This window comes from Paenibacillus sp. SRL342 (genome assembly GCF_984798905.1).
The window spans coordinates 6,399,549-6,453,150 of record NZ_OZ481790.1 but is presented as its reverse complement, the minus strand read 5'-3'; the positions used below and the strand labels follow the sequence as shown (position 1 = coordinate 6,453,150).

The window sequence follows — 53,602 nt, the reverse complement described above, 5'->3', positions numbered from 1 at the left end:
CGACAATGATCGAGTGTCCGAAATGCGGATCGGCAAGACAAGAACGACAAACAAGACTGTTTCTATTCCTGTTTCTGTTAGGCGGAGGAAGTTGCTTGATCTGGCTAGGGTTAATCATGTGGCCTGCGATGATTGTAGCTATCTCTATGATACTAATCTCACCGGTGGTGTTCGTGATGCCAAAGGCTTACAAGTGCCTGGACTGTAATCATGGATGGGCTGAAAAGCAGGAATGGCGGTAACATTAGATATGCATACATAATGCCAATGACGGCAGTGTTTTTCATAAAACCACAATCAAATTAATGAGGGAGCGGTGATCTATTATGTTAAGCAAATGCGATCATTGTCAGCATGAGTTTCATGTGGATGGATTCCCGATAGAGGACTTGCCGGATGGAATAAAAAAGACATACTTCGATTGTCCTAATTGCCAGCACAGGTACACTTGCTTCTATACAGATGCCAATATCAGACGAACACAAGCCATGATACGCAACATGAGAGGCTCAAAGGCTGGGCTTGATGCTAAACGGGATGCATTGGTAAAGCAAAACAAGGATGCAATGAACAAGCTCAGACAACGCATGGAGATGCAAGTCGAGTAGATAGTATATAAGGCCACACATACGAACTAAAGCCATGCTTACATAGGTGGCTTTTTGTCATGCCAATAAACATAACGGAGGGACTCTTAATGGTGATTAAGAAGACAGTAGCACCACCGCCGACCGGAGGAAGCTCAGTGAACAAACCTTCTACACCTGTTCAGGGAGGTAAGATGACAGTTGTTGTTAACCTCAACCTAATGAGCACACACGATATAGAAGAAGCTCTCAGGGGAGTAGAGTCGGCTATAGAGTATGGCGAAACAAAGACGCTTGTGGTCAATGTGAACGTGATTGATATGGGATACGTTGAAGATGAGGTGGTTGACTATGGATAAGAACAAGCCTGCCGCTATGAACATCAACGTGAGCGTCACAGATACGGAAGTATTTAAGGATATTCTCGTTGTCATACACAAGGTTGTTATGGATGATCGCATGCCTGCTGACCTAAGAGGTGATGCAATAGCTTGGTTTAAGGGAGCAGGCATTCACGATAGAGAGTATGCGATCTTTGTGGATCATACCATCAAACCAATGACTACATTGGACGCAACTGGATGGCCTGTTAAGGTTGCTCCGTATCAAGCTAAAGAACAGATCGTCATCCTCTGTGATAACTATTCACATGGCAAATCACAATGGCAACACATCCGCCATAAGTACAACCCTGATGCAAAACTATACTTCATCGGGGAGAACAAGATACCTGACGGGTTAGCACCAGACAAGGTTGTATGGATGCGTGGGTGGGAGAAGAGTAAGGGCAAATCGTTCGTATGGTTGAACACCAAGGGCGAGTATTCAGAGATCGTTGATGAGACGGGTGATCATGGATGCGAAGGGTAGAGATAGCAGCTGTAGTTCGCGTTGTGTCTTTGTTTCCATACAGCGTTAGTTTCTTGTTCGTGTTTAACAACATGCTTATATCAGGAATCGTTACATTGGCAGTGGCTGCCTTAATACATGATATCGGCAATGGCATAGGGGAGGGTGACTTGTGATACAACCACTTATACAGCCGCAACAGGAACAAGATGGATACAGACCACCATTCGTCATGATAGACGAACCATATATGATAGATGAACTATCTGCATACCTCATTGATAAGTACATGCCTAATCGTGTGGTATGTAAACCTAATAGGGATAGGAGTGGTACCTATGATCAGACAGGAGAAGCGTAAACGAAGGTGGTTGGAGAAGAGCGGGTTTACGTTTGTGACGGCAGAAAATGAACATATCCTTGAAGGATTAGGGGTGCTTTATAAAAAGCCGTGGTTACTCAAAGAACATCGATTACCGGTATATGCATTAAAAGAAATACAGTTGTACGATACCTACGACAATGCTTTCAGAGAATCAATCTTTGTTATTAGTGAAACGAAGATGGAAAGTAATCAATTGCATGAAATAAAGTTGGAATACATCCAGTGCACAACCGACCCTAACGACCGGAAGAGAAAACGCAAAGGTATCCGAAGGTGGTGGATGGACATCAAGGATCAGTGGTTAGCGCTCATTAAGCATGGTGTTAACCCTTGGTGGTGATCGATCATGATAAAGAAAAAAGTAAATCCTTTTTATAAATCAACAGCGTGGTTGAAATGTAGGATATTAATCCTTGAACGCGACCACTATCTATGTCAGCCATGCATGAGAGCAGAGAAGATAACCACAGCTAATACGGTCCATCATATAAAGCCACTAGAGGATTACCCAGATCTAGCACTAGAAGAGGACAACCTAGAGAGTATCTGTCCAACATGCCACAACAAGGAACACCCTGAGAGAGGGAACAAACAGAAGCGTAAGAAGACAGAACGGATGAGAGCTACTGTGGTGAAGAGTACACCGAACAGGGTTGAGTATTAGAAGACGTCACTAGAAAGCCTGAGAGGTGTCTCTTAGCTTCCTTATGGAGAAGGTAACAAAAGGATGTCGGGGAACAGAACATAGCCCCCCTACCCTTTTAAATCGATCCAGATCAGTACCGGGACCGGCGTGGGAGTTTCGTTTACACCGAGGGGTAATTTTTCATGAAAGGGGGGTACCGGATGGCAGCACCTACTGCGAAACAAATAAAAGAGTATCTTGGTGATTCTTACGAGGCATCAGACGAACAGATCATTCAATTGTACATCGAAACACATGCGTTCTACTCAAGACTCAAAAAAGAGATAGATAAGTCAGATCTGATGTACGAATATACCAACAAAGCAGGGGCGACTAACTTAGTGAAGAACCCCCTTTCGATAGAGCTCACCAAAACAGTCCAAACGCTTAACAACCTGCTTAAATCTCTTGGATTAACGCCTGCTCAGCGTAAAAAGGTTGTGAATGCTGATGACGATGACGACCTTAGCGACTTCTAATGCTTTTGATTTCGAAGAGTGGTACACAGGATGGAAGAGTGAGCAGGTAAGAGCAGGAAACATCTTGTTTGACCCTTCTGACCGACTATTAACAACGGAGTACGCAAACAAAGTCGTTAACGGTCAGATAATCGCCAGTAAAAAGGTAGTATTAGCCGCTAAAAGGCATCTAAGAGACCTGAAAAGACAGGGAACAAAACACTTTCCATGGATCTTCGTTGAGGAAACCGGTCATAGACCAATTCGTTTTATCGAAAAGTTCTGTAAACCTTCACAGGGTGATTATGATCAGCTGGTGTTTCAACCTTGGCAACATTTTTGTATTGGCTCTCTGTTTGGTTGGGTCCACAAGGATACAGGAGTAAGAAGGTTCCGTGAGGGAACTATTTTTCTTGGTCGGAAAAATGGTAAGACTACCATGATTTCAGGTGTATCAAACTATGCTGTGTCACAAGACGGTGAATCCGGTGCTAGGGTTTACCTTCTTTCCAATGCAAAAGATCAGGCTAAACTCTTATTCGATGAATCAAAGGCCATGGTCGAGGCGTCTCCTACGCTGCGGAAAAACTTCGTAGCATTAAGAGATGCGATCAAGTACAACAAAACCAAGTCGAAGATTGAAGCTCGTGCCAGTGATAGCAAAAAGTTGGATGGCTTGAATACTCATCTTGGTGTATTTGATGAAATTCATGAATTCAAGGATTACAAGCTCATAAACGTTATCAAAAAGTCTCGTGGGTCCAGAAAACAACCGTTAATCCTTTATATAACCACCGCAGGGTATCAGTTAGATGGGCCGCTGATGAATTATTATGAGCAGGCAACTGATGTGCTGGATGAGGTTATTGAGGACGAACGTACATTTTACTTTATGGCTGAGTTAGATTCTGAAGTCGAGTTTGATCGGCCAGATCTATGGATCAAAGCAAATCCCAGTATGGGTGTATCATTGCATCTGCCTACGCTGAGGGAAGACTGGGAGAAGGACAAGCGTACACCTGCAGAAAGATCCGACTTTATCACTAAACAGTTCAATATCTTCGTTGACAATGCCGATGAATCTTTCTTGGATTTTGCTACCTTAAAGAAAAATAAAAAGGAACGGGATCCGGAAGACTTTAAACATGTTCCTTGTATCGGGGGATTTGACTTATCTGATTCAGAAGACTTTACAAGTGCGTGTTTGGAGTTCCCAATCATAGAGACTGGTGAGGTTTTCGTAATATCACATACCTGGGTTCCTATAAAGAAAGTTAATTTAGACAATGAAAAACTTCCTTTTAGGGAATATGAAGAGGCTGGCCTTTTAACCATCGTAAATGAGGAATATATACGCAAGGAGCTCGTTTATGATTGGTTCGTGGAGCAATCAAAGAAATACATCATTGAGATGATAACGTATGACCCGGCTAAGGCCTTTGGTTTGGTTGAGTCTCTTAACAACTACGGATTTAAGACTGAGGTTGTTCGGCAAGGACATTTAACACTAGGACCGGCAGTTGACGATGTGAAAGAAAGGTTCATCGACGGGAAAGTAATCTTTAATAACAACAGGTTATTCCGCTGGTATATCAATAACGTGAAGATGGTAGAAGACAGAAATAGAAATAAACTACCAACAAAGATAGGCCGCTACCGTAAAATTGACGGTTTTGCGGCCTTTTTGAATGCCCACACAGAGGTCATGAAACGTATGGTTACCCCAGTTGGTAGAGGTGATATCGAGTTCATTTCCATCAACGACTTATAAATAGAAAGGATGTTTATCCATGGCTAATACAGTGACCAAAGAGCAAGTTCTGGAGATCATGGAAAATTCGGAGTTCGAGGTATTTCACAAGGTTTTCGGAAAGCAATGCATCGTTGTTGCGAAGCTGCCAAACGGCTTTACAGTTGTCGGTGAATCGGCTTGCGTAGATCCGAGCAACTATGACGAAGCAATTGGTGCGAATATAGCCAAATCCCGTATTGAAAATAAGATTTGGGAGTTGGAAGGGTACAAGCTACAAAACGCACTCTCTTAATCGGACACTGAGCCTGGGAAGGGGGTGAGAAATTGAAATGGCATCAAAGATTAAGAGGCGCTGTTAAGGGAGTTTTTAAAGCTGCTGCTTCCGGCTGGAAGGGTGCAGGATTTGATTTTTCATCTTGGGCCGGGCGAACGTTTTGGGGGATTGACAACAGCAAACTTGCTTCAAACGAAAACATCTTCAGCGTTATTACAAGGCTTGCCAACACTATATCTGCGCTGCCACTCAAGTTGTACCACGAATATGCGGTCGTTACAGACCACAGTGCAGCTGATCTACTGATCAACAACCCTAACCCCAACATGGCCGGTTGGGAGTTGTTAAATAAGCTGGAGGTAAGCCGAAATGAAACGGGTAATGGGTATGCAATAATTCAAAGGGATATCCGATATCAACTTACATCCATAACGCCTGTCGATTCGATGGCTGTTACACCCGTTCTCAACATAGATGACGGGATTTTGTGGTACGAAATCCAGGGCGTGAGAGGTTCCTATTATGTCCACAACATGGATATGATCCACGTCAAGCACATCACTGGAGCTACAAGGTGGCAGGGTATCAGCCCGCTGTCAGTACTCCGGAACACGCTTCAGTATGACAAGGCTGTTCAAGAATTCAGTTTATCAGAGATGGAAAAAAAGGACAGCTTCATCCTTTCATACAACGCTAACGTGGATGACGAAAAGAGGAAAAAGATCGTCAGTGACTTCAAGCGCTTCTACAACGAAAACGGTGGCATCCTCTTTCAAGAACCTGGCGTCACCATTAATGAAATCGAGAGGAAGTACTTCTCGGCCGACACACTCGCATCCGAACGAATCACAAAGTCGAGGGTGTCCAATGTCTTCAATATTCCGGTCACATTCCTGAACGATACCGAGGGCCAAAGTTACGCTTCGAACGAACAAATGATGATTCAGTTTGTGCAAATGAAGCTCACGCCGGACGTCCGTCAATATGAACAGGAATTCAACCGTAAGTTGTTGACCGAAAAAGAACGAAGACGAGGCCTGTATTTCAAGTTAAATATGGGTTCTTTGTTGCGTGGTGACACTGCTTCGCGGACAGCGTTTTATAACGTCATGTTGCGGAGTGCAGGAATGAAGCCAGACGAAGTTAGACGTCTTGAGGACTTGCCACCGGAAGGCGGCATGGCGGATAAACTTTGGATCAGTGGTGACTTATATCCGGTTGATATGGACCCGACGCTCCGGAAGTCTTCCAGCACAGGAACAACAATGAAGGGGGGTGAGAATGAATAATGAGCGAAAAAAACAAGAAATATTGGGATTTTAAAGCCGCTGTTAATGGGATTGGAGAGTTGTACATCTATGGGGACATCGTTTCATGGGCGTGGGACGATGAAGACACCAGCGCGAACAGCTTCAAACGCGACCTGGACAACCTTGGTGACATTACAACCCTTAATCTCTACATCAACTCACCCGGAGGTTCGGTCTTTGAGGGCGTAACAATTTACAACATACTTAAGCGCCACAAGGCAAGAGTGATTGTCTACGTTGATGGTCTGGCAGCTTCAATAGCCTCCGTTATTGCAATGGCTGGTGATGAGGTGCGTATGCCGCGCAACGCTATGATGATGATTCACAACCCATGGACATTTACATGGGGGAATGCCGCTGAACTGCGTAAAGCTGCGGACGACCTGGATCGTATCGGTGGATCGATGAAAGAAAGCTACCTCGCTAAGACAGGAGACAAGCTGGAAGACACTAAACTCACCGAATTGCTCGATGCTGAGACATGGTTATCGGCTCAAGAGTGCTTGGACTACGGTCTATGCGATGTGATTGAAGCGGCAAACCAAACGGCTGCATCGATCAGTCAAGAACTGTTTGCCAAGTACCGTAATGTGCCACAAGATATCGCTGCAAAGCTCAATGAGCCAGAAGCGCCAAAGGCCAGTGGTAACGATGAAGAAACAACGGCTTATCTCCAGCGGATCAAAGATACTGCTGGAATGGAAATAGAAAATATTAAATCATTCCTGGGAGGAATTTAAAAATGGCAAAAACACTGTTTGATGTGAAAAATGACTTGATGACAATTGGTAATTCTTTGGCTGCAACAAAGCAGGACATCCTTGCAAGCGCTGGTAACCCTGAAGCTAAGCTTGAAGACATCAAAACACTGGAAACAAAAGCAGCTGGACTACAAGCTCGTTTCGACATTTTGAAAACTGAGCACGACCAAATGGAGGCAGATCAACAAGCGTCACTTAACCGTGACCGTAACCCAATTAACAGTGCTTCTGATCCTAAAGCTAAAGCGACATCCGCAAAAGCTGCTTTGATCCGAGCCGCTGTTAAAGGTCAACCTGTATCTGACGAAGTTCGGGCTGCTTTGGGCGATGGTAATGGTACAGGTGGTGACAAGATCTTGCCAACTACAATGACGACTGAGCTTCTTCATGAGCCGTTTGTCAAAAACCCATTACGTGATGTTTCCACATTTACGAGCGTGACAAACCTCGAAATCCCAAAAATCACGTTCGAACTGGACGATGACGATTTCATCGCGGACACTGAGACAGCTAAAGAGCTAGAAGCCACTGGCGACGTTGTTTCGTTTGGCCGCTTCAAATTCAAGGTGTTTGCGCCTATCTCCGAAACAATTTTGGCAGCTACTGATACGAATCTTGTTCAAACGGTAGACCAGGCATTGGGAAGTGGTCTGGCAGCTAAAGAGAAAAAAGTTACATTCGCTACTACTCCGAAAGTTGGAGAAGAACACATGTCCTTCTACCGAACAGTTGACCCGATTAATGTTGTTCCTGGCGCGTCCTTGTATATCGCGATCAAGAAAGCCATCGCTGATCTTCATGAAGACTATCGTGACAATGCCAAAATCGTTATGCGTTATGTAGATTACATGGACATCATTGAGGTGTTGTCTAATGGCACGACTAACCTTTATACGGCTCAACCCGAGCAAATCCTAGGTAAACCAGTTGAGTTTAGTGATGCTGCGGTTGATCCGGTTGTTGGTGACTTCCGTTACTCCCATTTCAACTACGACCCACAAATCCTCTATGATCGTGACAAAAATGTTCGTACGGGCGTGTGGGATTTCGTCTTGACTGCATGGTTTGACCACCGTATTAAGCTGAAATCCGCTTTCCGTATCGCAAAAAAGTCCTAACCCCGAACGCAACATTCGATCCAACGGGGCGAGAGGGAGAACATAACGGTGTCATGCATGCCGAGTTTGCCTTGCTGGACATGGACGGGGTTAATGTATCCCTTGCTGAAGGAAATGTAGAGTACATCAAACAGAACGGTGTCAACTTGGTACCTGACGACCAGGAAACGCTATGGTTCAATGTTAGCAAGCCAGCCGGACAGTATGTATTCGAGGTTAAGACCAAAGCAGGAACAGAATATGTAGCAGTCCTTGACTGGATTCCAGACCCTACGCCTTAAAAGGCGGGAAAGGGGTGTTTGTCATGCTTGAATTAACGCTTGATACACTCAAAAAGTATCTGCGGATTGATGGGTTTGACGATGATGAGATTCTTAATCTCTTAGTCGAAGCGTCCAAAGAGTATCTGACAGGCGCAGGCGTACCGGAGTCGAATTCGGCTCTGTACCGCCTGGCTATCATGATGCATGTTGCTCTCAATTACGAGAACCGTAACCCGGCTATCAAGATTGAGAGTATTAACTTTGCGTTGCAATCCATCATTTTGCAGATTAAGGAATGGGGGAAACCGGAAGATGAAGTATCCAGTGATACAGACGTTTCGGGAGAAACCGAGGTTTAACCGTTATGTCAAAGGTGATGTTTACGAGACTGAAGACCCTGAACGTGCTGAACTGCTCCAGAAAGAGAAATTTATCGGACCTGAGGTTCAGGAAAAACCGAAGTCAAAAGCTAAAAACACAAGTAAAGGTAAGTCAGACGATCCGGGCGGTGATATAAATGAATCCGGCCAAGCTGAACCGAAGGATACTCCTGCAGAAGCGGAGTGAGCCAACAGAGGACGAATCCGGATACCCTGTAGCGCCTGAGAGTGAATGGGAAGATGTATTTACCCTGTACGCATCTCGGGAGCCACTAAGGGGTCGTGAGTTCTTTGCGGCTGCGGCCGCTAATGCAGAACTTACTTTGAGGTACAAAATCCGGTACAGGCAAGACATATTGCCCAGTATGCGGTTTGTTGATCTGAATAACGGTCGTATTTGCAATATAACAGCTGTACTTGATGACCCCTTTGGCGACCGGACCGAAACGCACCTTATGGCGCTAGAGGAAAGGCTGAATGGGTAAGAGCATTCAGGCGAAAGGGTGATTTTATGTTAATTGATTTGGAACCTGAAATACTCTCAGCGCTTCGAAATGATACAGAATTGATTGCGCTCTTGGGAAAGGATTCAAAGGGTGCGACAAAGGTATACCCTCTTGCTGCGCCGGACATATCTTTACCTCGCGTGACGTTTTTCGAATTGACCAACTTCGATAACAATTACGCCGGGGACAAGGCAGTGAGTAGTGCTATTCACTTTCATATTGACGTTTGGCACAACAGTAATCCGTCCAAGATATCCCTCGCAGTAAATCGTGTCATGGAGAGTATAGGTTTTGTGCGAAGTGGTACACAGAGCCTGTATGAGTCTGCTGAAAAAACATACCACAAGGTTTTACGATATAAAAAAACACAATTAGGAGTTGATTGATTTGGCTGACAAAATCGCCGTACCGGTAGGTTTGCAGGATATTTATTACGCTAAATTATTGTCTGGAGACACAGCAACCGAAGCACCAGTATACGAAACACCAAAGGCGCTTTTGCCTGCAATCACGGCAAACGTAACACCAACCGTTGAATCCGCGACATTGCACGGTAATGACGGCCCTATCATCACAGCAAACGCATTGAGCGAGATCGAGGTCGAGATTGGCGTTGCTAACCTGGATTTAGAACAGCAAGCGGATTTGTTGGGCTCTACCATTGGAGAGAATGGTTTGCTTTGGGACAACTCAGATGACCAGGCGCCTGAAGTTGCATTAGGATTCCGTCGTTCGATGTCTGACGGGTCTTTTGTATACACTTGGTTGCTTAAAGGTAAGTTCACCCTTCCGACTGAAGAGGCGACTACCAAACAAGGTGAGATTGAGTTCCAGACGCCAACAATCACAGGGACGTTCTTGAAACGGATCTATGATGGCGAATGGAGAGTGCGTGCCGATAGCCGTAATGTTGAAAGTGCGGCAGCTATTGCTGCTTGGTTTACAACGGTGCCAGCGTCCCCAAAGGCGTAACGCCACCGCCTGTAGTTCCAGATCCTCCGGTTGACGGTGGCGAAGAAGAGGAAGGCGGATAATGGCTGGCAGAGTTGAGTTGCAAGGCGTTGATCAAATGCTTGCAGCAATACGTCAGAAGATGGGAGATGGAGCTAAGAAACTGGAGAACAAAGCGCTGAGAGAAGGCGGACAGATATTTGCCGCTGCTCAGCGTGATAAGGTACCGGTCAGCACCATCGACCACTTGCATATCCGAGATGATATAAAGGTGAGTGGCGTACGGTCAAAAGATGGTGATAAGTATGTTGCTATCGGTCCAGGTAAGGCTACGGGGTGGAGAGCTCACTTTCTTGAATTCGGGACAACGAAAATGGATGCCAAGCCGTTCATTTATCCGAGCTTTCATGAACAAAAAGCAAGGGTGGCGCAGTTCATGGCGGCGGAGTTCAGAGCAGCACTTAATTAATGGGAGAGGGATAACCTCTCTCTTTTTTTATGTTCATAAAAGGAGGAATAAGATTATGCCAGTTTCAAAAGTGACGGATGTAAAAGTTCAGTTGGATAAGCCACGCAGATTCGTTTTTGATCTTAACGCATATATCGAGCTTGAAGAATTGTACGGGTCAAAAGAAGAAGCTGTAAAAGCACTCAAAACAGGAAAATTGAAAGCTATCCGCAACTGGTTTTGGGCTGGATTGGTTCATGAAGATCGTTCTCTGACCGTTGAGGATGTCGGCAGAATCTTCTCTGAAACGGATCCGGATACATTGGTGACGATGGCTGACGAGATTCTAAAATCTGCCACCGCTGAGTGATTGTATGATCAACGTCCGAATTATTAGAGTTCCGATTGATCTAGACAAACGGCGTAACATCGTTTTTACTCTCCGTTCATTTGTTGAACTTGACGAAATATATGGGTCCAAGACTAAAGCACTCGAAGCACTCCAAAGCGGAGGGCTCAAACATGTTAGGGCATGGTTGTGGGCTGGTTTGCTGTACGAGGACGATCAATTGACCGTTGGGGATGTCGGCACCCTGATCACAGACAGCACCAAGGACGCCTTATTTGAGTTGAAAGGTCTGATCCTGCATGCCGCCAGTATCAACTTGCCACAACCGAAGCTGGATGATCAAGTTCACGGTGCAGAGCAGTCCACAGAAGAGAACAACGGTTGGGATTGGGATTGGATGTATTACATGGGCACAACTTTGCTTGGCATGAACGAAGACGAGTTCTGGCGATGTACGGTGCGTAAGTTGTTTGCGCTGTGGGACGTACATGCAAGGGCTAACGGTTTTGAACAGAAAGATGAGAAGAAAACGTCTGCCCCACCCGGATATATCGACCAATTCATTTAAAGAAAGTGTGGTGAGGTAATGGCAGAAGAAATAGAAGTTGCTAACCTAGTCACCAAACTAACGTTAAGTGACTCAGGGGTTGAGCAATCAATGGCCCAGCTAGGTCGGCAGATGCGGGTAGTGCAGTCCGAGTTTGAAGCATCATCATCCAAACTTAAAACGTTTGGTAGCGCCGAGGAACAGCTTCGAAATAAATCCGAAAGCCTGAATAGGCAAATGGAGATTCAGGGTCAGAGGATCGTCCAGCTTAAACAGAGATTTGACGCATCGGCAGCGGCCAAGGGTAAGGACGCTAAAGAAACCCAAAACATTGAGAATCAGCTCAATAGGGCTGTGGCGCAATACAACCGGATGGACGCTGCTCTACGTAGTACTGAATCGGAAATAGAAAGACAGACCTCTGCGTGGCACAGAATGTCCACCGCCTTGAATGCGGCTGCTAGGAACATGGAGGCAGCAGGTAATAAAATGCGTAATGCCGGTCAAAGTCTTACCATGATGTTGACAGCGCCACTCTTGGCTGTTGCTGGATTAGCAACTAAAGCATCAATTGAATATGAGTCGGCTTTCGCGGGTGTGATAAAAACCGTTGATGCAACTGAAGAAGAATTGCAAGGCTTATCGGATGGATTGCGAGAAATGGCCAGATTAGGTCCATCCACGGCGTCAGAACTAGCTGGAATAGCTGAAGCGGCTGGTCAACTCGGCATTAAAAACGAAGCAATATTGAGTTTTACCAGCACAATGTCAGACTTGGCAGTTGCGACTAACATGACAGCAGAACAAGCTTCCACTGACCTTGCTCGTCTGGCCAACATCACGCAGATGCCACAGGAAAACTTCGACCGTCTCGGGGCTACAATCGTTGACCTGGGTAACAACTTGGCTACCACCGAAGCTGAGATTGTATCGATGGGTCTAAGGTTAGCCGGTGCTGGCAATCAGATTGGTTTAACGGAAGCGCAGATACTTTCATTCGGAGGCGCGTTGTCTTCTGTAGGTATTGAGGCGGAAGCAGGGGGATCAGCCTTTTCTAAAGTTATGATCGATATGGCCCAAGCTGTGGCGACAGGAAGCCGTGATCTTAACAACTTTGCGTTAGTGGCTGGCGTGAGTGCTAAGGAGTTCCAAGAAAGATTTAAAACGGATGCTGCTGGAGCGTTGATTGGGTTTATTGATGGTTTAGGGCGGATGTCGGAGGCCGGAGAAAACACATTCGCTGTACTAGATGCACTTGGGCTTTCTGAAATACGTGTACGCGACTCATTACTCCGGGCTTCTGGTGCGGGTGATTTGTTCCGCGAAAGTATGGAACTGGGAACAAATGCTTGGGAAGAAAACCTGGCATTAACAACCGAGGCTGCGGCTCGTTACGCAACAACCGAATCACAGCTGCAAACTATGAAAAACAGAGTAATGGATGCAGCTATAACACTTGGAGATGCTTTAAAACCTTCTTTACTAGCTGTCATGGCTGCATTGGAACCGATCATTGTTAAAATGTCAGAGTTTGCCAACATGTTTGCGCAACTGGACCGATCCACACAGACAACGATTATCACTATTGCGGCGGTTGTGGCGGCATTGGGTCCGGCATTACTGATAATTGGTCAGTTAACCATTTCTATAGCTGCTCTCATACCAGTTGTACAGGCCTTAGGTACAGCTTTGGTGTTCCTGTCTACCAATCCATGGGGATTGGCGATAACAGCCGTTGCAGTGTCTGCGGCTTATCTTACAACTGAGTTTCTGAGTGCGAAGGCGGCAACGGAAGAGTTGACAGAGGCTCAAGTTAGGTTACAGGAGGTTCAGCAAAACGGAATAACCCGGGATCAAGTGACCAAAACGCAAGAGGAAATAGAAAAGATCAAGGAATTGACTGAAAGCTATAAGCAATTGATCGAAATTGCATCAAATTCGACAGAGGCTCAACGTGGACAAACCATGAAAGCACTTGTCCACACAGCTGATGAATTAGGTACAAGTTTAAAAGAGTTGGAGAAACAAGCCAGTGCGGTAGGCGTGAAACTGGAGTTCTTGGATGATAAGGGTAAGATCAGTGCAAGTCGATGAAGGATCTAAAAGCAGCATCTGACACGTACTCAACCGCCATAAAGAACGCCCAGAAGGCTACAACAGCCGAAATTAACGAGATGGCTCGTGCAGTTGCAGTCCGACAGCAGCAGATTAACAGCACACTTAACATGGTACGCACGTACAACACAGCTAAACAAGGTACGCAAGAGTGGGCTGCTGCACAAAAAGGGTTGATAGACCAGTTTCCACAGTTCGCTTCTGCGACAGGAGTCAATACCGAGGCTATAAAAGGGCTTATCCTGGTCAAGCAGCGTGAGGTCGAATTAGAGTGGCAGAGCATCCAAGCTAAAGCTACAGAAGCACGGCAAGAAACTCTGACCGCAATCGCGAAGCAGCAAGCAGCTATAACCATCGTTGAGGGTATCAATAAAATATCCGGAGCAAGCGGTATCGCTCAGGGCGCGCTCAACAAAATGAATGCAGAACTAACTCGTTTACGCGGGGAAGCTGCATCGTTGCAAGCGTTGTTGGATATGAAGCCCGGTGACTTCAAAATCCCACCAATAAAAGTAGAGCCTGTTCCGGTTACAGCAAGTGCTGCTAATTTAGATTTACCGGGTAAAAAAGATAAAGGCAGCAAAGGAAAGAAAGAAAAGACTCCAAAAGAAAAAGCTTACGAGAACAAAGCTCTTGATGAAGCATACAAACAGATGGAGCACAAGAAGAAGATGGATCAACTTACGCTCGAAAGTGAGTTGAAGACGCTTGAAACGATCCAGGCCAAGTATGTTAAAACAGCAGACGAGCGTATGGAAATCGAAGAGAAAATCTATGCCGTCAAGAAAGAAATTGGCGATAAATCTCTAGACGGTGCACTCAAAGATTATGAACGTTCTAAGACTCTCGGCAAGCTGACCGAATCGCAGGAAATCGAACGTCTGAAGCGCATCAAGAAGTTGTATGCCGATTCCGCCGAAGAACGTGAACGTATTGATGACATGATCTTCGAGGCAACCCAACGCAAGATTGAGAAAGAAAAAGAAGTTCGGAAGGAAGCGACTGATTACGCCAGTAAAATGCTTCAAGCGGCTTATGAGGATCGTTTGGCGCGCGAAGAGTTGACAGCAGAGGAGCAATACAAACTGCAAGACATGCTTTTGAATGATCAGATATACCTTAACCAGAATTACTTGGATAAGGTTATGAAGGATTCCCGGTACAGCGCTCAGGAGAAAAAGGACATTGAGCGCGAAGTAACAGAGGCGATCCGAACCCAGACAAACGACCGATTGAATCTGGCCCGGAAGTATGCAGAGGAAGAGAAAAAGATACTGGAACAAAACAAGAAAGAGCAAATCGACAGTATCAACAATCTATCCAAAGGCATACAAGACGCGCTCAAGGCAAAATATCAAGAAGAAAAGAAAATAGCAGAGGACGCTATTAAGGAACAGATTAGCGCTAACGATGAATGGAAAAAATCCCAACTGGATGCAATCAAGACAGTCTATGACGCTCGTGTTGAGGCGGCTCAGAAGGCTGCGGACGCTGAGATTGAACGCATCACCAGCGTCACCAATGCACAAGTCGAAGCAATTCAAGCGCAACTGGATGCACTCAATCAAGCGGAGCAACAACGGAGTCGTGCTGAGCTTGACGCAGATGATCAAAAGAAGATAGATCGTCTTACTGGCATGATCGATTATGAACACGATGCATTCAACCGCGAACAATTACAAAAAGAGCTGAATAAGGTTATCGCAGATCAGAATGAGCGTCACCGCCAAGAAGAGTTGGCAGACACCAAAGAGGCTTTAACAAAGGAACAGCAAGAGCTCAAAACAAAGCTTGCTGCGGATACGCAGATTATCAAGGATAACCTTGCTGCCAAAAAAGAGATCATGCAGGCTGACTACGATGCGGATGTAGCTCGAATTAACGCATTGTATGAGACGCAAAAAGCATCTCTTAGCGCGCAGTTGGCAGAGACGCAGGCAACATATGACAAGATGCTTGATGCCAAGAAGATTCAGGCCGAAGCCGAAACGATGATCGTTAAAAATCAGCAAGAGGACATCATTAAATTGCTAGATGGTTTTGGTGATGCATACAACACGACCGGACAAACGCTTGGGGATAAGATGTACCAGGGATTTGCTGAAAAGGTTAACCAGATCCAAACTTTGATATCATCCATCAACGCTCAGATAGATGCTGCTCGAAGTTCTGCTTTGTCCGCTCTTAACACGATCAGTGCAGCAGGGGCGTCCTCGGCGGCATCCAGTGGCAAGACATCATCAAGTGGTGGCACGGAGACGAGGACTGGAGTTAAGGTTGAAGTTGTCAATAACTTTAATACTAAAGTGACCTCACCGAGCGATATAGCTCGTGCAACTCAGCAAGCAGCACAAAAAATGGCTTATTAAGGAGGTGCCAGATGGAAAGGGTCACATATACGAATGCTCGCGGAGAGAGCCTTGTACTCGGCACCTCAAAGCCGTTTTATCTTGAGAGAATCAAGGGTACTGGTGGTGTTCCTGGAGATTTGTTATCTACACAATCGCCGTATCAAGATGGGTCGTCTTTTGTAGAGATGCGGCTGGCTGACAGACCTATTGTGGTCGAAGGTGGAATTGTCGCAAATTCTCGGGAACAAATGTATCAGTATCGCAGGGACTTCATGCGCATTCTCAATCCCAAACTAGGGCTGGGTAAACTGGTTTACACCAACTCGGCCCGCAGTTATGCGATACAGGCGATTGCTGAAAATACACCTGAATTTGATGATCGAATCGTAAACAACCAGCCTTTCACAATCAACTTTATTTGTCCTGACCCTTACTTCACTGACGAAACTCAGATTTCAAAAGGATTGAGGTTTGAATCTGGTGGTCTCACGTTCCCTTTACGCTTGCCGACTCAATTTGCATACAGCGCCTACCGTGGACTATTTCAAAATGACGGTGACGTTGAGACTCCGGTCGAGATCCATTACAAAGGGCCAGCACTCAACCCAGTGGTGATTAATGAGACAACCGGAGAGTTCATAAAGGTAAATTATGATCTCGGTGAGAACGATGTTTTGGTAATAAATACAGCCTTTGGACAGAAGAGAGTTGAGGTGGTCAATACGGATGGGACCAGGACAAACGTGTTCCACTGGATTGACTTGGGCAGCACCTTCTTTCAACTACAGCCAGGCCGTAATATGTTGCGATATGACAGCGACCGTGAAGGTGACCGATCTGTAGCAACAGTGACCGTGTACTGGTATAACCGATACGGGGGTGGTTGATGTGAAGATACCTTCAGTGCGGGTCATTGACCGCGATTTTAATTTACTTGGTGAAATAGATGATTATGAGAGCTTGCAATTTACCCGAAGGTTCTATCGTGCTGGTGAGTTTGAGCTGCACATTGCTCTCCATAAGCAGCACGCAGATAAGTTGCAGAAAGAAAACATCATCATCATTGATAACAAGGGGCATAAGTCGGGCATCATCCAGTACCGTGAAATTGGTCAAGATGACAAAGGTATAGAGACACTTATTGTAAAAGGACCTTCCCTTGGCGGGGTACTGGATCGCAGGGTAACCGTGACTGATAACTTTGACAGGGTGCGTGGTCCTGCTGAAACAGTGATGAAACACTATATTAATAATCATTTAATTAACGGGGAATTTCCGGACAGGAGGGTTCCTTTTTTTGCGAACGCAGCTGACCAGGGACGAGGAACTGTTACTCCGTGGCAAAGTCGTTTCGAACCGTTGAGTACGGTCGTTCAAGAGGTTGCAGAGTGGTGTGATATTGGTTGGCTTGTTTCCCTTGACTATGCAATAAAAAAATGGGTGTTCGACGTATTGGAAGGACGAAATCTCACAGCTGGGCAATCTACGAGACCACCAGTTATATTCAGCCACGAATTCGATAACATTGAATCTCAATCATTTATTGACTCCGATCAGCAGTATAAAAATATCGGGTATGCAGGCGGCAAGGGAGAGTATGAGGAGCGACTGATTCAGATGGTTGGATCTGGTACCGGTTTGGATAGACGAGAGGTGTTTTTGGATTGTTCAAGTGCAGAAGACGCAGCAGAATTGGTTGATCTGGGCAACCAAAAACTCGCTGAACAAAAACGGCTACTCACCTTTGACGGCAAAATATTGGATACCCGGAGTTTTGTATTCGAGAAAGATTGGGACCTGGGGGACATCGTAACAGTTCGAAACAAAAAGTGGGGTCTCACACTGGACAGCCGAATCACTGAGGTCAAAGAGATATATGAACCAGTATCTAAGATTGAAATCTCACTCGGTGACGAGATCCCGACAATAACCCAATTCGTAAAGCAGCTTAAAACAGATGTAAAAAGGAGTGGATGATATGCCTCAAAAGTCAGGATTTTTCGATACAACTGCAGACGACCCTCGTGACTATCCAGCCCGAGAATTTGCCGAGTACTTTGCCCGATTTGTCGGTAATGGTATTTTCAGCGGGGGAACTAAGCTGAAGGTGAGCGCGACAGGAACGAATGCCAATGTAAAACTCGAAACTGGTTTCGGCTGGATTAACGGTTACCTCTACAGTGTCTATGACGAGGCTCTGACTCTTACTGTGCAGCCTGCCACGAACGCCGACAGGATTGACAGGGTAATCCTTCGTTTGGACACAAGCACGCCTGTACGAGCAATCAGGGCGATGGTCCTGCAAGGCAACCCGGCTACTACTCCGGTCGTTCCAGCTATAACACGTTCAGGTGACGTGTATGACCTCAGCCTGGCACAGATCCTGGTTAAAGCAAACACATCTGTTGTGCTTCCTGAGAATATCACTGACGAGAGGCTGAATAGTACAGTTTGCGGGGTCGTAACCGGATTGATCCAACAAGCGGACACTACAGCAATATTCAATCAGTTTCAGGCCTGGCTCAATACAAAGACAGTTGAGTATCAGGCAGAATGGAGAGCTTTTCTTGAGTCTGTACAAGATGAGGGGTTCGCTACAACTCAGTATGTAGACAATCGGGTTCTAACAGGTGGTTACGGGGCGACAACCAATAATGCCAATGCATACTCAGTCAATCTAATTCCTGCTCCTACGGCGCTTGTCGCTGGCCTTAGAGTCACCGTAAGAATAAATGCAGCCAACACAGGGGCGGCCACCTTGAACGTAAACGGACTTGGTACGAAAAGTATCTTGAAATCGAACGGTACTGCACTGAGTTCCGGATACTTGAAAGTAAACTCTGTTTACTCACTTGTCTATAACGGCACAAATTTTATCTTACAGGGTGAAGGGGGTGAGTATGGAACAGCAGTGGCGGCTGAAGTTCTAGCCCCAAAAACAATTGGGACAGAAAGTGGAATCGTCACGGGCACCATGCCTAACTGGGGTGCGGTATCCCAAACACTTGCGAGTCAAAACGGTGCCTACACGATTCCGGCAGGATATCACAACGGGGCTGGTGTGATAAGTGTTATATTTGCAAACCTTGTCGCGCCCAATATACGTAATGGTGTAAATGTCGGTGGTGTGGTCGGATCGTTGATTGAGGGATTACCTAACGCAAAAGGCACCGCATCAGTGGGCAACTCTAGGTTAACAGTTTCAGGGCTGGCGTTTACTCCTCAAATCGTAATATTTTATAACACGTCATTTAACCCACGCAGGTATGGCTATTTCTTTAATCTAAACATCTTTGGTCAAACTGGCGGGTATGGTGGCCTCGTGAATGCGGACAATAGCACGCCCACATGGGTGAGCCGGAGTGCCACATTTAACGTTGACGGATTCGATATTTTTCTTAATTTCTCGGACGTAAATGTTGCGACACAATGGATTGCTATAGGAGGTATCGCATGAATATAGGCAGTAGAATTTATTACGAAAAGTTAACTGGTAATGTCATCCTTAATACAGGTGATAGGTCCGGCGATGTCATTGAGACAACACGCGAACAGGATTTTGATGCATATGTTGTGCTTGCAGAGCGTGTACCCGAAACGGTAGATATGATCCAGCTTGATTATGACCAGTATTCTGCAGACTATGCCGAGGGCGGGGTGGTTACAAGGATTGATTTGGATACACTGGAACCGCTGTTTACTTATCCCGATCCGGCAGACCCGGGAACTCCACAGGAGCCGCGTCCGGCACTAAGCAAAGAAATTGAAACCCTGAAACTCGCTGACATCGAAAATAAAGAAGCTATTGCTGCATTATATGAAATGCAGTTAGGAGTTGGACTGGATGTTTAATATCCTGGTTCGGCTCTTTTTGTTCCTGAAGGGAGGTGAACAGCTAATGCAGGTATTCGTGACTATTTATGTATCTCTTATCGTGGCTGGACGTCGGAAACTGGAACAAGTGCCAGAGAACATTCGCGAGGACGTTAAAGCCGATCTGGTAGCGTTGGGTTACGAGCAATAATCTTATTTATGCCCTCTGGAGTGGTCGGGGGGCTTTTTAAATATATAGAGATAGGGGAGCGAGGGGGTATGAACTGGTTGGATACCTTAAAGGAAGTCCTGCCGCTTGCTGAAAAGTACGGACTGGCTCTAGTGCTGATGTTCGTGCTTTTTGGTGTTTGCATCTACCTGGTCAAGTCGAATTTGAACGACGCAAGATCAGCTTTGAACGATGCAAGAAAAGAGAGAGATGAAGCGCAGGAACAACTCCAAAAACTGGCCGACAAAATGAATGCGGAGCGTGAGAAGTTTATGGAGCCGTTGTTGAAAATGGTTAATAACTTAAAAAAGGATTCTGACGAGGATCGAGGAGGTTGACACCCGTGATATTTAAATGGATTAAACGGTTACTCCCGACTGGTCAAGATAGAGAGAAAGAGAGGGAGCAGCTCCAAGCAGTAAAGTATAAAGCATCATTAGCGATGCAGCGTTACAGCGAATGCTCTACAGAGATCAAGTCGAAGATCGAGCAAAATCACTTTGCGCGGTACCTGGTCTATGAAAAAGGGGGAAACGGGGAGCATGCACACAATTGATATGATCTTACTTACGTTGTATTTTATCGGAGCCATTTGCTCGATATACATCATTTTTGCTCACAGGGAATATTTTCAGGGGAGATTCAAAGCGGGTGTCGTTAACCTATTCATGGTTGCGATGCTCTTTTTTTTGGTCGCTTATGCATTCAAGATGGGGGTCGCTATTTGGATGCGCCTCAGCACGGCTCTATCAGTCCAAGACGCTGTTCTAAAGTCGATCCAGTCTTACACCTGGACCATAGCCATGTTCGGCACCACAGCAGGTCTTGTGATTCTGTCTATCCTAACTTATACGAAGCGATATGACCTGTTTGTGTATCTCAGAAAGATTGATAAAAAGGGGGAACCAGACGATGTTGAAGAAAGGTAACTTCCTGCTGTTGGAATCATCCGAATTTTACGGGTGGCTTCAGCAACAAAAAATAACCAGATCGATAAATAGGCTCCAGGTCCATCATACATGGCTTCCGAATTACAGCACTCGCCGTAATCAAGATCACTTCAAGTGTTTGGAAGGCATCCGGACAACTCACTTGTCAAACGGGTGGAGCGGTACCGGACAGAACATTACAGTTTTCGAGGATGGAAAAATAGCAATCAGTTTGGATCGGGATCTGAACAAGACACCTGCCGGCATAAAAGGCGCAAACACTGGAGCACTCTGTGTTGAGATCATCGGCAATTTTGATGTTGGCGGAGATAGTATTACAGATGCTCAGAGACAAGCTGTGTTACACCTGTACGCTTGTCTATCAATCAAGCTGAATATACCAGTAGATACGAATCACATCGTTTACCACGCATGGTACACACCTGCTGGGGATTGGTTGGGCGACTATGTTCAAGGTCGATCCAGCAAAACTTGTCCAGGAACTAATTTTTTCGGTGATGGCAATACACGCTTGGCGGCTGCACAAGGCTTTATACCTGCTGTACAAGCTGAGGTGATGCGAATTCAAATGGGAGGCGAAGAGGAAATGACAACAGCAGAAAAGAAGCGGATGGATGATTTGCAAGCAACTGTAGATGCTCAGGCCAAGTGGATTGAGGCTGAGAAAGCTAAATCTAATATGGAGTGCCCGAGCTGGGCTAAGACGGCCTATGAGTATTACAAGCCATATATCGCTGATAGCAAGGGTAGTTACGACTTCTGGCGGCAATTGGTCATCAACTACCGCAAAGAAGCTGGAATCAAAGTGCAAGGCCAATAAAAAAGTGAGGTGTAAACGATGAACGAAATTATCCAATCTACTGTAACAAATGTCCTTATCTCTGTTGCCTGTTTACTGGCGGTTATGTTGTTCGTGTTCTTACTGAAAGAGTGGCGACAACTCGGCGCATGGATTGCGGCACGTAAAGCGGCAGCTGAAGCTAAGTCTGCTGAATCCATTCAAAATGCATTGTGGAGTGTGGCACAAGAGGCATATGCTAAGGCGGAGGCGGCACTGGGTGAGCTGGCTGGATCAGATAAGATGGACATCGCCCTTAACTATGCAGTGAAACGTCTGAGGGCTTTGGGGATTACAGTTAATGCAGATGAGATCCGGGCTAAGATTCAGGAAGCGTGGGTGAAGTTGGACAAGATTCCAAAGCAGCAGGCGGGCTCTGTAGTGAGTACGGATGTTGTGGCTGAGGTAGTAAAGGCAGAGATTGATAAAGTAGTTCAAAGATAGAAAACGTTGCGGCCTTGTTGGGTTAATCCGGGGCCGCAAAAAACATCCCATAAAAATACCTTTTTCATCCCATATAGCAACCGCACTATAAATGCAGTTAATTCATAATATTAACATATCATACATAATAAAAGTGTAAGGGGAGGTGGATTGACAGGTGGAATTGCCAGATGGTACATTTTAACTAGAGATCTAGATTTCAGGGTCTACATCGTTTTAGGGTGAGGAAGCTATGAAACTTGAGAAAATTTTCACGGAAATTAGATTTGAGCCATCTTTTTTATTTGAAGATGGAAGAACGAGAAGCAATATTGTCAAGGATTTGAAACGAAACTTCCCGCATTACGAGTACAATGAAGAGCAAAAGGTCATAGCATTTATCAACCATCAAAATAAAGCTAAATGCTTTATGTACAACGATAAAGTAATCGTTGACATTGATGAACCGAGAGATCTTACTCAATTTAAATCAATAGCTAGTGATACTATCCCGAAAGTGTTAACGTCTTTCGAAATTGAACAGACGAGCAGAATTGGTATACGTGCACATTATCACGATGATTCAATAACGTCTGCGACCGAAACGAACAAAGCTATTGTAGAAAGGTTTTTCAATCTCAATGGCAGCGAGTTCATTAAACAAAGGATAAATGACGAAAATTTCAAACCAAATGCCGGATTTTCGTTCACTATCAATAATGAATTCCAAATGACCGTGAACGTAGGTGTTCATCAATCTGTGAGCGGAAAAATTGATGAACAAGGAAAGCTTCAAGTTACCGGCGTGGAAGCTACTAACCCTGTTTGTGATATGGACATGTTCTCAAACGTGCCGAAGAAGCCAGATCAAATCAATGGTATGCTTCGATTTGCTTGTGAAGAAATCCCGTTGACGTTGAAAAAAATATGGGGGTGAGACAATGGAAATGGTAATGGGTACGGAAACAGCAGAATATACTTTCCAAACAGCATTGCCGTTTACTCAAACCCCAACTATTGCCTCGAGAGATGATTCAAATGATGAAGTATATTTCGGGACTAAACCTATGTCGGATAAGCTACTTCTGTGGAATACATATGGCAGCATGGAACTATCAATTGTTGGCGGAACTGCGGATTTGAAGGAAATGCGTGAGTCATTTTATATGCAAAAGGGTATAGTTTTAACTCCTAGAGTGAAACCTGAAGCGGAACCTTTTTTAAGAAAGGTAGGTGCTTTTGTTATGCCGATGGGAACACCAACTTTTGTTGAATTGTATGCAGAAGAAATGAAAGAGTCTGCTGACAAGCCGCTATACAAAACAATCTACGCTGGAACAATAGCGCTAATTGTAACACTACTTGGAATTAAGCTTGCCAGTTTAGTTTTCGGACTTATAGTGGTGGCTGTATTGGATCTAATTCTTGGTCTTTTGCCAGGCAACGTAAAACAAGGTACCGAAAAAGATCATACAATACAAGCTAAGTTTATGGGGCTTGTAACTAATATGATTGGTATTATTGCAGTGACAAAAGGCATGGAGTATCTAATCAATTTTTCTGATGTAGCAGTTTTATCTAAGTATGTTATGCCTTATCTCCCTTATGTTGTTTCTGGTTGGGCGTTTTCGGTTTATTTTTCAAGGATCGTTAAATATATGGCACTAGCCAACAGGACTAAAGTGCCTAAGGTGTTGACTGATATTTTTAATCGAAAAGGTCCAAGTGCATGAAGAAAAAAGAGCAGGAGGGATAACCTCACTGCTCTTTTACTTTACTCTTGCATATAGTCCGGCGTATAAGGGCCACTCTTCAGCGGTCATTGTAGTATGAATTTGGTCGATCATTACTCTCTCATATCTGCCATCACCGTTACGTACCTCGATATGACAGCTGTTATCCAACTGCAGCTCCGACCCATCCTCCAGGAGCAATCCAACATATTCTCCATCCACAATCAATGTTCCTGTGATGTATCCATCTATTACGTTGATTGTGTTTTTGATGCTACTCAATAAATGGTCCATTTTACAACTCCATTGATTTTATTTGAACAACTTTCTTATCACCTTAAAAATATCAAATGTCGTCTTGTTGTACACTTTGTTATACGCTGCTCGTTTTGGATTACGTAACCATCCATATCCACGAGGCATCTTCAATCCGGCACGATGTACGATCTGTCGTTTAATACTGGTTCTAGCAGCTATACGTTTCTTTAGACTTGGCTTCCGGAATCCGAATTTCATAACACTTGCCTCCATTTCACTCAAATATAAATTCTACTAACGTACCATCTGGATATTCCTCTAATTGATTGCCTACCCATGAACCTGCACCACGATTGTCTGATGGACTTATGTATTCGATATCTGCACCTTCGCCGCCTTCAGCACACATTGCCATAGGCCACTCGTCACGATCATAACCTTTCTTGGTGTCTACGCCTCTCAGTGACAGTTTACGGTTCTCATCTGCTCCATCACGATCAATGGTGCATGTTGCTGGATGACCGTTCTCTACAGCATCTTGGATGTGTTTAGCCGTTTCGGGATATCGATCAGCAGGAAAGAGTAGCTGAACTGTTTCTGACTTACTTACAGGCGTCGATTCTATTTGTTCCTCTGATCCAAACCACTTGTCTGCATTGATTACTGCCAGGGCGATAATTACCGCAAATATCATTCCTACAATCTTTTTCATAATCTACCTCCATATTATCTTTTCGGCAACTCCTTGAAATATTCCTTCACCTGACGCTCTAACAGCGTGTATTGGCGCTTCATTCTCCAGTTCCTCACTACGTACCGTTTCTCCTGAGTAATGACAGCAGGAGTGGTTTCCCATCCCGTACAGCGGTCACCAGGAATGTATCCATACTTCTCAAACGCCTTTGTACATATTAATCGGACAGATTCGGTAACATGTTTACCCGTGCCGGCGCATGCGTAGCATATGTATCCGGAAGAGAGGCGACCGGAGCCGCCACAACGTTCGCATGTCATAGGACATCACCATATGTAACTCTCCCGGTGATCTGTAGTTCCTCCAGACGTGCACATGTTTCATGCTGCCACTGGGTATCATCCGTCATGGACGCCATCATAGATTCATTTTGCAACCGCGCAAGAGTCCAACAGTGCTTAGCATTCAGCGCCATACAGTGTTCAAGTTCGATTAATTCAGAATCGGTTAAGGGACGCTTTTTATTTACGGACCACAACTCAGCCATGCGTGCAAGATAAGGGAACATCTCATCGCCTCCTGATAAACTTAATTCGTCAATAAAGCAATGTTACCATGACTAATTTAGTTCGTCAATAACAAATTGATAAATTTAGTTCGTCATGATATTATGATATTAAGGGGGCCTGTCCGTGATTAAATCCAATTTAAAAAACATACTCGACTCAAGAGGTAATAACATTTCCATTAGGGAATTAGCCCGGGAACTGGATTGTCAGTTCGAAACGATCCGACGGTTCTATAATGACACAATGGAGCGGTACCCGAGAGATGTTATAGACAAGCTCTGCAAGTATCTCGGAGTTACACCAGGGGAGTTAATTGTTTACGTGGATGAAGAATAAAACAGCTCAATGTGGGAATGATGTTATTACTCTCTCTCCTATGAGTGCTACTATAAATGTACCTAGTCTGTGTGACTGGGTATTTTTGTTGTTGATTTTAAAAAAAGGAACATCAAAAAACCCACCAGCTGCATGATGGTAGGTTTTTTGATGTTAAATATGTCTATGCATTATGTAGTTCATATATTGTTTGTGTTAATTCCCACCCAGATCAATTATCTTCCATCCGAAAAAACCTTTTTCTAAATAGACCTGAATTACTGCTTCATTCAAACTATCTTTAGTATATGTTATAAACTGAACTGCCTTATCGCCTGTCATAGTCAAATTATTAGGACTAGTGAGAACAACTCCATCTCTGTATTTATCTTGCATGCTCTTCAAATAAGAATTATCGTATTCTTCTTTAGCGTCAGTACTCATGTATTTTGTCGCGTGCTTAAAATCACCTTCTCTTACATCAATTATAAAGCGCGCCGCAACGTCTCCTGGACCTGAAAAGTCCTTAAGTGAAAAAAATGCAATGAGGCATATGACAACAACGGATGCAAGTCCAATGGTGACGATCTTGACGATTGGTAAACGTTTAGAGGTATGTATTTCCTTCTCCTCATGAGATGTGTCCTGTGATAGATTTGCTGTCGCAGGCACATCTAACATACTGCCGCAGTGTTTGCATTTGATTGCTTCATCTTGGATTTCTTCTGCACAATAAGGACACTTTTTCATTTGCTATCACCCTTAACATCTCCAGGTAACTGGAGGTAATTACAAATAGTCTATCAGACCCAGGAAAATGTTTCTATATGTAATTCCATATATCCCTGAATTTACTGTTGCCCAAAGAACGTACGTTCGCATATAATATGAACAGAGGTGATTTACATGCTAACGGATTATCAAAGAAAGGTCCTTCGGATCTTATATAACTACAAAGGTATACGGCGTGTGTTCCCTACCATACATGAGATAATGAACAAGACAGGTAAGGATCAGCCGGACGTCATGGCGGCACTGGATACGCTTATAGCAGAGAGGTATATACATTGGGATGATAAATCAGATACGTCCAATATCGTCATCTTGGAGGGCTGGGAACGTGAGGGAGAACGTCCTAAGGTGGAACCAACTCGTTCACCAGGAAACACAGATTACTGGACCCAATACTAAGGAGGGATTGACATGAGCGTCAAGTTGGCAGGAAACGGATTGTTTGAGTCCTCCAGAATGATATTGCCTGAGCATAGAGAGGCGTGGCTGACTCACATCCAGGAGCAGAAAAGACGTGTGAAACCGGAATTAGATGAGCAGGAGATACAGCAGATCAGTGAAGTATTGGGCGAGTCATACAGTAGTAGTTGCACAGTTGATCTGGTGCTATTCAACCCATTCAATGATGAGCTGGTATCCGGTGTGGTTGTGGGGCTAGACGTTTCTACACGTCGAGTTAAGTTGATGTTAGATGAAGAATATAGATGGATATCATTGGCTGAAATAATGTCGGCATTTGTATGAATTTGGCTATGTAATTGCCACTCCTTCCAGTATAATTTGATTATCATATACTGTTGTGAAGGAGAAATGTACCATGTGGGAGCCAGTCCGGTTTCTGCTCTTTTCATCGATTGAAACAATGTCGGCTTTTGCTCTTATGCTTGCTGCTTTTCGGATCAAGGTGAAGGATTATATATGGCCTGGATTGTTCATGAGTTTGTTAATGAACCTCCAAAGTTATCTACTAAGGTCAGAAACGTCTGTGGCTTCACTTTCTCAAGGGATTAGTATCATTCTATTTGCTCTTCTGTTAGTTACCGCAGTTAAAATCCCTGCCATGTGGTCATTTGGTGTCGCTCTTGCTGGAACGTTCGTTTACACGATCATTCAATTTGGAGTGCTTAAAACGCTATTTGCAGGTGTTGATACTAGCAACCTTTCAACTTCTATAGAAGGATCGGCCCTCCAATTAACAACAAGTATCATCGCATTTGGGTTAACATATTTTTTACTAAAATTCAAAATTGGTTTTACTCATGAGTTCGAAAGCTTCCGTTTTTACTGGCTGCATATTGTAATGGTTTCTTTATTAGTAGTTGCCGTAATAGGCTCTACGGTAATGTTCTATATGAATGATCTTAACTTATTGATTCTGCACATGATTGTTATGACGGGGTTACTGCTCTACTATGCCGTCAAGAAGGAGAGAGAAGAGGATTGATAGAAGCTGCAGCTTGGCGAATTGCCAAACATATAAAAGAAGTTGTTCCTAACCATCCAGCTCCAATAGAAAATTTGAATCACTCTCTTATAATCACATTAAATTTCATTACTGTTATAGGACTGACTGCCATAGGATCACTATTCACAGGCCAAGCTAAAGAAGCAGCTATACTTCTGATAGCGTTTGCTATATTGAGGCAACTTACAGGAGGGCTACATCTTGAATCAAGTACTTGGTGTGCTGTGGCAACAGCTGGAACGGCAACGTTGCTATCATTACTTTCGCTTAATTATGTAGCAATCATTTTATTGACTACATTCGCTTTATTGTCTGTGCTTATATTTGCGCCAGCAGGTATTGAGGAACAAACTATAATCCCTGAGAAATATTATCCGATATTAAAAATAGCAGGCGTTATTATCATAGCTTCCAATTTTTGGATCGAATCATCATTTGTTGCTATTGCTTTTTTCGTACAAGGACTGATGCTTATAGCTTATGTATTTCATAAAGGAGGTGAAAAACAACAATGAAGACAGTTATTTATTCTGCTGCTGCGAGTGCACTCGCTAACCTGGCTAAAATCTCTGTGGTACCTGCAAGTTTGGCTTTTGTGTCCAATCCAAAGCCACCAAAGAATTTGCTCAGAAAATAGGAGATGATTCTATGTTATCTGTGACGAGGAAACCCGATGGGGGAGGGACTACAGATATTCACGTTTGTGAGATCCTTTATATGACTCGTAATCGTATTTTGGACCGTGTTGAGATCATCACACGTGAGAATATATTTTATCTACCAGGACCTTTGAAATACTGGCTGAAGTTTATAAACAGCAAGGGATACAATTTCTTGCATGTGGACCGATCAACTGCTATTAATCCTGCTAATGTGGTAAGTGTGAATGAGATATATAAAGAAGCATTTTTCGACAAAGTTGTAACGAAGAAGTCAATAAAATGCGAGATTGCTCATCATCGGTACCAGGAGTTTATCAGTGAACTCACGGCATCTAACCACAGGGTAGTACTTACATAGAACCGTTGATACGGTTCTTTTTTATATGCACACATATTATTTGTTGAATAATGTCGAATCATGGCAGGAATTCAGCGCGCCCAATTTTCGTTTACAAGAGCCACAATATGGGATTTAATTATATGAAGGGGTTAGCAAAAAAAGAGAGGAGGAGTATTACGCTGTGAACGTATACGTTCTTATTTACCCGGGGAGAGCGGCGGAAACCGCAGCCTACTTCTCAATGTCCCATTCGTAAAACTGATCCATAGGTATTTTAAGGATTACAGATGCAACGTAAAGAGCCTCGACACTCATTTTGCGTTCATCGTTACAGTAGTACGAAATCATCCGAGTCGACCACCCGGATTTTCGGGAAAAATCAGCTTGAGACATTCTACGGTGATCAAGCCAATGTTGAAGTAAGCATCTCCCACGGGAGACCTTCAATGAATATAACCCCTTATTAATTCGACTCGGGATGATTGTAACATTTTACAATCCGCTGAACAACACGATCTAGCAAAGGGGATGACCGGATGATTTGTGATAGGACTTTTAATGGTTTGAATATCATATATGATTTAAGGACAATACGTTTGATGCTAAACTTATCACGAAAAGATGTTTCTGCTTTTGTTGGGATTTCAGACAGAACTCTTTATAGATATGAAAAGGAACCTGGGACAACCCCTCTACATATAGCAAAAAGGTTGTCATCGCTGTACAAGGTTCCGTTAGATCAGCTTGATTTTAATTAACAAAAACACCTGCTGTCTAAAATGACAACAGGTGTTTTTGTTTACTATTTAACATGAATGCGTTCCCATATCACAACGATCCAATGCTCGCTCACGCCGCGGCATCTTCCTGCAAACCAGAGGGGAATTTCGTCTATCTGTCTGCTACACCGCCAGCCCGGCTACAGAGGGAAGCAACGCAGGGAAAACTCACTCATGCCAAAGTTCCAGTACGTTTCCACCGTCATCCTTTGCCCGTGCCAAGATTGATCAAGATGGTTACAGTGGCCCAGTGTATTCAAAGACAGCAATTGCCAGCTGTAATTAAAAATAACATTCAAATTTCACTGAAGCGTGACGCACAGGTATTTGTCTTTGTGACACGTATTGCCCAGATTGAGGCGTTTGTTAACCTGATGCGTCGTACCTTTCCCGGAATCCATATCGAAGGAACTTCATCTCAGGACCCTGATCGCGCTAGCAAAGTTATAGCCTTTCGTGAGCGCACAATTCGTTTGCTCGTAACGACAACGATTTTGGAGCGTGGCGTGACCATTCCACGTAGCGATGTCTTTATATTGGATGCAGACAATGGTCTCTTTGATGAAGCTTCACTGGTTCAGATGGCGGGCAGAGCAGGACGTTCCATGGATGACCCGACGGGAAGGGTGGTTTTTGCATCGTCCCGTCGGACACGTTCCCAGGTTAAGGCCGTTGCACAGATCCGGAAAATGAACACCATCGCTCGTCGCAAAGGTTATCTGCATCCACCATCCCGAACCTAATTGTTATCTGCCAAGTTCGGTTCCACACTTCACATTACATTCCCAAGACTGGAGGTTTGCTCATCCATGTTCAACTGGCTCAGTAACTTAACCGATTATGCGCAGCACCTGACCGGGCGTCTTCATCACCTACTCGCCCCACCGGGAGCGACTTGTCTGACATGCGGCACTCGAGCGATCCTTTCTCCAATCTATCCGGGCATATGCCCACGTTGTGTGAAGCCGATTCCATGGATCCGCTCCATCCGCTGCCTGCGTTGTGGTCGGGGAGTCGGATGCCCGGACTGTGCTCGTCCACATATGCAAAACCGTTCTTTTATCCTCAACCGCAGCGCAGTACAATACAACGCTCTTATGAAAGAATGGATAGGAATGTACAAGTTCAGAGGCCACGAAAGATACGCGCCGCTCCTAACCGCGCTGTTGATTCGAGCTTTTCAAGCGATGAGTGAGGAGCAGAATTCTGCTTTGGCAAAAGAACCCCCCGTCCCCGTGGCTTATCCCGCCACACTTGCTCAACAAATGAAGCCGCAATGGCAGCCTGACGCGGTCACCTATGTTCCGGTGAGCAGCGAGCGCCTGGCCGAGCGCGGCTTCAATCAGGCGGAGCGGCTGGCTGCTGGGCTCGCCACCGCCTGCCGCCTACCCATCGTTGATCTGTTGCAGCGCCAGATCAACACGACCAAACAAAGCTTCAAATCACGTGGTGAGCGAATTGAAACGATGAAGAACGCTTTTTCCATCAACCCGGATGGCATGCAGTTAATTGATGAGCTACACAGGGGATTTCATCTGCCAACACTAAAAGGAAAGTCACATACCAAACCCATACGGATATTACTAATCGATGATATATACACAACAGGCAGCACTCTGGATGCTTGTGGACAGACCATCTTGAATGCTGCACTTTCTATCTGTATTCCAATCGAAATCTATACGCTGACATTGGCAAGATCATAGATAGTTAAATGAAATGACACATTATGCTGCCTTAACCCGTTCTCTTCAATTCTAATTGTAAGAAAGTGGACTCTTGTATTTATACTTCCATGTAGCTGCAATTGCACTCACAACGTATGAAAATAGCTATGTTTCATTCAATAAATTCTAACGATGAAGAGTTTCAAGTAGTGAATTTCCAATAGGAAAGTTGCGTGTTGACGCATTTTTTCTTCTATACGTATTTTGGTGTGATATTAAAAAGTGGACTTGAAAAGACGTTATAAAGTAAAGTATATGTAGTAGAAGTTTGAGAGGGGCGTTTGGCGATGAATCTAGGTAATTGTCCTCGCTGTGGCAGATTGTATGCCTTGAATTTTCGAGATGTATGCTCGGATTGTATCAAGGAAATAGAGCAGGAATATCAGACATGTGTAGATTATTTGCGCGAAAACAAGGGCACCAACATACAGGAACTATCCGATGCAACAGAAGTTTCGATTAAAAATATTACCAAGTTTATCCGTGAGGGACGGATTTCCATCGAAAACGCCCCCAATATGATGTATCCTTGTGAAGTATGCGGAACATTAATTCGTGAAGGTCATATGTGTGACTCATGTCGCCATCGTCTAACGAAAGATTTGGCTGGAGCAGCACGCGATGTAGGCCAGAAGGATAACAACAATTTAGGCGGACGAACCTACAATGCTGTCGACAAACTGCGCGATTAATAGGAGCGAGGGCTCAAATACAGGTTTTGCTATAACAAATGTTTTGAATCGTACCGATAAACTTATTAAAGATTATCGGTTTTTTTTATTATCCTAATCATTTCGATAACATAAAGATAAAGTAAGAAAAAACGTATATCGTCGTAAAACCCTAATGTGGAAGGAAGTGCATTTAAAATGAAAATCAATGAACCGAGTAGAATTGGCGCCATCAATTCATATCAAAGGAACGTTGAATCCAATCAGCAGGCTGATGCCAAGAAGAGCCGCCGTAAGGACGAAGTTTCTATTTCTCCGGAGGCGATGAAGATGCTTGAGGAACAAGGTCGTACACAGGATGCAGGTCGCACACAGCGCATTCAGGAATTAAAAGAACAAGTTAACTCGGGAACTTACCAAGTAGACAGTAAGAAGCTTGCCGAAAAGCTCGCTCCATACTTTAAGAACTTCCCTGATCAATAGGAGGATACATGGCCATTGAATCGATAATTGATGTACTGGAACAGCTGCAAGCCGCACATATGGAAATGCTTGAGTTTGGGAACCAGAAAAAGGAAGCTGTTGTTGCCAACAAAGTGGATACACTGATTACTCTAATTAATCAGGAATCAAAGCTTCTCAAAAGAATTGAGCTAATTGAACAGCAACGATTAATAGCCGTTCATCAATTTCTTGAAGAGCGAGGGATCAAGTCAAAACTCAATCTAACCATTACTGAGATAGCTAGACTCGTTTTTGATACGAATGAGAAGAGAAGGCTTTTCCAAGCTCAAGCCTCTTTAACAGATGTGTTGCAAGAGGTAAAACATCTTAATGAAGTCAATCAACAACTAATTAAGCAGTCAATTTCGTACATCGACTTTTTTATTGAGACAATGTCATTTCATGCAGAATCAGAAGCCACATATCAAAATCCTGCAGAAAAGCCTTATGGCATAGCTCGCTCTGGACTTTTCGATACTCGTGGTTAATAATGGGGGAAATTTACTATGGCTTCAACATTTCATTCAATTGAAACGGCCAAGCGCAGTCTGATAACACAAACGGCCGCCTTGAATACAACAGGACATAATGTGGCCAATGCGAATACACCAGGCTATTCACGTCAAGTTGTTAATATGACAGCAGCAGATCCGATTGATGCAGTGGCATTTTACCGTACTACAGCACCAGGTCAACTTGGAACAGGTGTGGAGTTTAACTCTATTATGCGTGTGCGTGAATCTTTTCTGGATGGACAATTTCGTAATGAGAACACTTCGCTCGGAGGATGGACTGTCCGTAACAGTACGCTTGAAAAACTGGAAACCATTATGAACGAACCTTCCGATACGGGTATTCGCACAGTACTCAATAATTTCTGGAATTCATGGTCAGATCTGAGCCAAGATCCACAGGACGTGACTAACCGGAAAATTGTAAAAGAAACAACGTTAGCGTTAACAGATGGTTTGAATCAAATTAGTTATCAATTGGATGCATTAACTACCGATCTGACCAACAACGTTTCGTTAAAAACGACAGAGATTAATTCGTATCTGCAGTCTATTGCTGACCTCAATAATAGTATTGTGAAACTAGAACGTCTTGGAGATAATGCGAATGATTTACGTGACCAACGTGATTATGCGGTAGACCAGTTATCCAAGATTGCAGGCGTTCAGATAACAGAACTGGATAGTGGCTACCAGGTAACGATTGCAGGCCAAGTAGCAGTCACTGGAGCGGCGGTTGTTCCTGTCACGGCTGATATTTTGGAGAATGCCTATCAAGCGGGAACTTTAACTGGCGGCGAAGTCTACGGAATGATCCATTCCCGTGATCAATATGTGGCAGACTATCGCAACCAGATCAATCAACTGGCAAATACGCTCGCAACCGGGGATATAGAGATTACAATTCCTGCTGGATCCGTATTGCCTAGCGGTACCGTTTTCAACAATGTGACGTATTCTGATGCCAATAACAATAGAACGTTAACATCAGATTTGAAAGTGACGGTTCAAGGGATTAATGGGCTGCACAAACTGGGTTATACGCTTAGCGGTGATACACCAACAGCAGGCGGGGACTTCTTTACAACCAAAGATGGTTCAGGAACTATTACGGCTGGAAATATTACATTAAGTACAGATATTCAAAACGATCCGAATAACATCGCAACTTCGATGCGTACTACTGGAACGGGTACTGGTGAAAGTGTAGTTCTTGGTAACAACAGTCTCGCACTTGCTCTTGCTGGGTTAAAAGATGCCAAATTCGATTTTGGATCAGCATTATCCAAACCAACCACGGTTGATGACTTTTTTGGCGCAATTGTAGGACAACTTGGTGTCCAGACTCAGGAAGCCAATCGACAAGCGCAAAATGCTCAACTTCTTACTGAGCAAGTGGATTTGAATCGTCAATCGGTAAGTGGTGTTTCACTCGATGAAGAAATGAGCAATCTGATTAAGTTTCAGCATGCATACAGTGCAGCTGCCCGTTTCATGACTGCATATGATGAACTGCTTAATAAACTCATTAACAGTACCGGTGTGGTCGGCCGCTAAAACATAGAAAGGGGTAACCAATAATGGCTATTCGCGTAACCTCAGGTATGATGAGCACTCAGATGCTTAGCAACCTGAACCGCAACCTGAACCGTATGGATAACATGTCTAACCAGATTTCCACAGGGCGCAAAATTAACAAACCTTCCGATGATCCCGTTGGAGTAACATACGCACTCCGTTACCGCGCAGAACTCGCAGCAAATGAGCAATACCAATCAAACACGGATGCGGCTGTAAGTTGGCTGGATGCGACGGATACAAATATGCAGCAGGCGTTGGATGTAGCAAAAAGGTTGAAGGAACTGGCAGTTCAAGGCGCTAACGGAACCTTATCTGATTCTGATCTTGGGGCTGTTAATCTGGAAGTAGAGGAATTGAAGAAACACCTTGTGGATATTGGAAATACTCAGATCCGAGGGAAATTTATTTTTAATGGGCAAACCTACGATAAATCACCATACGAACTGTCAGGAACAGTAACAGATTATGCGGATGTAGAAACAGATACTAAGGGAGTTCTATACTCCATTAGCGAGCAGGTTACCTTTCAGATTAATACCTCTGGAGCAGATTTCTTTGGCAACAAAGGTGATACGGATAATATATTCAAAGTCATCGATAATCTCTCAGCGGCATTGAACAGTGGAGATCAAGCCGGAATGCAGCAACAATTGCAAAACATTGAATCCCGTTCAACCAAAATGCAAGCTTCTCTATCAGAGGTGGGCGCACGAACCAACCGTATTGAATTGGTGCAGAATCGTTTGCAAGATCAGGACCTGAACTTCACCACTCTCCAATCCAAGACAGAGGATGCCGATGTGGCTAGTCTCATGATCCAGGCTACTTCCGCACAAACTATCTATGAAGCAGCTTTAAAATCATCTGCTCAGATTATGCAACCTTCCCTGATGGACTTCATGAGATAATAATTGATTTTATTTATAGGTTAACAGTAAGCTATGGACATAGTTGATCCATAGCTTTTTTATTAATTGAGGAGGAAAAATAATGAATCAACATAATAAAGTAGAGGCTTCAGAGCAGACGGTAAAAGAAACATATTCCTTCCCCAGAGGAATTCCGGGTTTTGAAAAATTGAGATTCTTTGATTTGCAGCAGCATGATGAAGTGTTTAGTCTCTTTAGTTCCGCAGAAGAACCAGCTGTAGCCTTTGTAACCGTAAATCCATTCGATTATCATTCGGATTATGAATTCGAACTTTCTCCTGAAAACGTAGAAGACCTCGGTGTAACCGATCCAAGCGATGTGGAGGTTCGGTGTATAATTACCCTTCACGCTGAGATTCGTAATGCAACCGCAAACTTACTGGCTCCAATTGTGTTCAATAAACACAAAAAAATGGGCAAGCAAATTGTATTACAAAATACAGAATACCAAACCAAACATGCATTATGGAGCAATGATGATGCTCTGAGCAAGGGTGGTGAGGGCTAATGCTGGTACTTACACGCAAAAAGGGCGAATCAATTGTTATTTCGGATAATATCGTTCTGACAGTGCTATCTGTAGATGGGGAGAATGTGAAACTTGGTATAGCAGCCCCAAGGGATATTGATATTTATCGTAAAGAAGTTCTCGAAGCAATTGAGCAAAATAATCAAAATGCGGCGATGAATCTGGAGACGTTGCAAAAAACGATAAAAGAATTCGGAAAAGTAAAAGATTAATGTTGAAAAGTAATTTTACTGAAAAAACTATGATGAAAAATAGAAAAAAAGTTGAAATGGCTATAAACAAAGTATGGTATGGCGTCGATATATATATTAAGGCGGTAATTCTTCAGGGCGGCCGACCTGTGAAGACGCTAATACCACATGGATGTGGGCATATAACCATTTCAGGGAGGAAATAAACAATGATTATCAATCACAACTTACCAGCGGTTAACACACACCGTAATATGGGTCTGAACAATGCAGCAGCTAGCAAAAACATGGAGAAATTGTCTTCCGGTCTGCGTATCAACCGTGCAGCTGACGATGCTGCAGGTCTCTCCATCTCCGAAAAAATGCGCGGTCAAATCCGTGGTTTGGAGCAAGCTCAACGTAACGTTCAAGACGGTATCTCATTCGCACAAACAGCTGAGGGCGCAATGAATGAAGTATCCTCCATGCTGACTCGTATGAAAGAATTAAACGTACAAAAAGAGAATGGCACATACGGCACTAATGATATCTCTAACATTAATTCTGAGTTGAATCAACTGGGATCTCAAATTGATGCCATCATGACTAACACTACATTCAATGGTATTAACATTACTTCTGATGTAGTAATCCAAGCTGATGATAGCACATTCCAAATTACAATTAGTGGTGTTGATAGAGGTGGTTTCAGCGGTCTTTCTTCTTCTACCAACCTTTCCAGCATCAGTGATGCAATTACAAAAGTAGCTACTCAACGTTCCAACCTGGGTGCGGTTCAAAACCGTTTGGAATATACTTCAAACAACTTGGGTACAACTGTTGAAAACTTGACTGCTTCCGAATCCCGTATTCGTGATACAGACATGGCTAAAGAGATGGTTGCTCTGTCCAAAAACAACATCTTGCTGCAGGCTTCCCAATCCATGCTTGCTCAAGCAAACTCTGCACCACAAGGCGTTCTGTCCTTGCTTCGTTAATTTTATCTTTAAACCTAGAGCTCTGCACTTTATGCAGGGCTCTTTTTTTTTGTTCTTATAAATTTTTTTGTGAATTTACCGATATATAGAATAACAGCTCATTTACTAAAATGTGTAATTTATCTAATGGAATATTAGGAGGATGGTTATGAGTAGTATCAACTCGTCCAGTTCTGTAAGCAAGGGAGACAATCAGTTCCCAGCCTCAGCTAAGAAAGAAACTACTCCTATAGAACAAAGGCAGGTGCCTCAAGCAATAGTTAACCAATTCAAAAGCATTGCCGAGATGAATGAAAGTCAGAAAGAGACCATAAACGAATTAAATAAAGCAATTGAAGCGATTCAAGGGCCGCAAAAGTCATTTGATATCTCTGTCCATGAAGAGACTCAAGCCATCATGATTAAAGTGCTGAATAAGGAAACAGGTGATTTAATTAGAGAAGTTCCACCAGAAAAAATCTTAGATCTTGCGGCCCACATGATGGAGATCACAGGCATTATTATCGATAAAAAGGTGTAGGAGGGCGTCACATGGTAACTCGTATTTCAGGCTTGGCATCGGGGATGGACATCGACACATTGGTTAAAAATCTGGTTAAAGCTGATAGTCAGCCGCTCACTAAGCTGAATCAACAAAAGCAGTTGCTGGAGTGGAAGCGGGACAATTATAGAGAGACTAGTGTAAAGTTAGTGTCTTTTATTCAGGATAAATTATCAAATTTAAGCAAAAGTACTTCTTTGAATGCTCAAAAAGCAACCACTACAGGGAATACAACTGCGGTAACTGCTAAAGCGACTTCCTCTGCAAGCGGGGTTTTGGAGGTTAGTGTATCCCAATTGGCTACAGCGGCGAAAACCGTTTCAACTGGAAATCCTACCAAAATGGATGCAACGATAACCGATTGGAGTAATGTTAAACTATCTGATATAACTGGATTCAGTAGCGATACTATTAAGATTGGTGATACGACCATTACAGGTATTACAGGAGACACAACTTTAGGTTCATTTATATCCCAGATTAATAGTAGTTCGGCTGGGGTCACAGCGGTGCTTGATAGTACTACTGGTCAAGTATCATTAACTAGTAAAACAACGGGGAATAAGGATGTTGCTTTGACCGGAAGCATATTCAGCGCACTTAAACTTGATTCAAGTTTAACAGGAGGAGAAAATGCTTCTTTAACGGTCAATGGGGTTTCAATGACTAGTGCAAGCAATAGCCTGACTGTTAATGGGGTTGAGCTTACCTTGAACAGTAAGAGTGGTACTCAGGCTACAACAATTGCGGTCTCGAAAGATGTAGATTCCATAGTTACAAATGTTCAGAGTTTCGTGGACACCTATAATGAGCTCTTGTCATTTATGAATCGAAAAACAAATGAAGAGCGATATTCTAAATATAACCCACTTTCTTCAGAAGAGAAAAGTGCCATGACAGATGATGAGATCGAATTGTGGACTTCTAAAGCTAAGAGCGGGATGTTAAAGAATGATAGTATACTAACTTCTGCTATTTCAGATATGAGATCGGCCATGGTTCAGGGAGTCACTCTGTCAGATGGTTCTAAAATCAGCTTTGCGGATCTGGGAATATCTACGGGGACATATGAAACCAAGGGCAAACTCCTCCTGGACACCGACAAATTAAAAGCATCACTTGAGAAAAATCCTGATATTGTGAATAACTTTTTCGGACAGAATTATTCTAATTCTACTTTGAACAACAGTTACTCGGAGAACGATGGTATTTTGGCACGCATGAGAAAAATATCTAATACAGCTGTAATTAAGCTGGCAGAAACTGCAGGGACTTCAAAGTATAGCTCTGATCTGACAGCGTCTTTTTTGTCAAACAGTACCATGGGGACTCAGTTGTTAGGGATGGATAGAAGAATAAGCGAATTGACCTCCAAGATTAGCATGAAGGAAACAAATTATTATAAGAAGTTTACAGCCATGGAGAAAGCGATTAACAAGTACAATAATATTTCGTCAAGTATAGCTAGTTATTTGTAGTGAAGGAGGATAACCATTGATTAATTCACCTTATCAGAAATATCAACAGGCACAGGCACAGACGGCTTCAAAGCCCAAGCTGTTGATAATGCTGTATGATGGTGCCATTCGTTTTGTGAAGTCTGGTATTGAAGGAATTGAACAAAGAAACTATGAAAAGGCTAATAATAACTTGTGTAAAGCACAAGGGATTATCAATGAGCTTATATCATCGTTGGATTTCTCTTACGCTATCTCCAATGATCTTATCCGCGTGTATGAATACATGCTTCATTTACTCATAGAGTCTAATGTTCATAAAAATATCTCACAAGCCCAAGAAGTCCTTGAGTATTTAGTTGATCTTCGAGAGACTTGGGTTGAAGCAAGTAAGAATATTGGTGGGGCAGTCGTATGACTGAGCAAAGCGGGTTGTCTGAGTTATTGGAGAAGATAAGGCAAGATACAGGTGAAGCGCTAGACAATATGTATGATTGGTCTGAAGAAGATTTTGTCATATTCCTTGATCGGCGTGAGGAATTAGTTCTTGCGATGGAACCTTACCGTTCTCAAGTTAATGAATTTGATAAACAGTCTATTAATGAAGTACTGGAGAGTGATACTCTCATAAGGGCTAGAATGCACTTCCTCAAAGAGGCGGCTGCAGAACAGCTTAGACAATTCGGTGGAGCACGTGTCCAGCAAAGAGGTTACCAGAACCAGTACACAATGGATGGTCTTTTTATAGATAAAAGAAATTAAATATAGGATTACAATATGGTATAAAATCCCTTCTTTAAAAGGGGTTTTTTTGCTTTTGCCGACTTCATTTCTAGAAACCCATAACCGATAATGTAAATAGAAGTAAAAATATGAATGGTGGTTGTTATTATGCTGAACTACGAACGGAATTTAGCTGTAATTAAAAACCGTTTCCCACACGTTTTGGAAGAAGATTATATTATAAAAGAAACTGTAAGGGATGAATTTAAATTAACAGAACCAATTGAGAAGGACCATGAGTGGTTAGCTGCGGTTAAAGAATCAGTTGGTAGCTTAAAGTCCGTTTTTGTTTACGGTTTTGGTCAGGGACTAGGGTTGAGTGATTTAGTTGAATTATTTCCTGATCGTATATTCTTTGTATACGAGGCCGACGAGCAATCATTTATAAATGCTATGATTCATATGGACTTAACTTTTGTGCTTAACCATCCCAATATCTATGCTATTACAGTTGGAGATACGCAGTTAAATAAGTTATTTTCGATTATGTCTACTCATATTCAGGATGAGATGGCATTTGTAGCTTCCCGCTATTATCTGGAGCAACAGATTGGGGTTTTACAAGCTACTAAAAATAAATATCTGGATTACAAAAAGATTTTTGAGTCTAATCAAAATGTTCGAAACCTTTTTCGGCACGACTGGATACGAAATAGTTTATTTCAAATACCAACAATGTTAAGAACCCCTTCTCTTAATCAATTAATTGGAAAGCTGAAAGGAACTACAGCAGTTGTTGTATCTTCTGGACCTTCCTTGGAGAAAGATATACATTGGCTTGAGAAGTTGAAACACCATGCTATCATTATTGCTGCAGGTTCGAGTATTCAGGCTCTTGTAAAGAATGGAATCGATCCTCATCTTGCAGTTGTTATGGATGGTGGAGAAATTAATGCACAAATTTTTTCGAGTGGGGAGGCTAAGAAGGCTCCGATTTTATTTACATCATCCGCCTATTACGGAGTATCCGACTCCAAAGAAGACGGTCTCATCTATGGGGTGTTGAGTAGCGATAATGTGACAAGCCATTTTATGAATGTGAGACAGGAAGAGAAGATACTACATCCAAATCCTACTGTCGCAGGTACAGCAATCCAGACAGCAGCTTGGCTGGGGTGTACGCGCATAATCATGATGGGACAGGATCTGTCTTTCCCTGGAGAACAGTTCTATGCTGAGGGGATTAATCATGGAGATCAAGACTATATAGATAAAGTGATTAAGCAAGCAGAGCATACCGTAATGAATGTTAATGGTGATTATAACCGAACAACTGCGGGTTTCCTTCAAATGAAGGATAGAATTGAAAATTTAATTGCTATACTTCCTAAAATCAAATTTATAAATTCAACACGTAACGGCGCTCAAATAGAAGGTTCCAGTTGGACGCCGGTTGAGGATGCATATGAGATTGTGAAAAATGAAAAAGTATCTAGTACTATAATTGCTGACCTAATAGATCAATTGAGTGATGTATCTGAAAATCCTGTTAAAGCGGAAATGGTAAAAGTAAAATTGATACGAACTAAAGATGAGATTTTCAGACTAGTAAGTGAAATTGACCAAACATTAAAATTAGTGAAGAAAATTAGAGAGTTAAGTCGTACTAAACCAGCTAAATGTCAAAAAAACTTAGAGTTGATTGAACAGAATTGGGCGAATATTGTAAACAAGGATTGGTTTAATCCACTTTATGAAACGTTGCTTCCGGTGGAACTAGGCCGTTTTGATCGAGAACTTCCAAGCATTATTACTGAACTGAATATTATTCGCAAATCAGACTCAATTGCCGAGTATTTGGGAGAATTACTTCAACAGATTCTTGGACAGACTTCTTTTTTGACAGAGGTTTTGAGTGAGTCGATTGTGAGAATGGAAGGTTCACAACCAGAGGAGAGTTTCAATGTCAGAATATAATTACAAAGGAAAAAAGATTTTAATCATAGGTGGAACTGGAACAATCGGAAACCATTTGGTTAGGCGCTTACTTGAAGATCAACCAGATGTCATCAGGATCTTCAGCCGGGATGAGCACAAACAATATGAAATGGCAATCGAGCTTCAACAATCCTCTCAAAGGTTGCGATTTTTAATTGGTGATGTAAGAGATCAAAAGCGTCTTTCTAGAGCAATGGAAGGGATTGATTATGTATTTCATCTTGCAGCTATGAAGCATGTGCCTTCATGTGAATATAACCCTTTCGAAGCAGTACAGACCAATGTGATAGGCACACAAAACGTAATACAGGCAGCGTTAGAGAATAACGTCACTAAAGTTTTGTTCACGAGTACAGATAAGGCAATATCACCAACAAATACGTATGGTGCAACAAAGCTTACGGCTGAGAGGTTGATCTCCGCTGCTGAGTATCAAAAGGGTTCGAAGAAAACGATATTTTCTTCTGTAAGATTCGGTAATGTGATGGGCTCCAGAGGATCTGTAATACCTTTGTTTAAAAAGCAAATTTTGGAGAATAGAAGGATTACAATTACTGATCCGGATATGCTGCGGTACATGATGACGCCTTCACAAGCAATAGAACTTATTCTGCAAGCGAATGAAATGGCTAGTGGTGGAGAAGTATTTGTCTTGAAAATGCCCGTGATTCGTATTGGGGAATTAGCAGAAGCTGTTATTGAAATTGTGTCAAATAAATACGATATCGAAACAAGGATAGGTATACAGTGTGTTGGTCTTCGTCCAGGAGAAAAGCGTTACGAGGAACTTATGACTCTCGATGAACAGCTCATTGCTTTTGAAAATGAAGCAATGTTTATCATACCTTCTTCAATTAAAGGAAATAACTCAGCTAAAAAGTCGGTCGCTTCTGATGAATCAGACATAGCCTTACTTGCTGTGAGTAAATCTGTAATATCTGATTGGCTACTTTCCGAGAATATTTTATAGAATGACCTTTGATAGAGCTATTAATAAAAGTGCAATGTAGGTGAATATAACAGAAAAGTAAGGAGATATAATTGTGAGTGAAAAAGAACATATGTATAAAAAATTTTGGGAACAAGACGACGTTAGGGTGATTGATTGTAAAAGCTGCGGTTTTAAACATCTGGATCCTATTCCTTCAGAGGGAATATTATCTGAATTTTATAAAAATCGGTATTTTCAACAAATAAAGCCATTTGATTATGATAGTGTAGATTATATTTACGTTGCAAGTAAAACTAAAGAAATATCAGAAAATATAACTTATAATAACATTTATTTTAAAGTTATGGAGGAATTATCAACTAATCAGCCTTTGAAAATGCTAGACGTTGGATCGGGAAACGACTTATTATCTGCTTTTTTCAACATAAGAGGATGGGATTCTTACTCTATTGAACCCAATCACGAGGCAGTGGGATACTTAAAAAAATTTAATGTCAATGTATTCCCTCAGTTTCTAGATGATGAAGGAGCGTTTCCTGTGTCCGGGGTTGGTTTTGTTAATATCCAGTATGTATTAGAGCATTTAAGGAATCCAGGGCTTATTTTGAGCAAAGCATACGATGCCTTAACTCGCGGAGGAGTCATTCGAATTGTTGTTCCAAACGACTTTAGTAAAGTCCAAATGTCATACAAACAACGCTATGATGAAAAATATAGATGGATACAATATCCTGATCATATTAACTATTTTGATTTCGAATCATTAAAACAATTTATATCAAATCATGGATTTAAAGAGATATATAGAACTACGAGCTTCCCCGTTGATTTTTTGTTGCTTTGTGGGCTGAATTATAATGCCAATAAGGATGAACAGCAAAAGGTTGGTCCAATTATATCTAACTTTGAAAATTCATTTGTAGAAACAGGACAAGAGCAATTATTAGAAAAGCTGTACAATTCTTTAGCAAACCTTGATCTAGGACGTTCAGTCGAGATCTATGCAATAAAGGAATAAGAGTATTGGTAGATAACAAGCAAATATGTAAAAATTCAAAATCACAATAGAAGAGGAAACTATATGAATATTACAGCCATTATACAGGCTCGTATGAGGTCGACTCGTCTTCCTGGGAAGGTTATGAAAGTATTAGGTGATAAAACAGTTCTTGGCCATGTAATCACAAGAGTGCTAGCCATTCCCTCGGTTAATAATGTTATTGTAGCAACGACTACGAATGAAGAAGATGAGCCAATATGTTCGGAGGCTACTAAATTCGGTGTGAATTTTTATAGAGGGAGTCAGGATAATGTATTATGTCGTTATTACGAGGCAGCTAGAGCAGTAAATACTGATGTGGTTGTGCGAATAACCTCCGACTGTCCAATGCTGGACCCTATTATCTCAAATGAAGTTATAGAACATTTTCTTAAGAATAAGTTTGATTATTCAAGTAGTGGGCTAAGTAATTCCTTTCCTAGAGGATTAGATACTGAGGTGTTCACTTTTCAAGCATTGGAACAGTCTTTCGAAAATGCAACGAAAGATTATGAACGTGAGCACGTTACTCCTTATATATATCAGCATCGGGATCTATTTCGGGTGTGGGAATACACTAATAATCTCGATTACAGTCGTTATCGGTTGACTTTGGATACTAGTGAAGATTGGGACCTTGTTTCACGTGTTTATGATGAACTGTATTTAGGACGGATTTTTCATTTGAATGAGATTTTAGAATTATTTAGGCTGAATCCTGAACTTCCTTTAATTAATAAAGAAGTAATACAGAAAAAGCTCGGGGAATGAAACAACTGCTAGTTAAAGCGAGGTTTTTCGTGTGAATGTTTTAATGATGAGTATTAATCAAAAAGTGCCTATGATTAAAGCACTAAATAATGCGTTACGGCGTGCTTGTCCAGAAGCTATACTTTACGGGGCGGACTCAAACGCAGAATGTATAGGGAGATATTGGACTGATGCATTTTGGGTATGCCCATCCTTAGATCAGATGTCTGTAAATGAACTTATTATGTACTGCAAAGAAAAGAATATCTCTATGATTATACCAAGTCGCGATGGGGAACTACTCTATTTTGCAAGAAATCAGCATATTTTAAATGAATCTGGAATCAAAGTAATGATATCCAGAGAAAGGGCCGTGAATTTCTGCCTTGATAAGCTGAACTTTTATGAGGTACTTAACAATCAAGGGTATCCTGTAATACCTACTTTTGTAAGTCTTGATGAACTTCACATACATTTATATACTCATTCTCGTTCGTATGTAGTTAAAGAAAGGTTTGGAGCTGGGTCCGTTGGGATAGGCATAGATGTTAAAAAAAATGATGCACTAAAAATTTCTCGGAAAATGAATTCCCCGGTGTTCCAACCGTTTATATCAGGTACTGAGTATAGTGTAGATATGTTTTTAAGCAGGAAATCTCTGGCACAAGGAACTGTTGCCAGGAAACGTAATCGTATCGTTAACGGTGAATCACAAATTACAACATCAACTCTATTTCCTGAACTTGAGGAGTTGTGCAAAGAGATCGCGTCTAAAAACAAGTTGCAAGGTCATGTCATGTTTCAAGCTATAGTGGACGGAGATAATAGAATTCACATTATAGAATGTAACTGTCGTTTTGGTGGCGCTTCGACTTTGTCTGTAGCAATGGGATTGGATAGTTTTTTCTGGTTTTATAAGGAAAGTATGGGGTCAAGCTTGGAACACTTTCCTTTCCAAAGAGTAGAAACGGAAAGAATGCTAATCCGTCATGCGGAGGATTTGATATTATGAAGGTCATTGTTTTTGATTTGGATGACACATTATACGAAGAAATAACTTTTGTTCGAAGTGGGTTTAGATCAGTTGCAGGCTTATTAGGTAAGCACTTTCAAGTTGATGCGGAAGAAGCCTTAAGAATTATGTGGGAAGCTTTGAAGAGTGAGGGTAGGGGGCGGGTGTTTAACAGAGTGCTCGCTCATTATGGATTGGAAAATAGCAAGAATGTTAAGAGGTGTATTTCACAATATCGACTACATCATCCGGAAATTCAACTTTCCTCTGATGCAGAGTCGGTACTTTCACTTCTTGCAGAGATGGGATACTCTGTCTACATTGTTACTGATGGGAACAAGAATGTACAATACAATAAAATTAAAGCCTTAGGGTTAGAGGAACGAGTCAATAAATGCTATATTACTTATCGATATGGACATCATCGTTCGAAACCTTCACCTTATTGCTTTGAACTTATTGCTAAGAAAGAAAATGTGAGTTTCAATCAGGTTCTATATATCGGGGATAATCCTAATAAAGATTTTGTAGGAATCAAACCATTAGGATTTCGCACAATTAGGATTAAGAGAGGGCACTTTAAAGATCTAGTGAAACCTCAGGAATATAATGCCGAATTTGAAATTGAAACACTTAATGAAATTTTTCAGATATTAGAGAAATGGAAATTAACTGAATGAGTTTACGTGTTATTATTCGTAGTAATGCTTCTTCACGTTTGGGGACGGGACACATCAAAAGATGCCTTACATTAGCGAGTTTGATGAGGGCTAAGTTGGGTGCTGATATATTATTTGTTTGTAATGCCGATTTGCCACACAGTTTAAAAGAAGAGATCGAAGCCAATGGATGTTTAGTTCATCTACTTTCAGAAGAAGATCGGGTATCTAATGATATAGAGCGAGATGCACAGGAGACCATTTCAGCGTTGAACGGTCGATATGATCTATTAATTGTAGACCATTATGGCTTGGATATAGAGTGGGAACAAAAATTACGTCCATATACAGACCGAATATTAATTGTGGATGATCTGGCTAACCGAAAACATGATTGTGATATACTTCTAGATCAAAACTTATACTCTAATTCACAGTATCGATATGATGACCTTGTGCACAAAAAAACAAAAAAATTCTTAGGACCAGGTTATGCTTTGTTGAAAAATGATTTTTTTGAACTTGGTGAAAATGTAAATGTCCGAAAGCGGTGTGGAAGAGTTTTGGTTAATTTCGGAGGTAGTGATCCAACGAACGAATTAGCTAAGATGCTTCCCGTGGTGCTTAGTGAGGTTGGAAAACGTCTTGAGTTTATTTTAGTTGCAGGACCCGCAAACCCATTAAAAGAAAAGTTGAGAGGGCTGTTTTCATTAATACCTCATGTCCAATTCTATGAAGAGTATAACATGGCAGAGCTTTTGTCTTGGGCAGATATAGCAATTGGTGCAGGTGGAATATCAATGTGGGAACGTTGTTTCATGGGAGTCCCGGCAATGGTTATTAGTGTAGCAGACAATCAAACCGCTACGATTATTGAGGCTGCAAATTGTGGGTTGATTTGGAATTTGGGTCCGAGTGAAAATGTAGACGACAGACAAATGATATACTTTTTAGAGAGAATACTGAATAACCCGAAAGAGCTTGAAGAGAAAAGTAAATTAGGGTTAGCTTTAATGGAGGAAACAAGAAAAGCAAGGACGCATCCAATTCTGGCTATGTTTGAAGGGGGAAATAATTAATGGAGTTTCAAATCGGAGATCGCTGGGTCGGTCCAAACCACAAACCTTTTGTCATCGCTGAAATGTCTGGTAACCACAATCAATCTCTTGAGCGTGCTTTAGAAATTGTAGAAGCTGCTGCCAATGCTGGAGCTGATGCTCTTAAATTACAGACTTACACTGCGGAGACGATGACCCTTGATATTCATGAGGGTGACTTTTTTATTGAGGATCCCAACAGCCTTTGGAAAGGCAATTCCTTATACAGTCTTTATCAAGAAGCTTATACCCCATGGGAATGGCACAAACCACTTTTTGATCGGGCAGCAGAGTTAGGCATGTTGGCTTTCAGTACTCCTTTTGATGAAACCGCAGTCGACTTCCTCGAAAGTCTAAATGTGCCTGCATACAAGATTGCTTCATTTGAAAATACTGATATTCAGCTAATTCGTAAAGTGGCTTCGACAGGGAAACCTTTAATTATCTCCACTGGTATGGCTTCAATTGCGGAACTAGATGAGACAGTTAGAGAGGCTCGTGAAGCGGGCTGTGAACATCTAGTGCTTCTTAAATGTACTAGTACTTATCCCGCAACACCTGATAATACTAATATTTTGACTATTCCTCATATGGAGCAGCTATTCGAATGTTCGGTTGGAATATCTGATCATACCATGGGGGTAGGTGTATCCGTAGCGGCTGTCGCACTGGGAGCTATAATAATTGAAAAGCACTTTACGTTGCGACGTGCAGATGGTGGGGTTGATTCTGCTTTTTCATTGGAACCAGAAGAACTTGCCTCACTTATTACAGAATCAGAAAGAGCATGGCAGTCTCTAGGGAAAATAACCTATGGTGTTACGGAACGGGAGAAACCCTCGCTGAAACATCGGCGTTCTTTATATATTTCCAAAGATTTGAAGCAAGGTGAAGTGCTGACAAGGGACAACATTAAGGCGATTCGGCCTGGTATGGGATTGCCAACCAAATATTTAGATGAGCTATTGGGGCGTAAAGTTTCCAAAGATGTATCAAAGGGAACGCCCCTAACTTGGGAGGTTATATAAAATGGGACAAAACATCCTGCTCACTGGTGGTGCCGGTTTCATCGGACGTTGGGTTGCGAAGCGTTTGTTGGAAGAAGGCCATTATGTCTGGATTCTGGACGATTTGTCCAATGGTAAGTTATCGAATATTTCGGAATATGAGCATCATCCTAATTTGAAGGCTTTTATTGAAGGAACAATTCTGGATGAGAGCTTATTGAGCGAGTTATTTGAGAAGCATCAGTTCTCCATTTGTTATCACTTAGGGGCTTCCATTAACGTTCAGGATTCCATTGACGATCCTCGGACTACTTTTAATAATGATACAATCGGAACTTTTTATATTTTGGAACAATGTAGGAAACATAATACCAAAGTAGTGTTTATGAGCACTTGTATGGTTTATGATCGTTGTACAGATGAGAACGGTATTGATGAGTTGCATCCGATCAAACCTGCTTCTCCTTATGCTGGTGCCAAGATCGGCGCAGAGAATATGGTGCTCTCCTATTACTACACTTATGGATTACCAACAGTGGTGATTCGTCCTTTCAATACATACGGTCCTTTTCAAAAGACAGGTGGAGAGGGCGGAGTAGTAGCAATTTTTATTAAAAATGAATTGGATGGCAAGACACTGAACATTTATGGTTCTGGTACTCAAACAAGGGATTTGTTGTATGTTGAGGATTGCGCCCGCTTTGTTGTTTCAGCAGGATCCAGTGAGGCTGTAAACGGAGAAGTTGTTAATGCCGGTCTGGGCAGAGATATTTCGGTTAATGATTTAGCGAATCTAATTGTAAGGGATCCTGTCAGAATTCAGCACGTGGAGCATATTCATCCTCAGAGCGAGATTGAAAAGCTTCTCTGCAATTCCACAAAAGCCAAACAGTTACTTGGATGGGAGCCAGAAGTAGCGCTTGAAGAAGGGATTTCTCGTACAAGGAATTGGATTGCTGAAGGTGGGCTATCTTTATAATCTTTTATTATAATATTTGTTGCTTCTTAATTAAGGGACGGGAGATAACATGAACACAAAAAAAGTTATTTTGTTTGGAGCTGGGGATGGAGGATATCGAACGTTTTTATCGCTCAGACAGGAATATGAAGTGATCGCTTTTGTTGATAACAATGTACAAAAGCACGGTAGTACTCTTTTCTCCAAGCCAGTGATTTCCCCTATACAGATTAAAAATTATGCATACGATTATATTATTATCGCGAATATTCATGGACATCAGGTTCGTAAGCAACTAGTCGAGGAACTTGGGATTTCAGAAGCTCATATCATTGATCATTATCATAACGATATGCTGGACTCAAGAGTTGCGACGCTTAGACAAGTTGCCGATGAGATATATTCCAATAACCTACAGGGTAGTGTTGCTGAACTTGGAGAATTTCAGGGGGAATTTGCGAAATACATTAGCGAATCTTTTTGTGACCGAAATTTTTATCTATTTGACACCTTTGAGGGATTTGATGAAAGAGATATACAGAATGAGCATCGTAATAAATTTTCAGATGCGCGAGTTGGCGAGTTCAAAAATACCAGCATTGAGGCAGTATTGAACAAGATGACTTCTAGGGAAAAATGTTTTGTAAAGAAGGGTTACTTTCCTCAAACAACAGAGAGAATGGATGAGAAATTTGTTTTTGTGAGTATTGACGTTGACCTCTATAGTCCCATTTTAGAAGGATTACGTTATTTCTACCCGAGAATGCAAGAAGGAGGATATATATTTGTTCACGACTATAACAGTTTACGATTCTCAGGAGTGAAAAGTGCGATTAAAGACTTCTCCAAAGAATGTAAAATAAAATATGTTCCTATTAGTGATATGTGTGGCAGTGCTGTGATTATCAAATAAGCTTTAGGGGGGCAAGTCATGAGTGAACCAAAACAGCGCAGGTCAGCCATGCTTCCTTATGGTCAGCAATGGCTGGATGAAGCAGATATTGAATCTGTTATACAAGTGCTGAAAAGTAATTTTCTTACACAGGGTCCAGCCATTCAAGTATTTGAGGAAAAAGTTGCCAATTACGTTGGAGCTAAATATGGTGTGGCTTTCACCAATGGAACAGCAGCATTACATGGTGCCTGTTTTGCTGCTGGAATTGGACCAGGAGATGAGGTGATAACCACCCCCTTAACTTTTTTAGCAAGCAGCAATTGTGTGCTCTATCAAGGTGGTACACCGGTGTTTTGTGATATCAATATGGAAACCTATAATATAGATGCTAAAGAAATTGAGAATAAAATCACCTCGGACACAAAAGCAATTATAGCAGTCGATTTTTCTGGACAACCTGTCGAAATGGACCGCATTTTGGATATTGCCCGTAAACACAATTTGATTTTGATTGATGATGCTGCGCATTCACTGGGAGCTGATTATGATGGCCGAAAGGTTGGGGCATGGGCAGACATGACGATGTTCAGCTTTCATCCGGTAAAGCATATTACGACTGGAGAAGGTGGAATAATTGTGACTGACAATGAGGAGTTTTATCAGAAATTAATACAATTTAGAAGTCATGGTATGACCCGTAACCCGGATGAGATGATCCAAAATGATGGTCCTTGGTACTACGAAATGCATGCACTGGGTTATAATTATCGAATGACAGATATGCAAGCCGCTCTAGGTGTATCTCAAATGGATAAATTAGATGATTTTATACAGAGACGCAGGGAGATTGTCAAGATATATAACAGGGAATTAGCAGATATTCCTGGACTCGTATTACCGTATCAGCACCCAAAAGCAAATTCTAGCTGGCATCTATATATTGTTCGGTTTTTACCTGAGTGGTTTAGTTACTCTAGAAGAGAAATCTTTGAAACATTACGTAATTGGAATATTGGTGTACATGTCCACTATATCCCAGTCTATCTACAACCTTTTTATCAGGAGTTAGGATATAGCAAGGGATTGTGTCCGAATGCAGAGAGATATTACGAGACAGCCATTACACTCCCGCTGTTTCCTAAGATGACAGATGGCGATGTGAGGGATGTAGTTGATGCATTAAAGAGATTGTACAAGGGAATTTGATGTCCATTACATGAGTCTCTGTAGCTGCATTTTCGAGAAGTATTTCTACAGCATATATCTAGGCTGAATTTTATAAATTAACTTGAGTTTTAATCAAAGAAAGAACAGCTGATAGCATTTAGATCAGTTGTTCTTTCTTTGGTTTTTACGATTAAACTTGAATAAGCGGACGAATCACTTAACCAGTTTGATATCTGAGGTTGTTAGAATACTTTTATTAGGATGTCAGCTTAAGTAAGGTATCATCAATGAGTGAACTTCTTTAGTTAGACGTTCTCAATTTTTGTTTAGGTTTCTTAGTACTAAAGAAAACGGGTTTTAAAAAACTTTAAACTTCATACTATTTCAATTATATTATTCTCAAGTAAATGGTATTACTTCTGCGCATTTAACAGAGTTTTCCTAAATTATAATATGGGGAAATGATAGTTATCCCAGCGTTCAACACAATCCCCAATTAATCTACAAAATATTCCAAGAAAACATTTACTTTACCAATTGACAATGGATAACTTTGGATGGTATTATCTGAATTGTGGGCAGAGGTTAAGGCCGAAGCTTCACTTCATTTGATGACGAAGGGAATGTTAGTGCATGCAAGGTAAAGTAAAATGGTTCAACGCAGAAAAAGGTTACGGTTTCATTGAGACTGAAGATGGCGGCGACGTATTCGTACATTTCTCCGCAATTCAATCCGAAGGATTCAAAACTTTGGAAGAAGGTCAATCCGTAGAATTCGACATCGTCGAAGGCGCGCGTGGACCGCAAGCAGCTAACGTAATCAAATTATAATCATCCGGACAATCCGACCTACATATATGGTTAGATGGTTACCAAATTGAATTATCGCTAGCATCAGACTCCGGTACTTTCCGGGGTCTTTTTTTGTTTTAATAGATTAGAGATTTTGAGGATCGTCCTAGACACATTATTCTAGTGAATTTAATAGATTCAAGAGATAGATTGAAGTTCATTTTACATATTAGATTGAGCAGGCTCAAAAACGGTTAAATACATCATCAAGTGCCTAATAATTCATACCAAGTAAATATTCGATTATGGCTGAATATGATGAAATATCGCGAAATATGGCGTTATGCCTACGTTGGCAGATGTGGCTTGAACAGATGTCATTATTCGGTCACCGGGAGTTTTTACATGGCGCTTACATTCGTGTTATAATGAAGTGGCAAAGGAAAAAGGAGGAGTGCCCTATGAATTTAAGTATTCGAGGTCAACAAATCGAGGTTACTGATGCTTTGAAGGATTATGTCGACAAAAAGTTGAGTAGACTCGAGAAGTATTTCGATGCACCCCTTAACTCTGACGGTGCTGTTACATTGAGCACGACGAGAGGTTTGCATACGGTAGAGGTGACGATCCCTTTGAAAGGCATTGTGCTCCGCGCCGAGGATGAGAGCGACGATATGTACGCATCCATTGACTCCGTGGTGGACAAGCTGGAACGTCAGATCCGCAAACACAAAACAAAAATTAACCGTAAGTTCCGCCAGGAAGGTAGCCTGAAAACACTCTTCGTTGAAGATCCAACAGGTACTGTAGCTACAGCTGAACTGGATGCGGACACGGATGACGATGATCTGGAAGTTGTACGTACGAAACGCTTTATGTTGAAACCAATGGACGTGGAAGAGGCCATCCTCCAAATGAACATGGTTGGTCACAATTTCTTCGTATTCTCCAACATTGACAGTGAAGAAGTTAGCGTTGTTTACA

Annotated in this window: 78 protein-coding genes (2 of these 78 only partly in view); 70 read left to right on the top strand and 8 right to left on the bottom strand. The window is 42.4% G+C overall.

Annotated features, from left to right (window positions below):
- The 35 genes from AC4E8D_RS28535 to AC4E8D_RS28365 all read left to right on the top strand — a co-directional run.
- Positions 1 to 242: the 3' portion of a hypothetical protein gene (locus tag AC4E8D_RS28535; protein ID WP_490205511.1), read on the top strand. The gene continues 13 nt to the left of window position 1, outside the view; 242 of the gene's 255 nt are visible here — the last part of the coding sequence; the start codon falls outside the window, past its left edge; the stop codon is at positions 240 to 242.
- Between the two features lie 425 nt (positions 243 to 667).
- Entirely contained in the window at positions 668 to 946 is a 279-nt protein-coding gene (locus AC4E8D_RS28530) for a hypothetical protein (protein ID WP_490205510.1), read from the top strand.
- On the top strand, positions 939 to 1,457 hold the full coding sequence (locus AC4E8D_RS28525; RefSeq protein WP_490205509.1) for a hypothetical protein: 519 nt from the start codon (positions 939 to 941) through the stop codon (positions 1,455 to 1,457). The genes AC4E8D_RS28530 and AC4E8D_RS28525 overlap by 8 nt, the downstream gene beginning before the upstream one ends.
- Positions 1,458 to 1,608: 151 nt before the next feature.
- A complete protein-coding gene (locus AC4E8D_RS28520) occupies positions 1,609 to 1,797 on the top strand; it encodes a hypothetical protein (protein ID WP_490205508.1) in 189 nt (62 codons plus the stop codon).
- Positions 1,775 to 2,161, top strand: coding sequence for a hypothetical protein (locus AC4E8D_RS28515; protein ID WP_490205507.1), 387 nt, complete (start codon positions 1,775 to 1,777; stop codon positions 2,159 to 2,161). The genes AC4E8D_RS28520 and AC4E8D_RS28515 overlap by 23 nt, the downstream gene beginning before the upstream one ends.
- A 6-nt stretch (positions 2,162 to 2,167) precedes the next feature.
- Entirely contained in the window at positions 2,168 to 2,485 is a 318-nt protein-coding gene (locus AC4E8D_RS28510; protein WP_490205506.1) for an HNH endonuclease signature motif containing protein, read from the top strand.
- A 182-nt stretch (positions 2,486 to 2,667) separates the two neighbouring features.
- Entirely contained in the window at positions 2,668 to 2,985 is a 318-nt protein-coding gene (locus AC4E8D_RS28505) for a P27 family phage terminase small subunit (protein ID WP_110000805.1), read from the top strand.
- Positions 2,963 to 4,735, top strand: coding sequence for a terminase large subunit (locus tag AC4E8D_RS28500; RefSeq protein WP_490206516.1), 1,773 nt, complete (start codon positions 2,963 to 2,965; stop codon positions 4,733 to 4,735). The genes AC4E8D_RS28505 and AC4E8D_RS28500 overlap by 23 nt, the downstream gene beginning before the upstream one ends.
- Before the next feature lie 19 nt (positions 4,736 to 4,754).
- Positions 4,755 to 5,009 carry a Gp49 family protein gene (locus AC4E8D_RS28495; protein WP_490205505.1) on the top strand — a complete coding sequence of 85 codons (255 nt, stop codon included), beginning with the start codon at positions 4,755 to 4,757 and terminating at the stop codon, positions 5,007 to 5,009.
- Positions 5,010 to 5,041: 32 nt separating this feature from the next.
- Complete coding sequence (locus AC4E8D_RS28490) at positions 5,042 to 6,280, top strand: phage portal protein (RefSeq protein ID WP_490205504.1); 1,239 nt, start codon at positions 5,042 to 5,044, stop codon at positions 6,278 to 6,280.
- Complete coding sequence (locus AC4E8D_RS28485; protein ID WP_490205503.1) at positions 6,280 to 7,041, top strand: head maturation protease, ClpP-related; 762 nt, start codon at positions 6,280 to 6,282, stop codon at positions 7,039 to 7,041. The genes AC4E8D_RS28490 and AC4E8D_RS28485 overlap by 1 nt, the downstream gene beginning before the upstream one ends.
- A gap of 2 nt (positions 7,042 to 7,043) precedes the next feature.
- Positions 7,044 to 8,180: a phage major capsid protein gene (locus AC4E8D_RS28480; protein ID WP_490205502.1), complete on the top strand. Its 1,137-nt coding sequence runs from the start codon at positions 7,044 to 7,046 to the stop codon at positions 8,178 to 8,180.
- Positions 8,181 to 8,233: 53 nt separating this feature from the next.
- Entirely contained in the window at positions 8,234 to 8,461 is a 228-nt protein-coding gene (locus AC4E8D_RS28475; RefSeq protein ID WP_490205501.1) for a hypothetical protein, read from the top strand.
- A gap of 23 nt (positions 8,462 to 8,484) precedes the next feature.
- Positions 8,485 to 8,802, top strand: a complete 318-nt coding sequence (locus AC4E8D_RS28470) for a head-tail connector protein (protein WP_490205500.1) — start codon at positions 8,485 to 8,487, stop codon at positions 8,800 to 8,802.
- The gene (locus AC4E8D_RS28465) at positions 8,756 to 9,010 is read left to right on the top strand and encodes a hypothetical protein (protein ID WP_490205499.1); all 255 of its coding nucleotides are present in this window, start codon (positions 8,756 to 8,758) and stop codon (positions 9,008 to 9,010) included. Before AC4E8D_RS28470 ends, AC4E8D_RS28465 begins: the two co-directional genes overlap by 47 nt.
- Complete coding sequence (locus AC4E8D_RS28460) at positions 8,961 to 9,308, top strand: phage head closure protein (protein WP_490205498.1); 348 nt, start codon at positions 8,961 to 8,963, stop codon at positions 9,306 to 9,308. Before AC4E8D_RS28465 ends, AC4E8D_RS28460 begins: the two co-directional genes overlap by 50 nt.
- A gap of 26 nt (positions 9,309 to 9,334) precedes the next feature.
- The gene (locus tag AC4E8D_RS28455) at positions 9,335 to 9,715 is read left to right on the top strand and encodes a gp17 family tail completion protein (protein ID WP_490205497.1); all 381 of its coding nucleotides are present in this window, start codon (positions 9,335 to 9,337) and stop codon (positions 9,713 to 9,715) included.
- 1 nt (position 9,716) lies between these two features.
- Positions 9,717 to 10,301, top strand: coding sequence for a major tail protein (locus AC4E8D_RS28450; protein WP_490205496.1), 585 nt, complete (start codon positions 9,717 to 9,719; stop codon positions 10,299 to 10,301).
- A gap of 61 nt (positions 10,302 to 10,362) precedes the next feature.
- A complete protein-coding gene (locus tag AC4E8D_RS28445; RefSeq protein WP_490205495.1) occupies positions 10,363 to 10,749 on the top strand; it encodes an HK97-gp10 family putative phage morphogenesis protein in 387 nt (128 codons plus the stop codon).
- A 55-nt stretch (positions 10,750 to 10,804) separates the two neighbouring features.
- A complete protein-coding gene (locus AC4E8D_RS28440) occupies positions 10,805 to 11,098 on the top strand; it encodes a hypothetical protein (protein WP_490205494.1) in 294 nt (97 codons plus the stop codon).
- Positions 11,099 to 11,102: 4 nt separating this feature from the next.
- On the top strand, positions 11,103 to 11,645 hold the full coding sequence (locus tag AC4E8D_RS28435; RefSeq protein ID WP_490205493.1) for a hypothetical protein: 543 nt from the start codon (positions 11,103 to 11,105) through the stop codon (positions 11,643 to 11,645).
- 111 nt (positions 11,646 to 11,756) lie between these two features.
- The gene (locus AC4E8D_RS28430) at positions 11,757 to 13,718 is read left to right on the top strand and encodes a phage tail tape measure protein (RefSeq protein WP_490205492.1); all 1,962 of its coding nucleotides are present in this window, start codon (positions 11,757 to 11,759) and stop codon (positions 13,716 to 13,718) included.
- Positions 13,715 to 16,108 (top strand): hypothetical protein, encoded by a 2,394-nt coding sequence (locus AC4E8D_RS28425; RefSeq protein ID WP_490205491.1) that lies wholly within the window; start codon positions 13,715 to 13,717, stop codon positions 16,106 to 16,108. Before AC4E8D_RS28430 ends, AC4E8D_RS28425 begins: the two co-directional genes overlap by 4 nt.
- An 11-nt stretch (positions 16,109 to 16,119) precedes the next feature.
- The gene (locus AC4E8D_RS28420) at positions 16,120 to 16,977 is read left to right on the top strand and encodes a distal tail protein Dit (RefSeq protein ID WP_341006683.1); all 858 of its coding nucleotides are present in this window, start codon (positions 16,120 to 16,122) and stop codon (positions 16,975 to 16,977) included.
- Between the two features lies 1 nt (position 16,978).
- Positions 16,979 to 18,067 carry a siphovirus ReqiPepy6 Gp37-like family protein gene (locus AC4E8D_RS28415; RefSeq protein ID WP_490205490.1) on the top strand — a complete coding sequence of 363 codons (1,089 nt, stop codon included), beginning with the start codon at positions 16,979 to 16,981 and terminating at the stop codon, positions 18,065 to 18,067.
- A 1-nt stretch (position 18,068) separates the two neighbouring features.
- Complete coding sequence (locus AC4E8D_RS28410; RefSeq protein WP_490205489.1) at positions 18,069 to 19,547, top strand: hypothetical protein; 1,479 nt, start codon at positions 18,069 to 18,071, stop codon at positions 19,545 to 19,547.
- On the top strand, positions 19,544 to 19,942 hold the full coding sequence (locus AC4E8D_RS28405; RefSeq protein WP_490205488.1) for a hypothetical protein: 399 nt from the start codon (positions 19,544 to 19,546) through the stop codon (positions 19,940 to 19,942). The genes AC4E8D_RS28410 and AC4E8D_RS28405 overlap by 4 nt, the downstream gene beginning before the upstream one ends.
- Positions 19,935 to 20,114: a CD1375 family protein gene (locus AC4E8D_RS28400; protein WP_490205487.1), complete on the top strand. Its 180-nt coding sequence runs from the start codon at positions 19,935 to 19,937 to the stop codon at positions 20,112 to 20,114. Before AC4E8D_RS28405 ends, AC4E8D_RS28400 begins: the two co-directional genes overlap by 8 nt.
- Positions 20,115 to 20,182: 68 nt before the next feature.
- Positions 20,183 to 20,470: a hypothetical protein gene (locus AC4E8D_RS28395; RefSeq protein WP_490205486.1), complete on the top strand. Its 288-nt coding sequence runs from the start codon at positions 20,183 to 20,185 to the stop codon at positions 20,468 to 20,470.
- Between the two features lie 5 nt (positions 20,471 to 20,475).
- A complete protein-coding gene (locus tag AC4E8D_RS28390) occupies positions 20,476 to 20,688 on the top strand; it encodes a hypothetical protein (RefSeq protein WP_490205485.1) in 213 nt (70 codons plus the stop codon).
- Positions 20,675 to 21,061 (top strand): hypothetical protein, encoded by a 387-nt coding sequence (locus tag AC4E8D_RS28385; RefSeq protein WP_490205484.1) that lies wholly within the window; start codon positions 20,675 to 20,677, stop codon positions 21,059 to 21,061. Before AC4E8D_RS28390 ends, AC4E8D_RS28385 begins: the two co-directional genes overlap by 14 nt.
- Complete coding sequence (locus AC4E8D_RS28380) at positions 21,045 to 21,902, top strand: peptidoglycan recognition protein family protein (protein ID WP_490205483.1); 858 nt, start codon at positions 21,045 to 21,047, stop codon at positions 21,900 to 21,902. Before AC4E8D_RS28385 ends, AC4E8D_RS28380 begins: the two co-directional genes overlap by 17 nt.
- Positions 21,903 to 21,920: 18 nt before the next feature.
- The gene (locus tag AC4E8D_RS28375; RefSeq protein WP_490205482.1) at positions 21,921 to 22,364 is read left to right on the top strand and encodes a hypothetical protein; all 444 of its coding nucleotides are present in this window, start codon (positions 21,921 to 21,923) and stop codon (positions 22,362 to 22,364) included.
- A 232-nt stretch (positions 22,365 to 22,596) separates the two neighbouring features.
- Positions 22,597 to 23,280: a hypothetical protein gene (locus tag AC4E8D_RS28370; protein WP_490205481.1), complete on the top strand. Its 684-nt coding sequence runs from the start codon at positions 22,597 to 22,599 to the stop codon at positions 23,278 to 23,280.
- A gap of 4 nt (positions 23,281 to 23,284) precedes the next feature.
- Positions 23,285 to 24,076 carry a hypothetical protein gene (locus AC4E8D_RS28365; protein WP_490205480.1) on the top strand — a complete coding sequence of 264 codons (792 nt, stop codon included), beginning with the start codon at positions 23,285 to 23,287 and terminating at the stop codon, positions 24,074 to 24,076.
- Between the two features lie 36 nt (positions 24,077 to 24,112).
- On the opposite strand, the gene AC4E8D_RS28360 is transcribed toward AC4E8D_RS28365, so the two are convergent.
- The 5 genes from AC4E8D_RS28360 to AC4E8D_RS28340 are packed head-to-tail and all read right to left on the bottom strand — an operon-like array spanning position 24,113 to position 25,596.
- The gene (locus tag AC4E8D_RS28360) at positions 24,113 to 24,370 is read right to left on the bottom strand and encodes a hypothetical protein (protein WP_490205479.1); all 258 of its coding nucleotides are present in this window, start codon (positions 24,368 to 24,370) and stop codon (positions 24,113 to 24,115) included.
- 18 nt (positions 24,371 to 24,388) lie between these two features.
- On the bottom strand, positions 24,389 to 24,592 hold the full coding sequence (locus tag AC4E8D_RS28355; RefSeq protein ID WP_076330630.1) for a hypothetical protein: 204 nt from the start codon (positions 24,590 to 24,592) through the stop codon (positions 24,389 to 24,391).
- Positions 24,593 to 24,608: 16 nt separating this feature from the next.
- Positions 24,609 to 25,046, bottom strand: a complete 438-nt coding sequence (locus AC4E8D_RS28350; RefSeq protein WP_490205478.1) for a NucA/NucB deoxyribonuclease domain-containing protein — start codon at positions 25,044 to 25,046, stop codon at positions 24,609 to 24,611.
- A 14-nt stretch (positions 25,047 to 25,060) separates the two neighbouring features.
- Positions 25,061 to 25,348 carry a hypothetical protein gene (locus AC4E8D_RS28345; protein ID WP_490205477.1) on the bottom strand — a complete coding sequence of 96 codons (288 nt, stop codon included), beginning with the start codon at positions 25,346 to 25,348 and terminating at the stop codon, positions 25,061 to 25,063.
- A complete protein-coding gene (locus AC4E8D_RS28340; protein WP_490205476.1) occupies positions 25,345 to 25,596 on the bottom strand; it encodes a DUF7667 family protein in 252 nt (83 codons plus the stop codon). Before AC4E8D_RS28340 ends, AC4E8D_RS28345 begins: the two co-directional genes overlap by 4 nt.
- Positions 25,597 to 25,720: 124 nt before the next feature.
- Here AC4E8D_RS28340 and AC4E8D_RS28335 point away from each other — a divergent pair, with 124 nt between their 5' ends.
- The gene (locus AC4E8D_RS28335) at positions 25,721 to 25,933 is read left to right on the top strand and encodes a helix-turn-helix domain-containing protein (RefSeq protein WP_490205475.1); all 213 of its coding nucleotides are present in this window, start codon (positions 25,721 to 25,723) and stop codon (positions 25,931 to 25,933) included.
- Positions 25,934 to 26,128: 195 nt separating this feature from the next.
- Here AC4E8D_RS28335 and AC4E8D_RS28330 read toward each other — a convergent pair whose 3' ends face one another.
- Positions 26,129 to 26,662 carry a zinc ribbon domain-containing protein gene (locus AC4E8D_RS28330; RefSeq protein WP_490205474.1) on the bottom strand — a complete coding sequence of 178 codons (534 nt, stop codon included), beginning with the start codon at positions 26,660 to 26,662 and terminating at the stop codon, positions 26,129 to 26,131.
- A gap of 243 nt (positions 26,663 to 26,905) precedes the next feature.
- On the opposite strand from AC4E8D_RS28330, the gene AC4E8D_RS28325 reads away from it, so the two are divergent.
- The 6 genes from AC4E8D_RS28325 to AC4E8D_RS28300 all read left to right on the top strand — a co-directional run bounded on the left by AC4E8D_RS28325 (position 26,906) and on the right by AC4E8D_RS28300 (position 29,189).
- Entirely contained in the window at positions 26,906 to 27,103 is a 198-nt protein-coding gene (locus tag AC4E8D_RS28325) for a hypothetical protein (RefSeq protein ID WP_490205473.1), read from the top strand.
- Positions 27,104 to 27,115: 12 nt separating this feature from the next.
- Positions 27,116 to 27,448 (top strand): YolD-like family protein, encoded by a 333-nt coding sequence (locus tag AC4E8D_RS28320; RefSeq protein WP_490205472.1) that lies wholly within the window; start codon positions 27,116 to 27,118, stop codon positions 27,446 to 27,448.
- Between the two features lie 73 nt (positions 27,449 to 27,521).
- Positions 27,522 to 28,148: a hypothetical protein gene (locus AC4E8D_RS28315; RefSeq protein ID WP_490205471.1), complete on the top strand. Its 627-nt coding sequence runs from the start codon at positions 27,522 to 27,524 to the stop codon at positions 28,146 to 28,148.
- Positions 28,145 to 28,684: an accessory gene regulator B family protein gene (locus AC4E8D_RS28310; RefSeq protein WP_490205470.1), complete on the top strand. Its 540-nt coding sequence runs from the start codon at positions 28,145 to 28,147 to the stop codon at positions 28,682 to 28,684. Before AC4E8D_RS28315 ends, AC4E8D_RS28310 begins: the two co-directional genes overlap by 4 nt.
- Positions 28,681 to 28,806, top strand: a complete 126-nt coding sequence (locus AC4E8D_RS28305) for a cyclic lactone autoinducer peptide (RefSeq protein WP_490205469.1) — start codon at positions 28,681 to 28,683, stop codon at positions 28,804 to 28,806. The genes AC4E8D_RS28310 and AC4E8D_RS28305 overlap by 4 nt, the downstream gene beginning before the upstream one ends.
- A gap of 11 nt (positions 28,807 to 28,817) precedes the next feature.
- Entirely contained in the window at positions 28,818 to 29,189 is a 372-nt protein-coding gene (locus AC4E8D_RS28300) for a hypothetical protein (protein ID WP_490205468.1), read from the top strand.
- Between the two features lie 213 nt (positions 29,190 to 29,402).
- Here AC4E8D_RS28300 and AC4E8D_RS28295 read toward each other — a convergent pair whose 3' ends face one another.
- Complete coding sequence (locus tag AC4E8D_RS28295; RefSeq protein ID WP_490205467.1) at positions 29,403 to 29,564, bottom strand: helix-turn-helix domain-containing protein; 162 nt, start codon at positions 29,562 to 29,564, stop codon at positions 29,403 to 29,405.
- Positions 29,565 to 29,707: 143 nt separating this feature from the next.
- Here AC4E8D_RS28295 and AC4E8D_RS28290 point away from each other — a divergent pair, with 143 nt between their 5' ends.
- Positions 29,708 to 29,929 carry a helix-turn-helix domain-containing protein gene (locus tag AC4E8D_RS28290; protein WP_490205466.1) on the top strand — a complete coding sequence of 74 codons (222 nt, stop codon included), beginning with the start codon at positions 29,708 to 29,710 and terminating at the stop codon, positions 29,927 to 29,929.
- Between the two features lie 53 nt (positions 29,930 to 29,982).
- On the top strand, positions 29,983 to 30,693 hold the full coding sequence (locus tag AC4E8D_RS28285; RefSeq protein ID WP_490205465.1) for a helicase-related protein: 711 nt from the start codon (positions 29,983 to 29,985) through the stop codon (positions 30,691 to 30,693).
- Positions 30,694 to 30,772: 79 nt separating this feature from the next.
- On the opposite strand, the gene AC4E8D_RS28280 is transcribed toward AC4E8D_RS28285, so the two are convergent.
- On the bottom strand, positions 30,773 to 30,991 hold the full coding sequence (locus AC4E8D_RS28280) for a hypothetical protein (protein WP_490205464.1): 219 nt from the start codon (positions 30,989 to 30,991) through the stop codon (positions 30,773 to 30,775).
- Positions 30,992 to 31,185: 194 nt separating this feature from the next.
- Between AC4E8D_RS28280 and AC4E8D_RS28275 the strand changes: the two genes are divergently transcribed.
- From AC4E8D_RS28275 to hpf, 26 genes are all read left to right on the top strand, one after another.
- Positions 31,186 to 31,656, top strand: coding sequence for a ComF family protein (locus tag AC4E8D_RS28275; protein ID WP_490205463.1), 471 nt, complete (start codon positions 31,186 to 31,188; stop codon positions 31,654 to 31,656).
- A gap of 308 nt (positions 31,657 to 31,964) precedes the next feature.
- The gene (locus AC4E8D_RS28270) at positions 31,965 to 32,369 is read left to right on the top strand and encodes a TIGR03826 family flagellar region protein (RefSeq protein WP_490205462.1); all 405 of its coding nucleotides are present in this window, start codon (positions 31,965 to 31,967) and stop codon (positions 32,367 to 32,369) included.
- A 177-nt stretch (positions 32,370 to 32,546) separates the two neighbouring features.
- Positions 32,547 to 32,831 carry a flagellar biosynthesis anti-sigma factor FlgM gene (gene flgM, locus AC4E8D_RS28265; RefSeq protein WP_482071469.1) on the top strand — a complete coding sequence of 95 codons (285 nt, stop codon included), beginning with the start codon at positions 32,547 to 32,549 and terminating at the stop codon, positions 32,829 to 32,831.
- A gap of 8 nt (positions 32,832 to 32,839) precedes the next feature.
- A complete protein-coding gene (locus AC4E8D_RS28260) occupies positions 32,840 to 33,340 on the top strand; it encodes a flagellar protein FlgN (RefSeq protein ID WP_490205461.1) in 501 nt (166 codons plus the stop codon).
- An 18-nt stretch (positions 33,341 to 33,358) separates the two neighbouring features.
- Positions 33,359 to 34,921 carry a flagellar hook-associated protein FlgK gene (gene flgK / locus AC4E8D_RS28255; protein ID WP_490205460.1) on the top strand — a complete coding sequence of 521 codons (1,563 nt, stop codon included), beginning with the start codon at positions 33,359 to 33,361 and terminating at the stop codon, positions 34,919 to 34,921.
- Between the two features lie 23 nt (positions 34,922 to 34,944).
- Positions 34,945 to 35,853, top strand: coding sequence for a flagellar hook-associated protein FlgL (gene flgL / locus AC4E8D_RS28250; RefSeq protein WP_490205459.1), 909 nt, complete (start codon positions 34,945 to 34,947; stop codon positions 35,851 to 35,853).
- An 82-nt stretch (positions 35,854 to 35,935) separates the two neighbouring features.
- On the top strand, positions 35,936 to 36,382 hold the full coding sequence (fliW, locus tag AC4E8D_RS28245; RefSeq protein ID WP_490205458.1) for a flagellar assembly protein FliW: 447 nt from the start codon (positions 35,936 to 35,938) through the stop codon (positions 36,380 to 36,382).
- The gene (gene csrA, locus AC4E8D_RS28240; RefSeq protein ID WP_490205457.1) at positions 36,382 to 36,615 is read left to right on the top strand and encodes a carbon storage regulator CsrA; all 234 of its coding nucleotides are present in this window, start codon (positions 36,382 to 36,384) and stop codon (positions 36,613 to 36,615) included. The genes fliW and csrA overlap by 1 nt, the downstream gene beginning before the upstream one ends.
- Before the next feature lie 188 nt (positions 36,616 to 36,803).
- Positions 36,804 to 37,571, top strand: a complete 768-nt coding sequence (locus AC4E8D_RS28235; protein ID WP_490205456.1) for a flagellin N-terminal helical domain-containing protein — start codon at positions 36,804 to 36,806, stop codon at positions 37,569 to 37,571.
- 148 nt (positions 37,572 to 37,719) lie between these two features.
- Positions 37,720 to 38,091: a flagellar protein FlaG gene (locus AC4E8D_RS28230; RefSeq protein ID WP_490205455.1), complete on the top strand. Its 372-nt coding sequence runs from the start codon at positions 37,720 to 37,722 to the stop codon at positions 38,089 to 38,091.
- Positions 38,092 to 38,102: 11 nt separating this feature from the next.
- Complete coding sequence (gene fliD / locus AC4E8D_RS28225; protein ID WP_490205454.1) at positions 38,103 to 39,590, top strand: flagellar filament capping protein FliD; 1,488 nt, start codon at positions 38,103 to 38,105, stop codon at positions 39,588 to 39,590.
- A 16-nt stretch (positions 39,591 to 39,606) separates the two neighbouring features.
- A complete protein-coding gene (fliS, locus tag AC4E8D_RS28220) occupies positions 39,607 to 39,987 on the top strand; it encodes a flagellar export chaperone FliS (RefSeq protein ID WP_490205453.1) in 381 nt (126 codons plus the stop codon).
- Positions 39,984 to 40,331 (top strand): hypothetical protein, encoded by a 348-nt coding sequence (locus tag AC4E8D_RS28215; protein ID WP_490205452.1) that lies wholly within the window; start codon positions 39,984 to 39,986, stop codon positions 40,329 to 40,331. The genes fliS and AC4E8D_RS28215 overlap by 4 nt, the downstream gene beginning before the upstream one ends.
- Before the next feature lie 129 nt (positions 40,332 to 40,460).
- Positions 40,461 to 42,269, top strand: a complete 1,809-nt coding sequence (locus AC4E8D_RS28210) for a motility associated factor glycosyltransferase family protein (RefSeq protein WP_490205451.1) — start codon at positions 40,461 to 40,463, stop codon at positions 42,267 to 42,269.
- Positions 42,256 to 43,260, top strand: coding sequence for a UDP-N-acetylglucosamine 4,6-dehydratase family protein (locus tag AC4E8D_RS28205; RefSeq protein ID WP_490205450.1), 1,005 nt, complete (start codon positions 42,256 to 42,258; stop codon positions 43,258 to 43,260). Before AC4E8D_RS28210 ends, AC4E8D_RS28205 begins: the two co-directional genes overlap by 14 nt.
- 73 nt (positions 43,261 to 43,333) lie before the next feature.
- Positions 43,334 to 44,260: a class I SAM-dependent methyltransferase gene (locus AC4E8D_RS28200; protein ID WP_490205449.1), complete on the top strand. Its 927-nt coding sequence runs from the start codon at positions 43,334 to 43,336 to the stop codon at positions 44,258 to 44,260.
- Between the two features lie 63 nt (positions 44,261 to 44,323).
- Positions 44,324 to 45,052, top strand: coding sequence for a cytidylyltransferase domain-containing protein (locus tag AC4E8D_RS28195; protein ID WP_490205448.1), 729 nt, complete (start codon positions 44,324 to 44,326; stop codon positions 45,050 to 45,052).
- A gap of 31 nt (positions 45,053 to 45,083) precedes the next feature.
- Positions 45,084 to 46,043 (top strand): ATP-grasp domain-containing protein, encoded by a 960-nt coding sequence (locus tag AC4E8D_RS28190; protein WP_490205447.1) that lies wholly within the window; start codon positions 45,084 to 45,086, stop codon positions 46,041 to 46,043.
- A complete protein-coding gene (locus AC4E8D_RS28185; protein ID WP_490205446.1) occupies positions 46,040 to 46,723 on the top strand; it encodes an HAD family hydrolase in 684 nt (227 codons plus the stop codon). The genes AC4E8D_RS28190 and AC4E8D_RS28185 overlap by 4 nt, the downstream gene beginning before the upstream one ends.
- Entirely contained in the window at positions 46,720 to 47,781 is a 1,062-nt protein-coding gene (gene pseG, locus AC4E8D_RS28180; protein ID WP_490205445.1) for a UDP-2,4-diacetamido-2,4,6-trideoxy-beta-L-altropyranose hydrolase, read from the top strand. The genes AC4E8D_RS28185 and pseG overlap by 4 nt, the downstream gene beginning before the upstream one ends.
- Positions 47,781 to 48,827: a pseudaminic acid synthase gene (gene pseI, locus AC4E8D_RS28175; RefSeq protein WP_490205444.1), complete on the top strand. Its 1,047-nt coding sequence runs from the start codon at positions 47,781 to 47,783 to the stop codon at positions 48,825 to 48,827. The genes pseG and pseI overlap by 1 nt, the downstream gene beginning before the upstream one ends.
- A 1-nt stretch (position 48,828) precedes the next feature.
- Positions 48,829 to 49,785: a dTDP-glucose 4,6-dehydratase gene (locus AC4E8D_RS28170; protein WP_490205443.1), complete on the top strand. Its 957-nt coding sequence runs from the start codon at positions 48,829 to 48,831 to the stop codon at positions 49,783 to 49,785.
- Between the two features lie 49 nt (positions 49,786 to 49,834).
- Complete coding sequence (locus AC4E8D_RS28165; protein ID WP_490205442.1) at positions 49,835 to 50,677, top strand: TylF/MycF/NovP-related O-methyltransferase; 843 nt, start codon at positions 49,835 to 49,837, stop codon at positions 50,675 to 50,677.
- A gap of 18 nt (positions 50,678 to 50,695) precedes the next feature.
- Positions 50,696 to 51,865 (top strand): UDP-4-amino-4,6-dideoxy-N-acetyl-beta-L-altrosamine transaminase, encoded by a 1,170-nt coding sequence (pseC, locus tag AC4E8D_RS28160; protein ID WP_490205441.1) that lies wholly within the window; start codon positions 50,696 to 50,698, stop codon positions 51,863 to 51,865.
- Positions 51,866 to 52,459: 594 nt separating this feature from the next.
- Positions 52,460 to 52,657, top strand: coding sequence for a cold shock domain-containing protein (locus tag AC4E8D_RS28155; RefSeq protein WP_024631599.1), 198 nt, complete (start codon positions 52,460 to 52,462; stop codon positions 52,655 to 52,657).
- 422 nt (positions 52,658 to 53,079) lie between these two features.
- A protein-coding gene (gene hpf, locus AC4E8D_RS28150; protein WP_047840659.1) for a ribosome hibernation-promoting factor, HPF/YfiA family crosses the window boundary here: on the top strand, positions 53,080 to 53,602 show its 5' portion. 41 nt of this gene lie beyond the right edge of the window; 523 of the gene's 564 nt are visible here — the first part of the coding sequence; its start codon is at positions 53,080 to 53,082; the stop codon falls past the right edge of the window.

Excerpts from the sequence above, each read along its gene's own strand:
- AC4E8D_RS28530 (WP_490205510.1), top strand. The coding sequence starts at position 668 with ATGCCAATAAACATAACGGAGGGACTCTTAATGGTGATTAAGAAGACA.
- AC4E8D_RS28525 (WP_490205509.1), top strand. The coding sequence starts at position 939 with ATGGATAAGAACAAGCCTGCCGCTATGAACATCAACGTGAGCGTCACA.
- AC4E8D_RS28515 (WP_490205507.1), top strand. The coding sequence starts at position 1,775 with ATGATCAGACAGGAGAAGCGTAAACGAAGGTGGTTGGAGAAGAGCGGG.
- AC4E8D_RS28510 (WP_490205506.1), top strand. The coding sequence starts at position 2,168 with ATGATAAAGAAAAAAGTAAATCCTTTTTATAAATCAACAGCGTGGTTG.
- AC4E8D_RS28505 (WP_110000805.1), top strand. The coding sequence starts at position 2,668 with ATGGCAGCACCTACTGCGAAACAAATAAAAGAGTATCTTGGTGATTCT.
- AC4E8D_RS28500 (WP_490206516.1), top strand. The coding sequence starts at position 2,963 with ATGACGACCTTAGCGACTTCTAATGCTTTTGATTTCGAAGAGTGGTAC.
- AC4E8D_RS28495 (WP_490205505.1), top strand. The coding sequence starts at position 4,755 with ATGGCTAATACAGTGACCAAAGAGCAAGTTCTGGAGATCATGGAAAAT.
- AC4E8D_RS28485 (WP_490205503.1), top strand. The coding sequence starts at position 6,280 with ATGAGCGAAAAAAACAAGAAATATTGGGATTTTAAAGCCGCTGTTAAT.
- AC4E8D_RS28480 (WP_490205502.1), top strand. The coding sequence starts at position 7,044 with ATGGCAAAAACACTGTTTGATGTGAAAAATGACTTGATGACAATTGGT.
- AC4E8D_RS28475 (WP_490205501.1), top strand. The coding sequence starts at position 8,234 with ATGCATGCCGAGTTTGCCTTGCTGGACATGGACGGGGTTAATGTATCC.
- AC4E8D_RS28470 (WP_490205500.1), top strand. The coding sequence starts at position 8,485 with ATGCTTGAATTAACGCTTGATACACTCAAAAAGTATCTGCGGATTGAT.
- AC4E8D_RS28465 (WP_490205499.1), top strand. The coding sequence starts at position 8,756 with ATGAAGTATCCAGTGATACAGACGTTTCGGGAGAAACCGAGGTTTAAC.
- AC4E8D_RS28460 (WP_490205498.1), top strand. The coding sequence starts at position 8,961 with ATGAATCCGGCCAAGCTGAACCGAAGGATACTCCTGCAGAAGCGGAGT.
- AC4E8D_RS28455 (WP_490205497.1), top strand. The coding sequence starts at position 9,335 with ATGTTAATTGATTTGGAACCTGAAATACTCTCAGCGCTTCGAAATGAT.
- AC4E8D_RS28445 (WP_490205495.1), top strand. The coding sequence starts at position 10,363 with ATGGCTGGCAGAGTTGAGTTGCAAGGCGTTGATCAAATGCTTGCAGCA.
- AC4E8D_RS28440 (WP_490205494.1), top strand. The coding sequence starts at position 10,805 with ATGCCAGTTTCAAAAGTGACGGATGTAAAAGTTCAGTTGGATAAGCCA.
- AC4E8D_RS28435 (WP_490205493.1), top strand. The coding sequence starts at position 11,103 with ATGATCAACGTCCGAATTATTAGAGTTCCGATTGATCTAGACAAACGG.
- AC4E8D_RS28430 (WP_490205492.1), top strand. The coding sequence starts at position 11,757 with ATGCGGGTAGTGCAGTCCGAGTTTGAAGCATCATCATCCAAACTTAAA.
- AC4E8D_RS28425 (WP_490205491.1), top strand. The coding sequence starts at position 13,715 with ATGAAGGATCTAAAAGCAGCATCTGACACGTACTCAACCGCCATAAAG.
- AC4E8D_RS28420 (WP_341006683.1), top strand. The coding sequence starts at position 16,120 with ATGGAAAGGGTCACATATACGAATGCTCGCGGAGAGAGCCTTGTACTC.
- AC4E8D_RS28410 (WP_490205489.1), top strand. The coding sequence starts at position 18,069 with ATGCCTCAAAAGTCAGGATTTTTCGATACAACTGCAGACGACCCTCGT.
- AC4E8D_RS28405 (WP_490205488.1), top strand. The coding sequence starts at position 19,544 with ATGAATATAGGCAGTAGAATTTATTACGAAAAGTTAACTGGTAATGTC.
- AC4E8D_RS28400 (WP_490205487.1), top strand. The coding sequence starts at position 19,935 with ATGTTTAATATCCTGGTTCGGCTCTTTTTGTTCCTGAAGGGAGGTGAA.
- AC4E8D_RS28395 (WP_490205486.1), top strand. The coding sequence starts at position 20,183 with ATGAACTGGTTGGATACCTTAAAGGAAGTCCTGCCGCTTGCTGAAAAG.
- AC4E8D_RS28385 (WP_490205484.1), top strand. The coding sequence starts at position 20,675 with ATGCACACAATTGATATGATCTTACTTACGTTGTATTTTATCGGAGCC.
- AC4E8D_RS28380 (WP_490205483.1), top strand. The coding sequence starts at position 21,045 with ATGTTGAAGAAAGGTAACTTCCTGCTGTTGGAATCATCCGAATTTTAC.
- AC4E8D_RS28375 (WP_490205482.1), top strand. The coding sequence starts at position 21,921 with ATGAACGAAATTATCCAATCTACTGTAACAAATGTCCTTATCTCTGTT.
- AC4E8D_RS28370 (WP_490205481.1), top strand. The coding sequence starts at position 22,597 with ATGAAACTTGAGAAAATTTTCACGGAAATTAGATTTGAGCCATCTTTT.
- AC4E8D_RS28365 (WP_490205480.1), top strand. The coding sequence starts at position 23,285 with ATGGAAATGGTAATGGGTACGGAAACAGCAGAATATACTTTCCAAACA.
- AC4E8D_RS28360 (WP_490205479.1), bottom strand. The coding sequence starts at position 24,370 with ATGGACCATTTATTGAGTAGCATCAAAAACACAATCAACGTAATAGAT.
- AC4E8D_RS28355 (WP_076330630.1), bottom strand. The coding sequence starts at position 24,592 with ATGAAATTCGGATTCCGGAAGCCAAGTCTAAAGAAACGTATAGCTGCT.
- AC4E8D_RS28350 (WP_490205478.1), bottom strand. The coding sequence starts at position 25,046 with ATGAAAAAGATTGTAGGAATGATATTTGCGGTAATTATCGCCCTGGCA.
- AC4E8D_RS28345 (WP_490205477.1), bottom strand. The coding sequence starts at position 25,348 with ATGACATGCGAACGTTGTGGCGGCTCCGGTCGCCTCTCTTCCGGATAC.
- AC4E8D_RS28340 (WP_490205476.1), bottom strand. The coding sequence starts at position 25,596 with ATGTTCCCTTATCTTGCACGCATGGCTGAGTTGTGGTCCGTAAATAAA.
- AC4E8D_RS28330 (WP_490205474.1), bottom strand. The coding sequence starts at position 26,662 with ATGAAAAAGTGTCCTTATTGTGCAGAAGAAATCCAAGATGAAGCAATC.
- AC4E8D_RS28325 (WP_490205473.1), top strand. The coding sequence starts at position 26,906 with ATGAACAAGACAGGTAAGGATCAGCCGGACGTCATGGCGGCACTGGAT.
- AC4E8D_RS28320 (WP_490205472.1), top strand. The coding sequence starts at position 27,116 with ATGAGCGTCAAGTTGGCAGGAAACGGATTGTTTGAGTCCTCCAGAATG.
- AC4E8D_RS28315 (WP_490205471.1), top strand. The coding sequence starts at position 27,522 with ATGTGGGAGCCAGTCCGGTTTCTGCTCTTTTCATCGATTGAAACAATG.
- AC4E8D_RS28305 (WP_490205469.1), top strand. The coding sequence starts at position 28,681 with ATGAAGACAGTTATTTATTCTGCTGCTGCGAGTGCACTCGCTAACCTG.
- AC4E8D_RS28300 (WP_490205468.1), top strand. The coding sequence starts at position 28,818 with ATGTTATCTGTGACGAGGAAACCCGATGGGGGAGGGACTACAGATATT.
- AC4E8D_RS28295 (WP_490205467.1), bottom strand. The coding sequence starts at position 29,564 with ATGTCTCAAGCTGATTTTTCCCGAAAATCCGGGTGGTCGACTCGGATG.
- AC4E8D_RS28290 (WP_490205466.1), top strand. The coding sequence starts at position 29,708 with ATGATTTGTGATAGGACTTTTAATGGTTTGAATATCATATATGATTTA.
- AC4E8D_RS28285 (WP_490205465.1), top strand. The coding sequence starts at position 29,983 with ATGAATGCGTTCCCATATCACAACGATCCAATGCTCGCTCACGCCGCG.
- AC4E8D_RS28270 (WP_490205462.1), top strand. The coding sequence starts at position 31,965 with ATGAATCTAGGTAATTGTCCTCGCTGTGGCAGATTGTATGCCTTGAAT.
- flgM (WP_482071469.1), top strand. The coding sequence starts at position 32,547 with ATGAAAATCAATGAACCGAGTAGAATTGGCGCCATCAATTCATATCAA.
- AC4E8D_RS28260 (WP_490205461.1), top strand. The coding sequence starts at position 32,840 with ATGGCCATTGAATCGATAATTGATGTACTGGAACAGCTGCAAGCCGCA.
- flgK (WP_490205460.1), top strand. The coding sequence starts at position 33,359 with ATGGCTTCAACATTTCATTCAATTGAAACGGCCAAGCGCAGTCTGATA.
- flgL (WP_490205459.1), top strand. The coding sequence starts at position 34,945 with ATGGCTATTCGCGTAACCTCAGGTATGATGAGCACTCAGATGCTTAGC.
- fliW (WP_490205458.1), top strand. The coding sequence starts at position 35,936 with ATGAATCAACATAATAAAGTAGAGGCTTCAGAGCAGACGGTAAAAGAA.
- csrA (WP_490205457.1), top strand. The coding sequence starts at position 36,382 with ATGCTGGTACTTACACGCAAAAAGGGCGAATCAATTGTTATTTCGGAT.
- AC4E8D_RS28235 (WP_490205456.1), top strand. The coding sequence starts at position 36,804 with ATGATTATCAATCACAACTTACCAGCGGTTAACACACACCGTAATATG.
- AC4E8D_RS28230 (WP_490205455.1), top strand. The coding sequence starts at position 37,720 with ATGAGTAGTATCAACTCGTCCAGTTCTGTAAGCAAGGGAGACAATCAG.
- fliD (WP_490205454.1), top strand. The coding sequence starts at position 38,103 with ATGGTAACTCGTATTTCAGGCTTGGCATCGGGGATGGACATCGACACA.
- AC4E8D_RS28215 (WP_490205452.1), top strand. The coding sequence starts at position 39,984 with ATGACTGAGCAAAGCGGGTTGTCTGAGTTATTGGAGAAGATAAGGCAA.
- AC4E8D_RS28210 (WP_490205451.1), top strand. The coding sequence starts at position 40,461 with ATGCTGAACTACGAACGGAATTTAGCTGTAATTAAAAACCGTTTCCCA.
- AC4E8D_RS28205 (WP_490205450.1), top strand. The coding sequence starts at position 42,256 with ATGTCAGAATATAATTACAAAGGAAAAAAGATTTTAATCATAGGTGGA.
- AC4E8D_RS28195 (WP_490205448.1), top strand. The coding sequence starts at position 44,324 with ATGAATATTACAGCCATTATACAGGCTCGTATGAGGTCGACTCGTCTT.
- AC4E8D_RS28185 (WP_490205446.1), top strand. The coding sequence starts at position 46,040 with ATGAAGGTCATTGTTTTTGATTTGGATGACACATTATACGAAGAAATA.
- pseG (WP_490205445.1), top strand. The coding sequence starts at position 46,720 with ATGAGTTTACGTGTTATTATTCGTAGTAATGCTTCTTCACGTTTGGGG.
- pseI (WP_490205444.1), top strand. The coding sequence starts at position 47,781 with ATGGAGTTTCAAATCGGAGATCGCTGGGTCGGTCCAAACCACAAACCT.
- AC4E8D_RS28170 (WP_490205443.1), top strand. The coding sequence starts at position 48,829 with ATGGGACAAAACATCCTGCTCACTGGTGGTGCCGGTTTCATCGGACGT.
- AC4E8D_RS28165 (WP_490205442.1), top strand. The coding sequence starts at position 49,835 with ATGAACACAAAAAAAGTTATTTTGTTTGGAGCTGGGGATGGAGGATAT.
- pseC (WP_490205441.1), top strand. The coding sequence starts at position 50,696 with ATGAGTGAACCAAAACAGCGCAGGTCAGCCATGCTTCCTTATGGTCAG.
- AC4E8D_RS28155 (WP_024631599.1), top strand. The coding sequence starts at position 52,460 with ATGCAAGGTAAAGTAAAATGGTTCAACGCAGAAAAAGGTTACGGTTTC.